We start from the raw sequence: 57671 nt of genomic DNA, 5'->3' as shown, positions 1-57671 counted from the left end.
CGGGATTGGCAACAGCAAACAGCCTTTCCAGGAAAGAAATGATGAGAACAGCTAAGCTCTGAAACAGAATAAAATACCAAAACTCCTTACGCCGGGCTCGCCCACTAAAACAAGCATAATTCTTTAAGACATTCAAATACCAGTACATGATTGTCCTCTCCTGTGAACCAGCGAGTTCCCCTGCTGCCATACGCATTTTGGATTTGGGGGAAAACACTGACTCACTCAGCATTACTCTTAATCTGTTAACGAAGCATGACTTAGTTAATCCATTACTTTCCCTCTTTACAATTCAGATCGAGCAGTACAGATTTCAGAATGTTGAGCGCTTCGTCAAAAACATCATTTTGTATGGTCAGCGGTGGAAGGAAGCGGATCACGTTGCCGTGTATACCACATGTCAACAAAATCAGACCACGTTCCAGTGCCTTCTGAAGCACCGCGTTGGTAAAACCAGCGTCGGGTTCCTGACTGTCCTCACGGTTAAACTCCACCGCAACCATTAGCCCAAGCCCACGCACGTCAGCTATCTGTGGGACACTCGGCCGCAGTTCATGCAGATATTGTTTCAGCCGCTCTCCCAGTTGCGTCGCACGTGCTGCCAGTTTCTCTTCTTCGATCACATCCAACACCGCATGACCAGCCGCAATCGCCACGGGATTACCTCCATAGGTTCCCCCCAAGCCACCCGGCGCCACAGCGTCCATAAGCTCTGCCCGTCCCGTTACAGCCGCCAGCGGCAATCCCCCCGCCAGTCCTTTTGCCATCGTGGTCAGATCAGCCACACCCCAAGCCACCCGGCGCCACAGCGTCCATAAGCTCTGCCCGTCCCGTTACAGCCGCCAGCGGCAATCCCCCCGCCAGTCCTTTTGCCATCGTGGTCAGATCAGCCACACCCCAAGCCACCCGGCGCCACAGCGTCCATAAGCTCTGCCCGTCCCGTTACAGCCGCCAGCGGCAATCCCCCCGCCAGTCCTTTTGCCATCGTGGTCAGATCAGCCACAACCTCATGATGTTCCATGGCAAACAGTTTGCCCGTGCGCGCGAATCCAGTCTGGATCTCATCGGCAATGAGTACAATACCGTAACGATCGGCAATTTCGCGTAGGGATTTGAGTAATTCGGGAGGCGCAGAGTAGAAACCGCCCTCTCCCTGTACCGGTTCAATAATGATGGCTGCAATGCGCATGGGATCAATATCGGTTTTGAAGAGATTTTCCAGCGCGTTCAGCGTCTGTTCCACACTGATACCGTGCTGCGCTACCGGAAACGGAATACGGTAAACGTCGCTAACCAGCGGGCCGAACCCCATTTTGTACGGCGCAACTTTGCCAGTTAATGACATACCGAGGAAGGTACGTCCATGAAAAGCACCGCTGAAAGCCACTACACCACTCCGCCCGGTAGCCGCTCGCGCGATCTTCACGGCATTTTCGACTGCCTCAGCCCCAGTAGTAACAAAGACGGTTTTCTTCACAAAATTACCCGGCACCAGACGGTTCAGTCGTTCGGCTAACGCTACATAATTTTCGTAAGGCACAACCTGATGACAGGTATGGGTAAACTGTTCCAACTGCTCTCTGGCTGCGGCAACGACGCGCGGGTGGCAATGACCAGTATTCAACACGGCGATACCAGCGGCAAAATCAATATAGCGTTGTCCTTGAACATCCCAGATTTCGGCATTTTCCGCGCGTTCAGCATAGACTTGTGTGGTTACGCCAACGCCTTTGGCAATAGCCGCGCTGCGCCTTTTAGCTAACATAGATTCAGTCATAAGTAAAAACTCCTAACTCCTGAGCAATCAGAGAAATAGGCTTCAGCAGGCAAGCGCCTTGTGTGATTCAGTGTGTGGTGACGGCAAGATCACCAGACGCAATGAAGGCATTTCACCTTCGGCCGATCGGTTAATACCTTGGCTCTTTAATAATGAACCTGAACGCACTCCCGGCACAGTCGAAGTCACAACACGTGCGTCGTCATTAATAATCAACGCTGGCTTACCGATAGCGCCCAAAACCGGCAGAAATAACCGATCCAGCGTCGACACCAGCATATCCACTGCTGCAACACCGACAAACTCCTCACCAATAAGCACTGGATGGGCTATCGTAATCGTATAGGCACCATTGCAGACATAATCCACATAAGGGCCGTCAATGATGGGAAGATGGCGACTGGCCGGCTGACGAAACCATTCAAATAATCGGAAATCCAAACGCTTATGCTGCTCCTGATTGTGCTCCAATTGTGCATATTGAATGGTATTCCCTTCCTGACGCCACCACTCCAGCGTCCAGTACCCTTTCTCTTCCCCAGCCGCTTCCGTTACCGCATAGCTGGCAAATCCTGCCCCATTACACCAAGCGTTGTTATGCAATACTTCGTGGATATGTTTTTGTAATGCTCCGCGCTGTTCCTGCGCCAATCGGATACCTTTCGTATGATATAACGGCAATTCCAATAAAATACGCGCTGTCTTATCCGCTAAGGCTGCGGTGGCTTGCTGCGCTGCGACCAAGATATCGTTCAGGATGCTCTTGGCTCGCTCTATGTGTATGTCGTGGTACATATGCCTCCCTCTTTCCTGGGATGAATGCAGCCGCGTTACCCGCGATCTCTACAGTAACGACGCATCAGTATCCATACGAAATTTGCATTCAAGCAGGTGGTCGGTAATTCGGGTAATCATCTCTTGTGCTAGCCGGTAACAAGTGAGGTCATCCCCCTTATACAGAGCCGCCAAGAGTGTACGCCAGGCGGCGACAACTTCGTTGTGAATGGCAGCCTCTCGGTACAGAAGCTCCATCAAAGGGGCCCATTCGGCCTGAATCTCCAACTCCTGATTGGCAAGCCTGGCTGATTGTGCCTGGGATGCCAGAGTTAGCAGACAGCGCATATCTGTCTGTATTCGGGCATCAGGTTGTATTGCGGCCGCAAAGCTGTCGATCAGTTGCCCAAGCTTTCTCAGTTCTCCCGCCGTTGAACGTTGGGCCGCAAGCCTCGCACTGTGGCCGATCACAGCACAATGAAACTCACTGAAATCCGCCAGTTCACCCGAAGCTATCAGCCGCAACGGGTGATATTTCCGCATTATCTCAACGGAAACCTGGCACACAAAACTACCACCATGACGTCCGCGCCGTGTCTCAATCAACTGCCTGGCACGCAGTGTGTTCAGGGCGTCACGAACGGTGACGGGTGACACACCTAACAACCGCGACAGCTCGTTTTCATTAGGTAGCTGTTCATCGGTTTGTAATATCCCGGAGATGATCGCGTTGCTTAAACGCTCCACAACCTGTTCGGTCCGGGTCGCCTGATCAAGGGGTGCATAGACGATGGAATATGCTGTCATTCTCTAATTCCTGGTCGTAATAACACGGGATTTCAGCATGCCTGCAAACAACGCTAAAAAATACCGTGGGGATGTAACGCTTGCGTATCTTCTGGTACTGGGGTGATCGCATCCCAAAGTTCAGCCACTTGGTCATTCTCAACACGCCATAGCTCAAAATAACTGTGACGTGCTCCAGCAATACTTCCCTCCGAATGAGTCAGAACAAACTGCCCCTCGGCGACTGTATGGTGAATTTTTATATAATGCAGGCCCCTTCCTTCATCTTTGAGTTGTTTAAGAAACGCAATGACCGCAGCCGTACCATCGGGAATATCGGGGCTGTGCTGGCGGAACTTCTCACCATTGGTGTAGTTTCCAAACTCATCATAGTGCCTTTCGATCAGGACTCGCTTGAAAAAGTTAACCACCCGTTCACGGTTTTTCTCCCTGTCGTGGCTATGGCCCGTTTCAGTCGGACCATCTAACTGAGTTCGGCCACTGGCGTTAGGCGCGGACTGTGGCACTAAGCCGTCCCAATGCTCCACAATTAATCCATCGGCCACCCGGTACAAATCAAAACCGACCAACGGCTGATCGTCTAATCCCGTAAAACGCCCGTGGATAGCAACCAGATCACCGTCCTGTAGTACGCGATAGGTTTCATGGTGTAGTTCAGGATGTGCCTGGATCAGCTCCCGCAATCCGGCAAGACCATCTTTGACCAACGGCGAATGCTCAATGAAATTTGGCGCAAAATAACGCTCAAGCGCCTCCACATCACGGTTAGTAAACAACTCGTGGTGCGCGTGCGACACCAAGTCGCGCGGAGATCTATGTTGATTCATTGTGGTTATCCTGTTTCAGTCGTTGGAACTCATCACGTGTTTAATACGCGTATATTCATCGAAACCATAAGCTGACAGATCTTTACCGTATCCAGAGTTTTTAAAGCCACCATGCGGTGCCTCTGCCGTAAGAGGAATATGGGTGTTAATCCAGACCGTTCCAAAATCAAGCTCACGAGACAAGCGCAACGCACGCCCATGGTCGCGGGTCCAAATACTGGAGGCTAGCCCATATTTCACATCGTTAGCTTTCTCAATGGCATCCTGTTCTGTTAAGAATTTCTGCACAGTGATAACAGGGCCAAAAATCTCGGTCTGAATCATTTCATCGTGCTGCTCCAAACCAGTAATCACCGTAGGTTCAAAGTAATATCCCGAACGATCGGCCTGACAGCCTCCTGTTTCGATACGGGCATGAGCGGGCAGACGTGCAATGAACCCTTTGACCTGCTCCAACTGACGAATATTATTAAGCGGCCCATACAATGCCTCTTTATCTTCTGGATCACCAAAACGGATGGCCTTAGCTGCTGCTACCAGTTTAGTAATGAAGATATCGTAAACAGACTCATGCACCAACACACGTGAAGCTGCCGTACAATCTTGACCCGCGTTGAAGTACCCCGCAGTAGCAATGGTTTCCACCGCTTTATCTATATCCGCATCGGCAAAAACAACCGCCGGTGCTTTTCCTCCCAGCTCCAGATGTGCTCTGGTAAGATTAGCCGCCGCCGAAGAGGCAACCTGCAAACCTGCACGTACAGACCCCGTGATGGAAACCATAGCTGCCGTTTTGTGTGAAACGACCAAGGCACCCGCACTGGCATTACCCAACACCACGTTGAAAGTCCCTGTCGGGAAGAGCGGAGCGGATAATTCAGCCAGCAACAGAGTGCTCTCCGGTGTTGTATCGCTCGGTTTAAGTACCACTGCATTACCTGCTGCCAAAGCAGGGGCTATCTTCCACACCGCCATCATCAACGGATAATTCCATGGGGTAACCTGACCCACCACGCCCAGTGGCTCACGCCGGATACTGGTGGTCATACCAGAAAGATATTCCGCAGTAGCCTTACCTTCCAAAAAACGAGCTGCGCCGGCGAAGAAGCGGATATGATCCACCGACGTCGCAATTTCCTCGAAGGCTATCAGGTGCTTGAGCTGCCCTGTATTGCGGCTTTGCACCTCAATCAAACGTTCAGCGTTTTTTTCTACTACATCAGCCAGTGCTAGCAACGCCTGCTGACGTTCCGAAGGTGTACTGCGTCCCCATATTTTAAATGCTGCTTTAGCCGATGCATAAGCATCATCAACATCTGCTGCACTCGCGTTAGGAGAACGCGCATAAGATTTACCAGTGACCGGACTTATCAGATCAAAATATTCGGAACCTTTAGATTCAATATACTGACCATTAATAAAATGCCTGAGAGTTGGTATCGGCATTGCTACCTCCTGGAGGATTGAAGATAAAATATAACCTATGATTTAATATATTTAATGGTTGTATTATCGTCAAATTTGTAGCAAAAATGTAAAATCAAGATAATTTAGATACATACATGCAACTTTCAGCATTTTTGTCAGGAAAAAGATGTAAATCTGTGAGTAAGATCGAGAATTTCATATCATATCACCAATAAAAAACAGGCAGATCGTTGTAATGCAGGCGAAGTTCTCGCCTGCCATGCTTGGTTATGATTTTGGTCTCCCAAAATTATTCTTCTATGACTTCTTCACTTAACCTGCTTCGGAGTATTTTCAAAACACGGTTCATGGTATGGATATCTTCCAGTGATATTCCTTCTGCCAGTTGATTCACCCATGGTGATTCCAACGCCATAGCATGACTGAAAGCCTTGCGACCACTTTCCGTCAACACGACCAGATATGCTCGCTTGTGATGAGGATTTTGTGCAAACTCCACTAGTCCCTCTTTTTCTAGCCCGTTGATAAGACGCTGTACATTTTGCCGATTCATACCCATATCTCTGGCCAGCCATGCGACAGGCTGGGGACTTTCAGCAGACACCATTGTTCCCAGTACCTGCCAGCGAGCACTGGTCAGGCCAATATTGGCTACCAATCGGTTTCCCTCGGCCAGCAAACTGCTGGCCACCCTGAATAAATTAAGTGCCGAGGCACTTAATGCTGCGCCAGCCGGAGTTCTACTCATTTTTTTCATAATGTAACCTGTAAAACATATTGACACCAAATATTCACATTGACATTATGATGTCATGTTGTTGTTATAGTAAAGTTAATTTATGGCGGTATCGGGATCAAATATCCCGGTACCAATGTATTTTCTTATACCCAACAGGTGAAACATGCGTACAACAATCATCCATAGTGTTGCCGGCACATTGGCCATGCTTCTTATCGCTATATTCTGGACATCCACTGTGATTTCGGAACTATTTTTGGATACCACAGCAGTAGTGGCAGTCAAGCATAGTATCGCGTTTTACGGGTTGGCAAGTCTTGCAGTACTGATGGCTGTGACAGGAGGTTCTGGATTTTCGCTAAGTAAAAACAAGAAAGGTCGCCTAATTGACGAAAAGAAAAAACGTATGCCGGTCATTGGTATCAACGGGCTACTCATCATGATCCCAGTAGCCATATTTCTGAACATAAGAGCCTCTCAAGGGATGTTTGACATTTGGTTCTACACTGTTCAGGCTCTGGAGCTGGCAATAGGCTTTGTGCAATTAACCCTGATGAGCAGAAATTTCCAGGCAGGCTTACGACTGACAGGGCGTTTACAGGTAAAAACTTCCTGCTGAAAACACGTTCAACTACATTGCTCCAATATAGGATGATAAGCCGGAACCGTCCAAAATTTTTCTGTATTAATTTTAGTCTGTTTTTTTGAGCATTAACCCAAATAAAGGGTTATCAATAACAGGGATAACTGCAATATCGAATTTGTCTGGTTCCGGCAAAAAATTAATATCCATCAATGCAGCAAATTGTGATGTTGCCAAATGGGCTTCTTCGATATCATCGGCGTATATCACCATCCCAAACTCATTTTCATCCAGCGTGACAAATCGACGGTTACGCGTATTAAACAGTACATAGCCAACCACATCAGGATCTTTTTCAATGAGTCCTAATGTATCGAGTTCTTTCTGAAGTTTTTTTAGTTTCTTCTTTTTCATTATAAATTTCCGTTAGTTATCACAATCTATTATGAGCCCGTAGAAATGGAATGAGGACAGTTATATTTAACTTAGCTATTTCAGATTATTTTGTTATCTGGAAGTTTCCCCGCAATCCGATTAAATTGCCAAATGGTTCTTCTAATTGGCACATTCCTAAACCGTTTTCGATCACCATCGGGCCTCGATATAATTTCGCACCTATTGTCTGAAAATGCTGAATTGCTGTTTTAAGATAAGGGACTGACCAATACATAATCGTGCCATTTTTTCCTGAATAAACTTTATCATCAGCCTGCACTATCTCCAGAATAAAATCTTTGATTTTTAATAGAGTAAAATCAAATTCTTCCAGATAGATACTTTCTACCCTTGGGAATGCGCGTTTATACCACTCAAGGCCTAAGTTAACATCAGGTACAGGAATTAGAAGTGTGGCTGGTTTCATCATACTTACCCTTGCTATAGCAACCAATTAATTCTACCGTATCGAAAGAACTTATCAAATTCTTTCTTGACTAAAGATAAAGGACTTTCTCTAATAATAGTTAAATGAAAAATCAGTTAACTATCTACAAACAAAGGGTAACTATGATTGTTTTTGTGACAGGGGCAACCGCCGGTTTTGGTGAAGCGATTACACGAAAATTCGTTAAACATGGTTCTGTGGTCATTGCTACAGGACGCCGTAAAGAGCGTCTGGATAGATTAAGAGAAGAATTAGGTGAAAATGTTTACCCTATTCAGCTAGATGTAAGAAATCGAGATGCAATTGAGCAAGCTATACAGGAATTACCCGATAACTTACGTAATATCGATATTCTTGTGAATAATGCTGGTCTTGCATTAGGGCTGGAGCCAGCACATCAGGCTAACCCTGATGATTGGGAAACTATGATTGATACCAATACCAAAGGATTGGTGAACATGACCCGAAGTTTATTGCCTAAGATGGTAGAGACCAATCACGGTCATATTATTAATATTGGTTCAATAGCAGCAAGTTGGCCATATGCGGGTGGTAATGTATACGGGGCGACAAAAGCATTTGTGAAACAGTTTAGTTTAGGTCTTCGCGCTGATTTACTAGGGAAAAATATTCGGGTAACGGATATTGAACCAGGGTTGGTTGGAGGAACAGAGTTTTCTCAGGTTCGCTTTAAAGGTGATAATGAAAAAGTGAATAAGACTTATGAAGGTGCTGATGCCCTGACCGCTGATGATGTTGCAGAAGCTGTATTTTGGGTTGCCAATTTACCTGCCCGTGTCAATATCAATACATTAGAAATGATGCCGGTTTGCCAAACATTTGCAGGTATGAATGTACACAGGAATTAATATTCCATCTTTTGATGAATCGTTAGTGTTACAAATGTTATTTTATGCTAGAGATAACGCAGGTTTTTAATACTGATATATTCTATTTCAGGTATAACTCAACGGATACCTTAAGAAAGAGGTTGAAACATGAATATTCATCGTTCTTTAATGGTCAAGACTATCCCTGTATTCTCCCTCCTTTTGCCATTATTTTGGCAGACGCCTGCTTTTTCCAATCCTTGTACATCAAGTAATTGCATCACTATTAATGGTGGTGGTGAAAACTCAATGACTAAAGAAAATGCCCGACAAAGCAAAGAGGAATGGAACGATCAACGGTCTCTACGTAATAAGGTTAATAAACGTAGGGAAAAAGATTTTGATAAACATGAAATTGACGTTGACAATCGTGACGCTTGTTTGAAAAACGCTAACCTGAATGCTTATTGGGAACCGAACACAAAACGCTGTCTGGATATCAATACAGGTCGCCCTATTGACTCCGAATAATCCAAAACCACATCAATAAGATAAGGAGATAAAGTGAAAAAAATCTTGCTAACCGGGGTTATGTTTATTGCTGCTTTTGTATCTTCTGTTTCACAGGCTTCGCAAGATCCACAAAACCAAAACTCACAAAATATAGCGAGTTCGCAAAAACAAAGCATAGTAACGTGCGAAAGTCTGAAAGAGCAAATTGCACAAAAGATCATTAATAATGGTATTAAAGAAACAGACTTCAACCTTGAGGTTGTTGCGAGTGATCAGATGGATTACGGCAGAGGAAAAATTGTTGGAAGCTGTAATCGTGGTAAACAAAAAATTATTTATACCCGATTCACTCATTCCGCTGACGAGAAAAAATCCGATAACTAACACAGTTAAAAAGACAAAAAGGGAGTTAACATACACTCCCTTTTTTGTTTTCCAATTTTTTATCAATTATCAAATGCCGATATAACTGGGATATCCAGATAATGAGACAAATCCCGCTCTTCTGGCCTCAAAAGATAGGGAATTTCACCTAGTTGAGGCGCTGGTATGTGACAACGTAACTTATCTAATACTATTGCGTAATGTGCTAATCCAGGATTAATACGATTGGGTATCCAACCAATCAATGGTAGCCCATCATTAATAATCGATTGGGCAGTCAGAATGGCATGGTTAATACATCCGGCTTGGATCCCAACGACTAAAATAACAGGCAGTTTTTCCTTCACTACCCAATCAGAATAGAACGCATTATCTTGTGATAATGCACGCCAGCCACCTTTTCCATCAACAATTACGCGGTCTGCTTTATGACTCAATTTGTTAAGACAGTTTGTCATTTGAACAAAATCAATTTGATTTTCTTCTCTTGCAAGAAGTTCATATCCTACTGCGGTTGTCCCTTCACGGTTAAAAACTTGCAGTAATGCGCGGGTAACAACTGTTTTACCGATGTTGGTATCCGTGCCTGTAACAAATAAGCGCGTTAACATAAATTCATTTCCGTGGTAACAGATAAACTGGCTACTCTTTAAAACGTCTGTTTATAAAGTTTATAGCGAGCAGATTTGAAGTGTAGGGGATGTATTTAAGATAGGGATTGCGTTAGCTCAATGTTTTGTCAAATGTGTTCTATCCTTGCATGATTTCGAGCAGCAATTGGCCACTGTATAGTGATTGCTTAATCAATGCTGCTGCTGGCAGAGTTCCTGAATTAGTAAATTCAGTAGCAATAATATCAACTTTTTGACTGTATCTCGGAAGTGAAAGCTGAGTAATTTTCTTTCGAATGACAGGATAAAGAATATGTTGTGCTGCGTTCAGCGGTGAACCAATCAATATTTTGTCAGGATTGAAGATGTTGACCATAATCGCCAGGATGTTTCCGATTCTCTTCCCAACATCACGGATAATTTCCATTGCAAAAAGATCACCTTGCTGTGCAGCCTGACAAAGCAACTCAACCGTCAGTGGTGTTTTAGTAAACATTAACGAATCGGGTTGTTTTTCAGCTAACTGCCGGGCTTTTATCAAAATATTTTTGATGCCGACAATAGTTTCCAGGCAACCAGTATTGCCGCAATAGCAGTGTTCACCATCAGGCTCAACTTGAGTATGTCCTATTTCGACAACACTTTGATTTCCTGCATGAAGTATTTGCCCTGCCGTCATAATACCGACACCAACATTATCATCAATGACAACTTGAATAATATTCTGACAATCCTTCCCTGCCCCATATAAAGATTCTGCAATTGTCCACGCAGCAATACCATGCTGCAAAAAAATAGGCACTCCGATACACCGATATAAGAATGAACCAAGAGGAAGATTCTGGATATTGTAATACGGTGAGCTATGAATAATTCCATCAATCGGATCAACAATCGCATTAGTGGTAATACTGATAGCAGTCAAACGCTCAAGACGAGATTGATACCGAAAGAAAAAATCGTCAATCAGGGCAACAAAATCGTCCAGAAAACTTTGATTTTCGGATGAAGAAAATGGTAATTCTTGTTCAGCAACCAGGTTATTGCTTAAATCCCGAAGCCCAAATGCGACACTACCATTATCGATACGTATACATAGAAATTGCCACCCCTGACTATCAACTTTCAATCCGATCGCTGGACGACCACGAAACCCAAAATCAGGAAACTCGACTTCTTTCACTAAGTGAGCATCAAGTAGCTCTCGTGTAATCTTCGTGATACTGGCAGGAGCCAACTGCGATTTTTTAGAGAGTGCAATACGTGAAATAGGTCCATATTGATCAATCAGACGATAAACCAAACCGATATTAATTTGCTTAATCTGGTCAACATGGCTTGGTTGTACGTCCACACTCACTGCGCCTCCCGCTATTTAATTTGCGCCTCTAAATAATTAGTAACGATTATGTCGCGGTTTAAAGCAGAAGATATCCGTTTGAAGCAGAAATGTGATCTTTCACACGAACTTCTCGTGATTGTTACTTTTAATTAACAAATTACATTAACAATATCGGATTAGCCTTGTGATATCGCATTGCTTTATACAACCTATATTACCTATCTTATCGGAAGAATTTGCTGTTTCACCGACGAATAGTAACTTAGCCTTATCCCTTTCTACTGGTATGTTTATTGATCACATGCTCGTATAAAGTTTAATAATTAGTAATATGATTCTGTTGGTAATGAATTAACCTTGTTTAAATAGCCATCAATTATTTCGATGTGTTTGTCTTTTTTCAGAGAAAATAATATACGCTGTATACAACTACGTGAAAGTGTGCACCGCTGTTCTATGTATTTGATAACAGATATATTTTCTCTGAAATCATCTGGCAAAGTGATAAGGCGGGATAATAAGCTGCATACAATTTCTTTAGCGCCATGACGAAATATACTGATATCTCTGGCATACAAAAAAGCCATTTTATAAGAAACTACTCTCATCCACTCCCTGTAAAGATCGTGTTTCTTTATAGCGCCTAACGCACTAATACGAGGTAATTGATATATCTTACAGTCAGGGCCAAGTTCAATAGAGTAATAAACTTCTGCACCAGAATAGAAAGATAACCCCAGAACATACGGTGAAAACACTGTTGCAATGATTAAATCATCACCTAGCCTGCGAATATTTACATATCCCTTCTCAAGTAAAAAAAACTTAGCAAATTCACGCTCAACTTTGATCAACGTACCTTGTGTTGGCTGTTCAGATAAGATTGACTCAGAATACGGTAATAATGTATCAACGATTTTGGTAAAAGAATTTACTGGCTTAATTAATTTATTCATATTAAACCACCTCTGCATATAATCTTTACAAATAAAATCTTTAAAATTAAAAGATTTTCTTATAAGTTTGCTAACTAATTAGTTATTCACTATCACTGATTTTAAAATTTAAAAAATTAAAGGGATACTTGTCTTTAGTTTTTTAACACAATCTATAAATGTTTATCAATAACCCATTTCAAAGATTAATTCTCTTTATCTACCCTATTTGGCTTTATTTTCTTCTTTTTTTGGATAGTTATATTGTTTTTTGTTTAAAAGTATGTTGTAACTAAATATGTAAAAAACATTGGTTTGCGAATTAGAGTAATAGGATATGAATAAATACCTTTCAATAGAATCACTTACATCCTGTTTTAGAAAACAGGAAGAAAAATTGGCTGAGCTGATAGAGTTATTGATGAAATATCCACTTATTGATGCCCAGGTATTCCAATTACCACAAATTGAAAAAGGCGAAGAGCATGAGCAAATTACCGACATTGATGTCAATCCATTACAAGGAAATGAAGCACTTCACTTAGGTTTGAGGTTCTATCAGAAGCTATTCATACACCATAACCACCCTAATATCAGCAGCAAGGCGGCAAGCCGATTGCCAGGTGCGCTATGTTTTTCTGTAAACCACCAGCAATATAAAACCGCAATAAATGTTATAGAGGAAGTTAATCAACTCAAAGCCGAGCTGGAAAACATCGTAACTAAAGAATCAGGAGTCAGCAAAGAACAACGATTTGAATTTGTACACGATCATTTACGTGGTTTAATTACCTTAAATGCCTATCGCACGATAACTCCCCTCGTCAACCCAGATACCATCAATTTTGGCTGGGCCAATAAGAACATCATTAATAAAGTGACTAAACAACAAGTTCTTGAACGGTTGGAAAAAAGTTATAATGCCGGAAAAGCAGTTCCCCCCTACTCCAGCGATCAATGGGCTGCATTGGTTGCATTAGAAATCACAGATGTCAAAAAGCTACCTGATAATGTAGTTTTGAAAATTAAACGACCAGTAAAAGTACAACCCATAGCTCGCGTTTGGTATTCAGAAATACAAAAACAGGTTCAATATGCCTGCCCCCTGCCAATCATCGCTTTTTATACTGAAGATAGCGAGATCAAGCCCAAAGTGGGTACGTTACCGAACTATAATGCCAATGCAATTAAATACCGCCATAAACCTAAAGCAAAACCACTTGAGCTCGTGATACCGCGCTTACACCTTTATCGGGAAATATAAGGCGCACAGTAACATAGATAGAAAAACCGGAGGATTTACCCTCCGGTTCTACATCAGCCAATATCAAAATCAGCAAGAATTATTTCATGCTACCAACCATATCTTCCGGGCGCACCCAAGCGTCAAATTCAGCTTCGGTCAGATAACCTAGCTGCATTGCTGACTGTTTTAGAGTCAGACCTTCTTTATGTGCTTTCTTAGCGATTTCTGCCGCTTTATCATAACCGATATGGGTATTCAGCGCAGTTACCAGCATCAGAGACTCATTCAACAATTGAGTAATACGGTCACGATTAGGTTCAATACCGATAGCACAATGTTCATTGAAACTACGCATACCGTCCGCCAGCAAACGAACAGACTGCAAGAAATTATGAATAACCATTGGGCGGAAGACATTCAGCTCAAAATTACCAGACGCGCCACCAATGTTAATAGCTACGTCATTACCCATGACTTGCGCACATAGCATCGTCATAGCTTCACACTGAGTCGGATTAACCTTACCTGGCATAATAGAGCTGCCCGGCTCATTTTCAGGAATGGAGATTTCACCGATTCCACAACGAGGACCAGAAGCCAGCCAACGAACATCATTAGCAATCTTCATTAATGATGCAGCCAGACCTTTCAATGCACCATGGGAATGAACCAGTGCATCACAAGTACCCAGTGCTTCGAATTTATTTGGTGAAGTTACAAAAGGTTGCCCGGATAATTCAGCGATTTTCTTCGCAACACGAACTGCATATTCAGGATGGGTATTCAAGCCCGTTCCAACGGCTGTTCCACCTAACGCTAATTCACACACATGAGGAATGCTATCTTCAATATGCTTCAGATTATGAGCCAACATTGCGGCCCAACCTGAAATTTCCTGACCTAAAGTCAGAGGGGTCGCATCTTGCAGGTGAGTACGACCAATTTTTACGATGTCTTTATATGCTTCTGCTTTATCTGCCAGTGTTTTTTGCAGTACCTTCAGCTCAGGCAATAGATGCTCACTCAAGGCGATAACGGCCGCAACATGCATTGCTGTTGGAAACACGTCATTCGAACTTTGACTCTTATTAACATCATCATTAGGATGGATCAGGCGTTCATTACCTCTTTGACCGCCAAGGATCTCACTACCACGGTTCGCCAGCACTTCATTCATGTTCATATTACTTTGAGTGCCTGACCCCGTCTGCCAGATAGCAAGAGGGAATTCTGTTGAGTGTTTGCCTTCTAACACCTCTTTCGCCGCAACGATAATTGCCTCACCACGCTCCTTCGGTAAGAGGCCCAGATCCATATTGACACTAGCCGCAGCCTGTTTAGTCAATGCAAGAGCATGGATCAACGCAACCGGCATTTTCTCCTGAGAAATGCGGAAATGTTCCAGTGAACGTTGAGTCTGCGCTCCCCATAATTGGTCAGCAGGTACTTCAATTGGCCCCATTGAGTCTTTTTCAATGCGAGTGGCTGCCATTACTATCTCCTTAGCACACAGAATAATTGAATACGCCGGATCAAACTTTGCAGATAAATTAGTCGGCATTTTTTTATAATGCCATAAATTTATTATCGATAATGCGACCTAATCGTGTTTATTGTATTGTTGTTATATAAATAAGTTTATTTTTTATTATAGGAAATCAAGCCATGCTGAAAATGACCAACCAGATCCAACATTATGATTGGGGAAGTAAAACCGCCCTGACAAATATTTATGGCATCGAAAATCCGGACAATCAGCCAATGGCAGAATTATGGATGGGAGCACATCCGAAATGCAGTTCTTGGGTTACTGATCCTGAAACAGGAGAATCTATTGCCTTAAATCAGCTTATTGCCCAAGATCCGGAAAAATATCTGGGTAAAAAAGTAGCGGATCAGTTCCAGCGTTTGCCGTTTTTGTTTAAAGTGTTATGCGCCGCTCAACCTCTTTCTATTCAGGTACATCCTGATAAGCCTTCGGCAGAAAAAGGCTTTGCTAAGGAAAATGCAGCGGGTATTCCTTTAGATTCACCACAACGCAATTACAAGGATGATAACCATAAGCCAGAGCTAGTGTATGCGCTAACGCCATTCAGAGCGATGAATGCTTTCCGGCCTTTACCAGAAATTGCTGCGCTTCTTAGTGATGTTTCTGGCGCACATCCCGATATTCAGACATTTATGCAAAACCCCACTGAGCAAAATTTATCATTTCTTTTTTCTCAGTTACTGACCATGCAGGGCAAGCAGAAAAGTTTAGCCATTGCAGTATTAAAATCAGCATTAAATAGCCGCCGGGGAGAGCCCTGGGATACCATCAGAAAGATGACTGTGTTCTATCCTGATGATAATGGCCTGTTTACCCCTCTTCTGCTCAATATCGTTGAACTACAACCAGGGCAGGCAATGTTTCTCTATGCCCGTACTCCTCACGCTTATCTTGAAGGCGTTGCACTAGAAGTTATGGCTAATTCAGATAACGTTCTGCGTGCTGGTTTGACCAGTAAACATATGGATGTCCCTGAGTTGATGGCTAATCTGGATTTTATCTCTAAACCGGCCAATATGTTGTTAACTATCCCAACTCAGGAAAAAGACACTCTAAATTACCCTGTTCCTGTCAACGATTTTCATTTTTCTATTTATGCTGTTTCGGAACAACCGATCACGTTAGAGAATGATTCTGCATCAGTTCTATTTTGCTATGATGGTCAGGTAATTATAAATTCTGGTGAACAAGAATTGAGAGTAGTCTCAGGTGAATCAGTCTTCTTATCTGCTATAGAGAAAAATGTGACTGTTCATGGCAATGGTAAAATTGCCAAGGTATCAAATAAATAGTTTAGATTCATAGAGTTATAATGTTATTCATTGGTTGTTAATCACACTTTTATTGAAAAGCGATTAAAAGTTTTTTAGTTAACCTATACAATTAACAACTATTTTTACTCAAAGACATATCGCATATACCAATGATGTTATGTGCGCAAAATAAGGATGGAATTTCCACATGAAAAAATCGTTAGTAGCTGTAGGGGTAATTGTTGCTTTAGGTGCAGCGTGGACAGGGGCATCCTGGTACACAGGGAAGAAAATTGAAGCTCACTTGGATAAAACAGTCCAGAAAATGAACACAGAACTTACAGATGCATTCCCCGATAGCAAGCTTGAAGTACAGGTAAGGGATTTCCAACGTGGTATTTTCAGCTCTGACGCCCGTTTTATCCTGAGAGTAAAAGATGACGCAAAAAATGCGGATGTGAAGGCAAATGAAAATATTATCTTCAAATCTCATATCGATCATGGTCCATTCCCAACTTCCGTCCTGAAAAAATTCAATTTCGTCCCTAAAATGGCCTCTATCCATTTAGAAATTGAACAGAATGATCAGCTAAAAAAACTGTTTGAAATTACTAATGGTAAGTCTCTGTTTAATATTGCTGCTAGTGTGAGTTATGGCGGCAACTTATCTTCCAATATTGAGATTGTGCCAGTCGAACATACGGATAAAGACGGAACCAAGATCACTTTTTCCGGTGCCAAAATCAACACAGATATCAGCAGTGATTTAAATGAGTTCTCTTTCAGTATCAAAAGCGATGAACTGACCGTAGATATACCTGCAGAAAAAAGAGTGGTTACTCTCAAGGGTATTAATTTTAACGCTGATGACAACAAAAAGGGTAAATTCGATCTCTATCTGGGCGATCAAAACTATGCTATCGGCGAAATAGCCTCGAAAAGTTCCAGTGATAAGGATGACTTCCTTCTCACGAATTTAAAAATCTCGACTAAAACGAGTGAAAACAAAGAAAACGTGAATACTGGCATTGCTTATGAAATCGATGGAGTCAAAATGGGCAATCTGGATTTCGGTTCAGGTAAGCTAGTGTTTAACGCGGATAATTTGGATGGTCAAGCCATTCATAAATTTTTGCAAACCTACAATGATATTATAGCAAAATCGCTTTTTACCAAAGACTTAGAACAATCATCTCAGGATATGGCTGCTGATCTTTTCAGCCACTTGCCAATACTGCTGAGAAACAATCCACACTTTAGTATCGTTCCATTTAGCTGGAAAAACAGTAAAGGTGAAAGCACATTAGATTTTAAGATTGCACTGCAAAACATACCTGAAGATCTGAATAAAATCGCCCAAATGAGAACAGAAGAACAGCTCCGTACCCTGCTTCAGGAATTATCACTTAATGTTAAATTGTCTAAGCCCATGCTGATTGAACAAATCACCAAATCAGGTGAATATTTAGGTGAAGATAAAAACAAAGCTGAAAAAACCGCTAACATGCAGGTTCAATTTATAGCTGCTCAAGGTGCTGCACTTAACATTGTGACTAACACTGATGACACTATTGACCTCAACCTCCACTACGCCAACGGCAAAGTGAAATTAAATGGTAAAGAATCCAGCTTACATCAATTCCTGCTTGATAATCACCTCATCGACTCCTATGATGATGCTGATGAATCAAATCAGCATGATAGTAAAGCTGAACTTCCTGCTGCTGAGTAATAGTCGTCACAGCAAACAGAATCCGATTAGGGGTTTTCTACAAGAAAGTACACGCTGAAGGTTAAAAAGACCAACGCAGCAAAAACATCGTAAAAAAATCGATAAATAGTGCTTTCATTGCCAGTCAATGTATTGACTGGCTTTTTTGTATATTTTTCTGATAAGAAGGATAAAAAAATGATTGATACACGGCTTCCACTCACTGACTTACATCGTCACCTTGATGGTAACATTCGCCCTGAAACTATTCTGGATCTTAGCCGTCAACATAATATCACTCTCCCGGCTTATGAACTGGAAACTCTGCGTCCTCATGTCCAGGTCATTGAAAATGAGCCAAATCTTATTAGCTTTCTGCAAAAACTTGATTGGGGTGTTGCTGTACTGGCTGATTTGGATGCTTGCCGCCGGGTTGCGGTAGAAAACGTAGAAGATGCAGTCAATGCCGGACTGGATTACGCTGAACTCCGTTTTTCACCTTATTACATGGCAATGAAACACCAGCTTCCAGTTGAAGGTGTCGTAGAAGCTATCATTGATGGTATCCACTCCGCCAGCAAACAACACGATATCCAAATTCGCCTGATTGGTATTCTGAGCAGAACATTCGGAGAAAAAGCCTGCTCTCAAGAATTAGCAGGCTTGCTTGCCCATAAACAACATATCACTGCGATGGATTTGGCAGGTGATGAACTTGGTTTCCCCGGACATCTGTTTGAACAACATTTTATGCAAGCACGTGATGCGGGTTGGAACATCAGTGTACATGCAGGAGAAGCAGCAGGCGCAGAAAGCATCTGGCACGCGATCCATGAGTTGGGAGCAACCCGGATCGGCCACGGTGTTAAGGCTATCACCGATCCTGCGCTAATGGATTATCTGGCGGAAAACCGCATTGGTGTTGAATCCTGCCTGACATCAAACCTGCAAACCAGTACCGTCAGCTCCTTATCCGCTCACCCGCTGAAAAGATTCCTTGAGCATGACATTCTGGCTTCAATCAATACCGATGACCCGGCCGTTGAAGGAATTGAAATTCGCAATGAGTACAATGTTGCTGCGCCCGCCGCTGGATTGTCTCCAAAACAGATCCGACAAGCACAGAGCAATGGGTTGGAAACAGCATTCCTAAGTGAAGCAGAGAAACAAACATTAAGAACCAAAGTAGCAAACCGCTAACAACGATAACAACTGTTAGTTTTAAAGGCAGAAGATTACTCTGCCTTTTTTGAGCGGGCAGCATATCGATTTGCAAGTACCGCACAAACCATTAATTGGATTTGATGGAAAATCATTAACGGCAACAACATAATGCCAACCATTGCAGCCGGAAATAAAACATTCGCCATCGGCACGCCATTGGCGAGGCTTTTCTTAGAACCACAAAAAACGATGGTAATTTCATCTTCTTTGCTAAATCCAAATAAACGTGAACTATATACATTAATGGTTAATACCACTGTCAGCAGAACACAACAGACAATACCAATCATAACCAGTGAGTCAGCATCAATTTTATGCCAAATGCCTTCTACAACTGCTTCGCTGAATGCAACATACACCACCAGCAAAATAGATGAACGATCTGTTATATTGATCAACTTCTTATGCCGTTCTACCCAATTGGCAATCAATGGGCGTGACAAATGACCAACAATAAAAGGCACCATTAATTGCAGGATAATATCTTTTATTGCTTTCCATGTGTCAGGATGAACAGCACTATTACCAGTACTACTACCAGTACTGTCACCGGCACCGCCATGAATTTGGATCAGAAAACCAACAAGCAATGGAGAAAGAAAGACTCCCAACAGACTGGACGCTGAAGCACTGCATATCGCAGCGGCTACATTCCCTCTGGCAACAGAAGTAAAAGCAATCGATGATTGCACAGTGGCTGGTAAAGCACAAAGGTACAGAAATCCCATATAGACCGTTGGCGATATCCACTCCGGTACAATGAAATATAATCCCATACCTAATATAGGGAATAAAACAAAAGTACTAAGAAAAATAACTAAATGCAGGCGCCAATGCCCTATTCCTGCCACAATCGCATCACGTGAAAGTTTGGCTCCATGCATAAAAAACAACAGTGCAATGGCTGCTGTAGTCAAATGTTGAAACCACGTTTTTGCCTCTCCTTCACAGGGAAAAAATGACGCAATGATTACGACGGTAATCAGTGTTAATAGAAAAGGATCGATTTTTAACTTTTGCCACCAGCTCATCAATGCCATTCCTCTTACTTTAAGGTTAATCAATTAAAGTTAATCAATCACCACAGTACGTTGTTCTTTCGCTGATTTTTCACCTGCCTCAATCAGCTTCATAATCAAGATAGCCTCATCTGCGGTCACAGGGTTAGGTTTTCCCATCAGGATAGCATCACGGATAGCGGCATAATAAGCACTATAGTTACCCGGTAAATTAGGAATGGTTTGCGTAATCAAGCCATCTTTTTGTGACAACGTCACATATCCATCGCGCGCATCATGTCCCCACCCTTCTTGTGATGGCTTTTCGCCTGCTTTCAAACATTCTTCCTGCGTATCTAAACCATATTTCACGTAACTGCCCGCCATTCCATGCAGGGTATAGATGGGAGATTCCGCGGCTACAAGCATTGATGCATGTAATACCACTTTTAACTCCGGGTACTTGAGTTGTGCATGAAAATAATCTGGTGTTTCAGCACTTGGGCGCATTATACCTAGGTCTGTTGTAATGGCTTGAGGTTTACCAAAAAGCTGGACTGCCTGATCCAATAAATGAGGGCCCAAATCATACCAGATCCCACTACCCGCTCCTACGGCTTCTCTCCAGCGTTGACGAACAGCCGGACGATAGCGATCAAAACGGGATTCATAATACTTTAATTCTCCCAATACATTTTTTTTAATCAGCGATTGAACGGTCAAAAAACCTGCATCCCAACGTCGATTATGGAATACAGACAACAATAAGTTAGCTTCTTCCGCCTGCTTCTTAAGTGCCTCTGCCTCTTCCACCGTAATTGTAAAAGGTTTATCAACCACAACATGTTTACCAGCAAACAATGCTTTTTGCGCTAATGGGTAGTGGGTATCGTTGGGAGTCGGGATAACAATAAGGTCAATATCTGGATCATTGAATAACGCTTCCGGTGAAGAGACAACATTAATAGTTGGCCAATCTTTTTTAACTTTTTCTATATCACTACTGGAAACAGCTACTAATTCAACATTTGGCGTCTCTGCAATCAATGGTGCATGAAATGTCTTACTGGCATAACCATATCCAACTAAGCCAACTTTCAGAGAATTATTCATAACTGCCTCTCAACATTTGTAAAACTGTTATAACAAGGCATCAGAAAATACCACCAGCTCTTATTCATTAGCAAATAATCTTAGTTCCTGTGTTACTATTTTTTGGTATCTGAATACTCATCATGGAGAGAATATTTTTTATGTATCAATCCAATGATTATTACCGTATAAACGGTTGGTTATTGGCTCCTGCCGCTTATTTAATCATGACACTGATTGCTGCCAGCTCAATGTTAGTGTTATATGCCATAGCTTTTTTCCAGCAAAGCACTGTAATTCATCAAGTAGGAGGTAATTTCACCATCCTGTGGTATATCTCCGTATTGACCACGGCTATTATGTGGTGTTTTACGTTTTGGGTATTAAAGTTGCTTTTTATTCGTTCAAAACGATTCCCGCGTATTTTTATTATCTGGTTGACACTTTCTGTTCTTATTGCCATTAAAACATTTGCTTTTTCTCCTATTCCTGACGAAATAGCTATTCGCTCCCTACTTTGGCCCCTATTAGCCGCTGCCGTTTTTGTTCCTTATATCAAGCGCTCTTATCGGGTTAAAATGACTTTCACACAAGATCGATAACATCCCCTAAAATTGATTGTTATCATTGCCCCCACTTGCCTCACCGCAAGGCGGGGGGAGTTTCTGTCATTTTCACGACTATAAACAGTATATTGTTTTCATCAAATCTCTTATTTTCAGGTATAGCAATGACTGAATACCTTCTTTTATTTATTGGCACAGTCTTGGTCAATAACTTCGTCTTGGTGAAGTTTTTAGGCTTATGCCCATTTATGGGAGTATCCAAGAAACTCGAAACCGCCATTGGCATGGGGATGGCAACTACTTTTGTCCTGACCCTCGCTTCTATCAGTTCATGGCTGGTAAATACTTTCATTCTTGTTCCACTGGATCTGGTTTATTTACGTACCTTGAGTTTTATTCTTGTGATTGCCGTTGTCGTCCAATTCACCGAATTGGCAGTTCGCAAAACCAGCCCTGCACTCTATCGCATATTAGGTATTTTTCTGCCATTAATAACAACAAACTGTGCAGTGCTCGGTGTAGCTTTACTGAACGTCAACCAGTCACATAATTTTTTACAGTCCGCCATATACGGTTTCGGAGCTGCTGCTGGATTTTCCCTTGTCATGGTGTTATTTGCCGCAATTCGTGAACGTTTGGCAGTTGCCAATATTCCTGCCCCTTTTCGCGGTTCATCGATAGGGCTTATTACTGCCGGGTTAATGTCCCTTGCATTTATGGGCTTTAGTGGTTTGGTGAAATTCTAATGATATCTTTATGGATTGCTATCAGCGTATTAAGCGTACTCGGATTAATCTTTGGGTTAATTCTGGGTTTTGCCGCTCGCCGTTTTAAAGTGGAAGAAGATCCGATTGTTGAAAAAGTCGATAATCTGCTACCACAGAGCCAATGCGGGCAATGTGGCTATCCGGGTTGCCGCCCTTATGCAGAAGCTGTTGCCAACAATGGAGAAATGATCAATAAATGTGCCCCAGGCGGAGAGCAAGTGATGCTCAAGATGTCAGAATTACTGGGGGTTGACCCACAACCATTAGATGGCGATGAAAGCATACAAAACCCGGTTAGGAAAGTTGCCTTTATTGATGAAGAAAACTGTATAGGTTGTACAAAGTGCATTCAGGCATGTCCTGTTGATGCCATTATCGGCGCAAATCGCGCAATGCACACTGTAGTTGAAGATCTCTGCACGGGCTGTGACTTATGTGTCACACCTTGCCCGACCGACTGCATTACGATGATCCCCGTTGCAACCACAACATCAAACTGGAAATGGGATTTAAACTCCATTCCGGTTAAAAATATTCCAGTTGAGTCAGAACCCATGTTTATATCTTCTGCTAAGCCTGTTGAGGTTAAAGCCAATGTTTAATCTATTCAATTTGCTTAACAAAAACAAAATATGGGATTTTGATGGCGGTATTCATCCGCCAGAGATGAAACTGCAATCCAGCCGTACACCATTACGCTATGCTCCGTTACCAGAAGAATTGATTATTCCCTTACAACAACACATCGGCCCAGAGGGAGAATTGCTGGTTAAAGCCGGGGATAAAGTACTTAAAGGCCAACCGCTGACAATAGGGATTGGTAGAATTGTACCCGTTCATGCATCCACTTCTGGTACTGTCACCGCGATTGAACCCTGTGTTACAGCCCATCCTTCTGGATTGAAAGAGCTCTGTGTCAGCCTGCGTCCAGATGGAGAAGATCAATGGTATGAACGCATCCAAACCGCGGATTACACATCCCTTGATGCTGATACTTTGCTGCAACGCATTCATGAAGCCGGTATTGCGGGTCTTGGTGGTGCAGGATTTCCAACAGCCACAAAATTAAAAGGCGGCGGAAGTCATATCAGTACCTTGATCATCAACGCTGCGGAATGTGAGCCTTATATCACGGCTGATGATCGCTTGATGCAGGAACATGCCGGTGAAATTATCGAAGGCATACGCATTTTGATACATTTGCTCAATCCGAAACAGGTTTTGATCGGGATTGAGGATAACAAACCTGAGGCAATTGATGCCCTGAAAAGTATTCTGAAAAGCGATAAATCAATTGTTGTGCGTGTTATTCCAACAAAATACCCATCTGGCGGTGCAAAACAGCTCACCAAGATCCTGACGGGCAAAGAAGTTCCTTCTGGCGGACGTTCTTCCGATATTGGTATTCTTATGCAAAATGTCGGTACAGTGATGGCCATCAAACGAGCCATTATTGACGGAGAACCCTTAATAGAACGCGTTGTCACTCTGACAGGAGAAGCCATCAGCTCACCCGGTAATTTCTGGGTTCGTTTAGGTACACCTGTTCAATTTCTGTTACAACAAGCCAAATTTAAACCTCAGCCAGAGCAAATGGTCATTATGGGTGGACCATTAATGGGCTTTACCTTACCTGATCTGAATGTGCCTATCGTCAAGATCAGCAACTGCATACTTGCTCCTTCCCCCCATGAAATGGAGCCGAAAGCGGTTGAAGAAGCCTGTATCCGTTGTGGGTTATGCGTTGAAGCCTGTCCAGCCGGGTTATTACCTCAGCAACTTTACTGGTTCAGCCGTGGTCAAGAACATGAAAAAGCCAAGAGCCACAACTTATTTGACTGCATTGAGTGTGGTGCTTGTGCTTATGTATGCCCCAGCAATATTCCTCTTGTTCAGTACTATCGGCAGGAAAAAGCTGAAATACGCACTATCGATGCCGAAGCTCGTCGATCATCTGAAGCTAAGCTCCGGTTTGAAGCTAAACAAGCACGTATGGAACGCGAAAAACTGGCTCGCGAAGAGCGCCATAAAAAAGTTGCAGTTCAAATAGATAATCAGGATAAAAGTGCTGTACAGGCGGCTCTCGCTCGCGTGAAAGAAAAACAGTCTAACGCTGGAGAGACAATCACCGTACAAGCCGGACAATTACCTGATAATGCGGCAGCCATTGCAGCACGCAAAGCCAGAAAAGAACAACTACGTGCTCGTCAGGCAGAAAAACAGGTATCGAATACTCAAACCGCAGCAACAATAACATCCGCTGAAAGTGATGATCCTCGTAAAGCTGCTCTTGCCGCAGCTATCGCCAGAGCAAAAGCGAAAAAGGCCACACAACTAAACCAAGAAGTGACAACGTCACAAGAGGTTTCACAACAAAATAAAAATAGTGTGGATGAAAAACAAGATCCCCGTAAAGCCGCTGTCGCAGCCGCCATTGCTCGTGCAAAAGCGAAGAAAGCCGCTCAAACTCAGCCTGAACCTGTTCCACAGCAAGAAGCTCAAACCGTAGTTACCGAAGAGGTCGATCCCCGCAAAGCCGCTGTCGCAGCCGCCATTGCTCGTGCAAAAGCGAAGAAAGCCGCTCAAGCTCAGCCTGAACCTGCTCCACAGCAAGAGGCTCAAACAGTTACCGAAGAGGTCGATCCCCGTAAAGCCGCTGTCGCGGCCGCCATTGCCCGCGTAAAAGCGAAGAAAGCCGCTCAGGAAAAACAAGAAACTCTAACAGAATAGTGATATTTATCGATGAAATTTAGGCCAGTCAAAACTGATAATAACCTGTTAAAAGTCGCCAGTTCGCCTTTTACACACAGTAAGAAAAATACCAACCAGATTATGTTATGGGTGGCTTTAGCTGCTATACCGGGTATCGCTGTGCAAACCTATTTCTTTGGCTATGGAACTCTGATCCAAATCCTGTTGGCAATCATTACCGCATTAATGGCCGAATCTGTAGCTATTGCATTAAAGAAACAACGGGTCATTCCCTACCTTAAAGATAATTCGGCATTAGTGACCGGATTACTGCTCGGTATTAGTCTGCCACCATTGGCACCGTGGTGGCTTATCATACTCGGTACTTTCTTTGCCATCATTATTGCTAAACATCTTTATGGCGGACTTGGACAAAATCCATTTAATCCAGCTATGGTAGGTTATGTTGTCTTACTTATCTCATTTCCTGTACAAATGACAAGCTGGATGCCACCAGCCTCCTTACAAGCCGTGACTTTGACTCCATGGGATTGCCTGATGGTGATCTTTACAGGACATACACCTGATGGTTCGACTCTGATACAACTTCAACAAGGAATTGATGGGCTAAGCCAGGCTACGCCACTGGATAGCTTCAAAACCGGCAGACTGACCCACGACGTTAATGAAGTGTTACAGCAACCGATACTGCAAGGTACTCTGGCCGGAATTGGCTGGCAGTGGGTCAATGTAGCTTACTTGATTGGTGGATTAATCATGTTAAATCGCAAAGTGATTGGCTGGCAAATCCCGACCGCATTTATCCTTGTACTGGGAAGTTGTGCTTTGCTCAGTTGGCTTATCGATCCGAGCCGTTATTCACCTCCTTTATTACAAATCCTTTCCGGCGCAACCATGTTAGGTGCATTTTTTATTGCGACAGATCCTGTCAGCGCATCAACTACACCGAAAGGTCGTCTAATTTATGGCGCCATAATTGGTTTGCTGATTTGGATTATTCGTGTCTATGGTGGTTATCCGGATGCCGTGGCTTTCGCTGTTTTATTGGCAAATATCTGCGTACCACTTATCGACAATTACACACAACCCCGTGCTTACGGCCATAAATAAGGGAGCTGTCATGTTAGAAACTATGCGACGTCACGGTATTACCCTCGCAATTTTTGCCGCTTGTACCACCGGGTTAACGGCAATTGTTTATTCATTGACAAAAGACCGGATTGCAGAACAAGCAGCGTTACAACATAAGGTATTATTAGATCAGGTTGTTCCTCCTGCGCTGTATGATAACAACATGCTAAATGAATGTTATCTGGTAACAGCAGATGCTTTAGGTAATCAACAACCCCATCGTCTCTATCTGGCACGTAAAAATGGAACTCCGGTTGCTGCTGCAATAGAAAGCACTGCACCCGATGGCTATTCAGGGGCTATCCAACTACTGGTCGGGGCAGATTTTTCTGGCAAGGTACTCGGTGTGCGTGTTACCGAACATCATGAAACTCCGGGGTTAGGGGATAAAATTGATACCCGCATATCCGATTGGATCTCTGTTTTTTCTGGCAAGAAAATCACTTCCAATAATGATCCTCATTGGGCAGTTAAAAAAGATGGCGGGGAATTTGACCAGTTTACGGGAGCAACCATCACTCCTCGTGCTGTTGTCAATACAGTGAAACGGACAGCTCTCTATATGGAAACCATGCCAGCACAACTTTCTTCATTATCCACATGTGGAACAAAATAAATGAGTGAAACTAAAAACCTATTTCTTCAGGGGTTATGGAAAAACAACTCCGCATTAGTACAGCTTTTAGGACTTTGTCCCCTTTTAGCAGTCTCTTCTACTGCCACTAATGCACTGGGACTGGGATTGGCAACAACACTGGTTCTGTTGAGCACCAACATCGCCGTATCAGCTTTACGCCGTTGGGTTCCTCACGAAATCCGTATTCCTATTTATGTGATGATCATTGCATCTGTTGTCAGTGCCGTTCAGATGTTAATCAATGCCTTTGCATTCGGATTATATGAATCATTGGGGATTTTTATCCCGCTAATTGTGACTAACTGTATCGTTATCGGACGTGCGGAAGCCTACGCATCAAAAAACTCAATCTATCACTCAGCGCTTGATGGTATTGCAATGGGTCTTGGTGCAACATTTGCCCTATTTGTGCTTGGCGCCATGCGTGAAATCCTGGGTAATGGCACACTTTTCGACGGTGCAGATCTATTATTAGGGAGTTGGGCTAAATCATTACGTATTGAAATTGTGCATATGGATTCCCCATTCCTGCTAGCCATCTTACCACCAGGTGCATTTATTGGATTAGGTTTGATGCTGGCCGGGAAATATATCATTGATGAACGAATTAAAAGCCGTACAGATGCTAAAACACGTCGCTATGACAACATAGAAAAAGGCTGCGATAGCCGTATCACAAGAGGATAAAGGCGTAATCAGGTATGAATAAACAAAAACGGGTCGAAATTTTAACCCGCTTACGGGATAACAACCCTAATCCAACGACTGAATTGGTTTTCAATTCACCATTTGAACTGCTGATTTCAGTATTGCTGTCAGCACAAGCAACAGACGTCAGCGTCAATAAGGCAACGGCAAGACTTTATCCGGTTGCCAATACGCCACAAGCCATCCTTAATTTGGGCGTCGATGGCTTAAAAGAGTATATAAAGACTATCGGGTTATATAACACTAAAGCCGAGAACGTGATTAAAACCTGCCGGCTCTTGCTGGAAAAGCATCAAGGCGAAGTACCGGAAGATCGCGCAGCGCTCGAAGCATTACCGGGCGTCGGTCGTAAGACAGCCAATGTTGTTTTGAACACGGCCTTTGGCTGGCCGACAATAGCTGTTGATACCCATATTTTCCGTGTCAGCAATCGGACTCAATTTGCTCCGGGAAAAAATGTTGATGAAGTCGAAAAAAAGCTATTGCAAGTTGTACCTGATGAATTCAAAGTAGATTGCCACCATTGGTTAATTTTACATGGTCGTTATACCTGTATTGCCCGTAAACCACGCTGTGGATCTTGTATTATTGAAGATCTGTGCGAATATGCGGATAAAACTGAGTAATACATCTCTCCTATTAACTCCCGCCTGATCTGGCGGGAGTTAGCCCTAATTTACAGAGAAACAACAATTTCCCTGATCCGCTGTTGGGGATTATCCACCATGATTTGCAGTACAGTGAGCAAATAGTCAATGTGCCGTTCTATGGTCGATTGGTCAAACAGGGCGGTGGCATAACTTACCGCTCCGGCAACTATGCCATTCTCTTCAAAAAACTCTATTTCGAGATCATAGTTGGTAATATTTAAATCATGAGCAATTGATGACGCTGTCAGCCCCGGCAATGTCCAGTCAGAATCTTCATAATCCTGCCAGGCAAATACGACCTGACACAACGGTATATGGTCTAGCTGGCGTGACGGTTGTACAATTTCCATCATCTGTTCAAACGGCAAATCCTGATGCGCCTGTGCCGCTAGCGTGGTTTGCCGCACTTGTGCCAGCAACTCCGCTACCGTCAACTCACCCGAAACTCTTGTGCGTAACGCCAGTGTATTCACGAAGAATCCAATTAATGGCTCCACTTCCTGACGACTACGGCCAGAACTGTGGGTTCCAACAATAATATCCTCCTGACCGGACAAACGCGATAAGACCACCGTCCAGGCGGACAATAATGTCATAAATAACGTGACATTGTGCTGTACACTCAGACGCTTCAAGGCGGTTATTAATTCCACATTCAAATTGATGGGTAAAACTTGACCGGCAAACGACTGCTCCGATGGGCGTGGCCGATCTGTCGGTAAATTCAGCAGAGTCGGTGCATCAGCCAACGCCGTGCGCCAATAGTCAACTTGCTTCTGCATATGTTCGGAAGAAAACCACTGCCGCTGCCAGACTGCATAATCAGGGTACTGGATCGCCAGCACGGGTAAAGGATTCGGTTGCCCGGCCAGAAAAGCCGTATAGAGCGAGTTCAGTTCATCTATTAGTACCTTCACTGACCAACCATCGGAAATAATATGGTGCTGGGTCAGCAAAAACTGATAGTCGTCATCCGCCAACTGGATAAGCCTCGTCCGAACAAGCGGCCCCTGGCTGAGATCGAATGGCGCATACACCTCCTCAGTACGCAGTCGTTTTAACTCTGTTTCGGCATCCTGGCACCCACGCAGGTCATGATGAACCAACGGCAGCCCACGATCTGCCGCCAGCAGGCGAACCTGAGGCTGACCGTCAACAGAAACAAAGACCGAGCGCAGGGCTTCATGACGAGCAAATAACACATCCAGTGCCTGCTGCCAGGCTGCAATATCCAGTTGTCCACGCAAATGTAACACGAGCGGCATATTATAGTGTTCACTGGCACCTTTAAATTGCGTCAGAAGCCACATGCGCTCTTGAACGAATGACAGTGGCAATCCCCCCTCACGGGAGACAGGCAAGATAGGAGGCAATGTACTTTGTTGATCAAACCGAATATGAAGTTTTTCAGCCAGAGCTGCCAAAGAAGGGGAGTTAAACAGCTCACTCAGTGGCAAATCCATCTCTAAAGCCGCTATCCGGTTCATTACTTGCATCGCCAGCAATGAATGGCCGCCCAGTGCAAAGAAATTATCATGCCGACTAATTTGCTCGACGCCTAAGACCTCCTGCCAAATCGCTGCCAATGCGATTTCCATTTCCCCCTGCGGGGCTTCATAGATCTGCCGGACAAAGGCGTCGCCGTCCGGGGCCGGCAGGCTCCGGCGATCCAGCTTGCCGTTCGGGGTCTGCGGGAAACTGTCCAGACGGACAAAGGCCGCCGGCACCATATAATCCGGCAACACTGCACTCAGGTGAGTGCGCAGGCGGTTAACCAGTGTTTCATCAGCTTCCGCCACGATATAGGCTACCAGCCGTTTACCCTGCCCGTCATCCCGTGCCAGCACGACCGCCTCCTGCACCGCCGGGTGTGTCAGTAAACGGGTTTCAATTTCCCCCGGTTCAATGCGGAAGCCGCGGATTTTCACCTGCTGGTCGTTACGACCCAAGAATTCCAGACTGCCGTCCGGCCGGTAACGGGCCATATCCCCGGTACGGTACATCCGGGCACCCGATACGGGGCTAAAGGGATCAGGAATAAACCGTGCTTCACTTAAGCCGGGCTGGTTCAGATACCCCCGCGCGACCCCTACCCCACCGATATAGATTTCCCCCACACTGCCTAACGGCACCGGTTGCCCGTGGCTGTCCAGCAGATAAATGCGGGTATTGCTGAGCGGCCGGCCGATAGAACGATCATCGTCCGAAGAGAAGACTTCTTGACAGGTGGCGGTCACGGTATTTTCCGTCGGGCCATAAGCGTCTAATAACCGGGGACGGTGACCCGCCTGGGCAAACCAGTCCTGAAGGGCTTTTTTCTGCACGGCCTCACTGCCGATGATAACCAGCCGGAGCACGTCCGGCAGCACTAATCCCGGTTCTCTGGCAGCCAGTTCAGACCAGAATAATGTCGGCAGGAACAGCACCGTGATACGGTTTTCCCGGACCAAAGTAATAAATTCCGGCATAGAAGCCAGCCAGCTATCATCGCGGATCACCAGCGTGGCGCCATGACATAATGAGGAGAAACACTCCTCAACGGCGACATCAAAGGCAAACGCCGCAAACTGCAACACCCGGTCCTGCGCCGTCACACCATACCGTTCATTGACACCCAGCGTACGGTGATAAATCGCCTGATGCTCGACCATCACCCCTTTTGGCTGCCCGGTTGAGCCGGAGGTGTAAATCACATAGGCCAGATTTTGCGGTGTTAACGTGGAAACCTGTGGGTTACTGTCCGGTTGATCCGGCAACACCGTCGGGTCAAGAACGGCCCACTCAGCCAGCACCTTGTCACCCAAAATAGACTGCCCGGCCCTATCCGCTAATATCACCGATGGCGCACTGTCATTCAGGATATACGCCAGCCGCTCTGCCGGGTAGGTTATATCGAGTGGCACATAAGCCCCACCGGCTTTCAGTACCGCCAAAAGAGATATGATCATAGACGGGGAGCGTGCCACACAAATCGCGACCCGTTGCTCCGGCTCCACCCCTGACTCAATCAACTGATGCGCCAGCCGGTTAGCGCGGGCATTTAATTCGGCGTAACTGAGTGTGTGTCCTTGATACTCCAGTGCCGTGGCCTGCGGGGTGCGCTCTGCCTGCTGTTCAAACCACCGATGTATACACAAGGCCGCAGGATACGGGGTCTCCGTCCTGTTCCAGGTGGTTAATAATAAGGTACGCTCCGTTTGCGGCAGAATTTCTAATGCCCGTACCGGGGTTTCCGGGACTTTTTCCAGCGCGTCCACCAGACTTTCCAGTGCCTGCTGCATATAGCCCCATATCCGCTCCGGTTCAAACGGCGGCACCACACTTGCCGTCAAGCCCAGCACCTCACCAAAATCCTCCACCGACAGCCCAAAGGGGTAGTTGGTCCGTTCCTGGCCGTCTAAAAATTCAATGCCTTCAAATGGTTCATCCGACGACGCTGAGAGACTATTGTGCCGGTAATTGAGCAAAGCGCTAAAGAGCGGCGTACCGCGTTCAACCCCGCTACACTGTTGCGCCAGCGCCAGTGACGCATGCTCATGGGTTAATAATCCCGCCAGCCGGTGATGGGCGGCCTGCACGCTATCCCGTACCGGGGTGTCATCCATATCCAGCCGTAACGGCAGGGTATTAATAAACAGGCCCATTCCCCCCTCTGTTCCATCTCCGCCGGTCATACGCCCAAACAGTACGGTGCCGAACACCACATTTTCTTGTCCGCTACTGCGCGCCAACACCTGGGCCCAGGCCAGATGACACAACGCCGCCAGACTCACCCCCTGCTGCCGGGCCTGACGGCGCAAACGGTCATTCAGTTCTGGTGACAGCAGCCGGTAATATTCCCTTTCCTGCGTTCCATCCAGATGGACGTCCGCCAGCCCGAATGGCAGGGTCGGCTCCGTCACGTCCGCCAGCATCCCGGTAAAGAAAGCAGTATGGGCTGCCTGACTCACGCCCAACCGGGCCTGTGCCACCAGATTGCGGAACGGTACGGGCACAGCCAGGCTCTGCTCTTGCCCTGTCAGATAAGCCTGCACTTCACGGTGCATCACTTCCACCGTTTCATGGTCACCAATCAGGTGATGGTGCAATTCCAGCAAGCACCAGCGGCCATCGGTTTCCTGCGCCACCACAAAATGCAGTAACGGCGCCTGACTCAAATCAAGACGATAATGGCGTGGATCAAAACGCTGACTTAACTGGTCCATAACCGGGCCATCAGCCGGATCCAGTGTCAATTCTGTTACGGATAAGGGGGCCTGACGCCAGACAACCTGCACTGGCACAGACACGCCCTGCCAGATAAAGGCGGTACGTAAAATATCGTGCCGGTCGACTATCCGTTGCATTGCTGCCAGATAACGATCCAGCAACGCGCGGTCAGAAAATGCGGTCCGGCCACTTAACAGGTAGGTATCTCCTTCCTGTTCCAATACATGGTGGAACAAAATCCCGTCCTGCAACGGCGATAAGGCATAGATATCCTGAATATTTGCCACGCCGCCCGGCACCTGTCTGACAAGATGGTCAATGTCCGCCTGGGTTAAATCCACCAACGGCAACATCGCCGGGGTCAGTTGCTGCGTTTCGGGGGTTATCATATTCGGTGGGATTTCGATAGCCCGGTGCTGCCCCACTGTTTGCGCCAGATCGGACAACACCGGCGACCGGAACAACGCCCGCGCTGTCAGTGCTAATCCCTGCTGACGCAGGCGTTCAATCATACGTACCGCAAGCAAGGAGTGCCCCCCCAGCGCAAAGAAGCTGTCATGACGGCTGATTGGCTCAATACCCAGTAATTCCCCCCAAATCGCTGCCAGCGTCATTTCGGTTGCCCCCTGTGGCGCTTCATACGCCTGCCGGGCAAAGGCGTCGCCGTCCGGGGCCGGCAAAGCACGGCGATCCAGTTTGCCGTTTGGTGTCAATGGCAACGCGTCCAGACGGACAAAAGCCGCCGGCACCATATAATCCGGTAACACCGTACTCAGATGAGTACGCAGGTTGTTAACCAGCATTTCATCGGCTTCTGCTGCCCCCGTTTCCGCCACGATATAGGCCACCAGCCGTTTACCCTGCCCGTCATCCCATGCCAGCACGATCGTCTCCTTCACCGCCGGGTGTTCCAGCAAGCGGGTTTCAATTTCTCCCGGCTCAATGCGGAAGCCGCGGATTTTCACCTGCTGGTCGTTACGGCCCAAGAATTCCAGGCTACCATCCGACTGGTAACGGGCCATATCGCCGGTGCGGTACATCCGGGCACCTGAGACAGGGCTAAAGGGATCGGGGATAAACCGTGCTTCACTTAAAATTGGCTGATTCAGATACCCCCGCGCTACCCCTACACCACCGATATAGATTTCCCCCACACCGCCTAACGGCACCGGTTGCCCGTGGCTGTCCAGCAGGTAAATGCAGGTATTGCTGAGCGGCCGGCCGATAGAACGGTCATCCTCAGGGGAGACAACTGCTTGACAGGTGGCGGTGACGGTATTTTCCGTTGGGCCATAGGCGTTTAATAACCGCGGACGGTGACCCGCCTGGGCAAACCAATTCTGAAGGGCTGTTTTTTGCACCGCTTCACTGCCGATAATAACCAGCCGGAGCGCGTCCGGCAGCACTAATCCCGGTTCTCTGGCAGCCAGTTCAGACCAGAATAATGTCGGCAGAAACAGCACCGTAATACGGTTTTCGCGGGTTAAGGTAATAAATTCCGGTATGGATGACAGCCAGCTATCATCGCGGATCACCAGCGTGGCGCCATGACATAATGAGGAGAAACACTCCTCAACGGCGACATCAAAGGCAAACGCCGCAAACTGCAACACCCGGTCCTGCGCCGTCACACCATACCGTTCATTGACGCCCAGCGTGCGGTGATAAATCGCCTGATGCTCGACCATCACCCCTTTTGGCTGCCCGGTAGAGCCGGAGGTGTAAATCACATAGGCCAGATTTTGCGGTGTTAACGTGGTAACCCGTGGGTTACTGTCCGGTTGATCCGGCAACATCGCCGGATCCAGTACCGTCAACCCGGCCAGTACCTCATCACTCAGTGCAGCTTGCCCGGCCCGGTCTGCCACTACCACGGATGGCGTGCTATCACTCAGGATATAGATCAGACGCTCTGCCGGATAGGTTGTGTCGAGTGGCACATAAGCCCCACCGGCTTTCAGTACCGCCAACAGGGACACTACCATGGCCGGTGAGCGTGTCACACAAATCGCGACCCGTTGCTCCGGCCCGATCCCTAACGCAATCAACTGATGGGCCAGCCGGTTAGCCCAGGCATTGAGTTCGGCGTAACTGAGTGTTTGTCCTTGATATTCCAGTGCTATGGCCTGCGGAGTGTTCTGTACCTGCAGTTCAAATAACTGATGAATACATAACGCCGCAGGATACGGGGTTTCCGTCCTGTTCCAGGTGGTTAATAATAAGGTACGCTCTGTTTGCGGCAGAATGTCCAATGCCCGCACCGGCATAGCCGGGGTGTGCTCCAGCGCGTCCGCCAGACTTTCCAGTGCCTGCTGCATATAGCCCCATATCCGCTCTGGCTCAAACGGCGGCACCACACTTGCCGTCAAGCCCAGCGCCTCACCAAAATCCTCCACCGACAGCCCAAAGGGGTAGTTGGTGCGTTCCTGGCCGTCTAAAAATTCAATGCCTTCAAATGGTTCATCCGACGACGCTGAGAGACTATTGTGCCGGTAATTGAGCAAAGCGCTAAAGAGCGGCGTACCGCGTTCAACCCCGCTACACTGTTGCGCCAGCGCCAGTGACGCATGCTCATGGGTTAATAATCCCGCCAGCCGGTGATGGGCGGCCTGCACGCTATCCCGTACCGGGGTGTCATCCATATCCAGCCGTAACGGCAGGGTATTAATAAACAGGCCCATTCCCCCCTCTGTTCCATCTCCGCCGGTCATACGCCCAAACAGTACGGTGCCGAACACCACATTTTCTTGTCCGCTACTGCGCGCCAACACCTGGGCCCAGGCCAGATGACACAACGCCGCCAGACTCACCCCCTGCTGCCGGGCCTGACGGCGCAAACGGTCATTCAGTTCTGGTGACAGCAGCCGGTAATATTCCCTTTCCTGCGTTCCATCCAGATGGACGTCCGCCAGCCCGAATGGCAGGGTCGGCTCCGTCACGTCCGCCAGCATCCCGGTAAAGAAAGCAGTATGGGCTGCCTGACTCACGCCCAACCGGGCCTGTGCCACCAGATTGCGGAACGGTACGGGCACAGCCAGGCTCTGCTCTTGCCCTGTCAGATAAGCCTGCACTTCACGGTGCATCACTTCCACCGTTTCATGGTCACCAATCAGGTGATGGTGCAATTCCAGCAAGCACCAGCGGCCATCGGTTTCCTGCGCCACCACAAAATGCAGTAACGGCGCCTGACTCAAATCAAGACGATAATGGCGTGGATCAAAACGCTGACTTAACTGGTCCATAACCGGGCCATCAGCCGGATCCAGTGTCAATTCTGTTACGGATAAGGGGGCCTGACGCCAGACAACCTGCACTGGCACAGACACGCCCTGCCAGATAAAGGCGGTACGTAAAATATCGTGCCGGTCGACTATCCGTTGCATTGCTGCCAGATAACGATCCAGCAACGCGCGGTCAGAAAATGCGGTCCGGCCACTTAACAGGTAGGTATCTCCTTCCTGTTCCAATACATGGTGGAACAAAATCCCGTCCTGCAACGGCGATAAGGCATAGATATCCTGAATATTTGCCACGCCGCCCGGCACCTGTCTGACAAGATGGTCAATGTCCGCCTGGGTTAAATCCACCAACGGCAACATCGCCGGGGTCAGTTGCTGCGTTTCGGGGGTTATCATATTCGGTGGGATTTCGATAGCCCGGTGCTGCCCCACTGTTTGCGCCAGATCGGACAACACCGGCGACCGGAACAACGCCCGCGCTGTCAGTGCTAATCCCTGCTGACGCAGGCGTTCAATCATACGTACCGCAAGCAAGGAGTGCCCCCCCAGCGCAAAGAAGCTGTCATGACGGCTGATTGGCTCAATACCCAGTAATTCCCCCCAAATCGCTGCCAGCGTCATTTCGGTTGCCCCCTGTGGCGCTTCATACGCCTGCCGGGCAAAGGCGTCGCCGTCCGGGGCCGGCAAAGCCCGGCGATCCAGTTTGCCGTTTGGTGTCAATGGCAACGCGTCCAGACGGACAAAAGCCGCCGGCACCATATAATCCGGTAACACCGTACTCAGATGAGTACGCAGGCTGTTAACCAGCATTTCATCGGCTTCTGCTGCCCCCGTTTCCGCCACATATAGGCCACCAGCCGTTTACCCTGCCCGTCATCCCATGCCAGCACGATCGTCTCACTTCACCGCCGGGTGTTCCAGCAAGCGGGTTTCAATTTCCCCCGGTTCAATGCGGAAGCCGCGGATTTTCACCTGCTGGTCGTTACGGCCCAGAATTCCAGATTACCATCCGACTGGTAACGGGCCAAATCGCCGGTGCGGTACATCCGGGCATCCGGGGTATCACTAAACGGATCGATAAGGAACCGTTCTTCACTTTAACTCAGGCGATTCAGATAGCCACGGCTACCCCTCTCCCCCCACATAAATTTCACCACACACCCCCAACGGCACCGGCTGACCATGACTATCCAGCAAATAAACCCGGGTATTGGCTATAGGCCGGCCAATGGGGAGCGGATCATGCCCTCTTCCAGTGCCTCAATGGATACATTGTTGTAAAGGTAGTGCCTTCCGTCGGGCCATAGGCGCCTAATAACCGCGGTTGCGGTGGACGCCTGTTTCAGTAATTCTGCAAGGGCTGCGGTTTGCAGTCGCTTCACCGCCGAAATAACCAGCCGTTTTTATCTGCGGCAGCACCCCGGTTCTCTGGCAGCCAGTTCAGACCAGTTAAATGTCGGCAGAAACAGCACCGTAATACGGTTTTCGCGGGTTAAGGTAATAAATTCCGGTATGGATGACAGCCAGCTATCATCGCGGATCACCAGCGTGGCGCCATGACATAATGAGGAGAAACACTCCTCAACGGCGACATCAAAGGCAAACGCCGCAAACTGCAACACCCGGTCCTGCGCCGTCACACCATACCGTTCATTGACGCCCAGCGTGCGGTGATAAATCGCCTGATGCTCGACCATCACCCCTTTTGGCTGCCCGGTAGAGCCGGAGGTGTAAATCACATAGGCCAGATTTTGCGGTGTTAACGTGGTAACCCGTGGGTTACTGTCCGGTTGATCCGGCAACATCGCCGGATCCAGTACCGTCAACCCGGCCAGTACCTCATCACTCAGTGCAGCTTGCCCGGCCCGGTCTGCCACTACCACGGATGGCGTGCTATCACTCAGGATATAGATCAGACGCTCTGCCGGATAGGTTGTGTCGAGTGGCACATAAGCCCCACCGGCTTTCAGTACCGCCAACAGGGACACTACCATGGCCGGTGAGCGTGTCACACAAATCGCGACCCGTTGCTCCGGCCCGATCCCTAACGCAATCAACTGATGGGACAGCCGGTTAGCCCAGGCATTGAGTTCGGCGTAACTGAAGGTTTGTCCTTGATATTCCAGTGCTATGGCCTGCGGAGTGTTCTGTACCTGCAGTTCAAATAACTGATGAATACATAACGCCGCAGGATACGGGGTTTCCGTCCTGTTCCAGGTGGTTAATAATAAGGTACGCTCTGTTTGCGGCAGAATGTCCAATGCCCGCACTGGCATAGCCGGGGTGTGCTCCAGCGCGTCCGCCAGACTTTCCAGTGCCTGCTGCATATAGCCCCATATCCGCTCTGGCTCAAACGGCGGCACCACACTTGCCGTCAAGCCCAGCGCCTCACCAAAATCCTCCACCGACAGCCCAAAGGGGTAGTTGGTGCGTTCCTGGCCGTCTAAAAATTCAATGCCTTCAAATGGTTCATCCGACGACGCTGAGAGACTATTGTGCCGGTAATTGAGCAAAGCGCTAAAGAGCGGCGTACCGCGTTCAACCCCGCTACACTGTTGCGCCAGCGCCAGTGACGCATGCTCATGGGCAAGTAATCCCGCCAGCCGGTGATGGACGGCCTGTACGCTGTCTTGTACCGGGGTGTCATCCATATCCAGCCGTAACGGCAGAGTATTAATAAACAAGCCCATTCCTCCCTCTGTTCCTTCGCCGCTGGTCATACGTCCAAATAATACGGTGCCGAACACCACTCTTTCTTGTCCGCTACTGCGCGCCAACACCTGAGCCCAGGCCAGATGACACAACGCCGCCAAACTGACCCCCTGCTGCCGGGCCTGACGGCGCAGACGGTCATTCAGTTCCGGTGTCAGCAGCCGGTAACATTCTCTTTCCTGCGTTCCATCCAGATGGACGTCCGCCAGCCCGAATGGCAGGGTCGGCTCCGTCACGTCCGCCAGCATCTCGGTAAAGAAACGGGTATAGGCTGCCTGACTGACGCCCAACCGGGCCTGCGCCACCAGATTACGGAACGGCACCGGCGCAGGCAGGCTTGCCTCTTGCCCTGTCAGGTAAGCCTGCACTTCACGGTGCATCACTTCCAGCGTTTCATGGTCACCAATCAGGTGATGCAGTAATTGCAGGGCAATCCAACGGCCATCCGTTTCCTGCGCCACCACAAAGCGCAATAATGGTGCATCGCTCAGGTTAAGACGATAATGACTGACGTTAAAACGGGCCGCCAATTGGCGGCTCACGGGTCCCTCTGCCGGATCCAGTATCAGTTCAGTCACGGATAAGAGGGCGTGACGCCAGACAACCTGTACTGGCACGGACACCCCTTGCCAGATAAAGGCGGTGCGTAAAATATCATGACGGTCAATCATCCGTTGCATTGCTGCCAGATAACGATCCAGCAAAGACCGATCAGCAAACGCCATCTGACCACTTAACAGGTAAGGATCCCCTTCTTGTGCCAGTAAATGGTGGAATAAGATCCCGTCCTGCAACGGCGATAAGGCATAGATATCCTGAATATTTGCCACGCCGCCCGGCACCTGTCCTACAATGTAGTCAATATCCGCCTGCGTTAAATCCACCAGCGGTAACATCGCCGGAGTCAGTTGTTTTGTCGCGGGGGTAATCACATTCGGCGGAATTTCGATGGCCTGATGCTGCCTCACTGTTTGCGCCAGATCGGACAACACGGGCGACCGGAACAACGCCCGCGCTGTCAGTGCTAATCCCTGCTGACGCAGGCGTTCAATCATACGTACCGCAAGCAAGGAGTGGCCCCCCAGCGCAAAGAAACTGTCATGGCGGCTGACCTGCTCCATACCGAGTAATTCACGCCAAATCGCCGCCAACGTCATTTCGGTTTCTCCCTGCGGGGCTGCATAGACTTGCCGGGCAAAGGCATCTTCATCCGGTGCCGGCAATGCCCGGCGATCCAGCTTACCGTTTAGCGTTAAGGGAAACGCATCCAGACGCACAAAAGCCGCTGGCACCATATAATCCGGTAAAGTCGCGCTCAAATGCGTTCTCAGGCTGTTCGCCAGTTCCTTCTCCTCTTGCGCAACCACATAAGCCACCAGCCATTTTTCAGCGCCATCACCCAGTGCCAGTACTGCCGCCTCACGCACTGCCGGATACTCTGTCAGCCGGGTTTCAATTTCCTCAGGTTCAATACGGAAACCGCGAATTTTCATCTGCTGGTCATTACGGCCGAGGAACTCCAGATTGCTGTCTAGCCGGTAACGCGCCAAATCTCCGGTGCGGTACATTCGCGCATCTGGGGTATCATTAAACGGATCGATAAGGAACCGTTCGGCCGTTAACTCAGGTCGGTTCAGATAGCCACAGGCTACGCCGTCTCCCCCCACATAAATCTCACCAGTCACCCCCAACGGTACGGGCTGACCATGACTATCCAACAAATAAACCCGGGTATTGGCGATAGGCCGGCCAATGGGGAGCCGGATCATGCCCTCTTCCAGTGCCTCAATAGGATACATTGTTGTAAAGGTAGTGCCTTCTGTCGGGCCATAAGCCTGCAACAGTTGTTGCGGTGGACGATGTTTCAGTACTTGAGCAATCAGCGGTAAGTCGGGGATATCACCGCCAAAAATCAGCGTTTTTATCTGCGGCAGCACCGGGGACAACTCTACCACCAGCCGGTTAAATAGCCCGATGGTCAGCCACAAGATCGTGATACGATGGGTCTGCAAAGCCCGGACTAACTCCGCCGACGTCAATAAAGTGGTGTGATCAATGACTACCAATGCCCCTCCGTTGAGCAACGGCGCCCAGACTTCAAAGGTACTGGCATCAAACGCCGGATTCGCGGTAAAAGCCACTCGATCATCCTGCTCAATGGCCGCGTAACCATTATTGATGACCAGCCGAACCACGGCACGATGTGGCACCAGCACGCCTTTTGGTGTCCCGGTGGAACCGGAGGTGTACATGATATAGGCCAATGCCGTGCTGGCACACGGTAAGTCAGGGTTAATACTATTTTTCTCGTTGGCTTGCTCACTCGTCGTCTTATCCTCATCGGAAAGACGAAGCAGCGGTACAATCAGGTTAGCCGGGATCGCTGTCTGTGTATCGGTGAGTAACAGTTTGGCAGTACAGTCATTGATCAGCCAGTTTTTCCGCTCATCGGGCATCCTGGGATCGAGGGGAACGTAAGCTGCACCGGCTTTAAGCACGGCCAGTTGCGCCACGACCAGCATGATGGAGCGCTCAAACAGCAGCACAATAGGATCGCCGGGGCAAACACCTTGTCTGATTAACTGATGAGCCAACTGATTCGCCTGTGTATTCAGCTCACTGTAGTTCAGGACCTTATCGCCCGCTATCAGGGCTGTCGCTTGCGGCGTTTTTACCACCTGCTGTTCAAACAATTGATGAATACACAAGGCCGCAGGATACGGGGTTTCCGTTGTGTTCCAGGTAGTTAATAATAAAGTCCGCTCCGCTTGTGGCAAGATATTCAATGCCCGTACCGGGGTTTCCGGGGCTTGTTCCAGTGCGTCCACCAGACTTTCCAGTGCCTGCTGCATATAACCGCATACTCGTTCCGGATCAAACGGCTGAACAACCTGAACTGTCAAGCCCAGTGCCTCACTAAAGTCTTCCACCGACAGCACAATGGGGTAGTTGGTTCGCTCTTGTCCGTCCAATAACTCAACCCCCTCCAGCGTATTATCCAACTGGTTCGATTGATCATTGTGCCGATAATTTAACAGGGCACTAAAAAGGGGCGTACCGCGTTCAACACCGCTACACTGCTGCGCCAGCGCCAGTGACGCATGCTCATGGGTTAACAATCCCGCCAGCCGGCGATGGGTGGCCTGTACACTGTCCCGTAGCGGGGTGTCATCCATATCCAACCGCAACGGCAGAGTATTGATAAACAAACCCATTCCTCCCTCTGTCCCTTCACTGCCAGCCATGCGCCCAAACAGCACGGTGCCGAACACCACTTTTTCCTGTCCACTGGTGCGTGACAATACCTGCGCCCAGGCCAGATGGCATAGCGCCGCCAAACTGACGCCCAAACGCCGTGCCTGGCTGCGCAGGCGGTCATTCAATTCCGGGGCCAGCATCCGGTGAGATTCTGTTATCTGTGAGCCATCGCGATGCACCTCCGCCAACCCAAACGGCAGCGTCGGCTCTTCCACCTCCGCTAACATCTCGGTAAAGAAACGGGTATGGGCGGCCTGACTCACGCCCAACCGGGCCTGCGCCACCAGATTACGGAATGGCACAGGCGCAGCCAGGCTCGCCTCTTGCCCCATCAGGCAGGCCTGCACTTCACGGTGCATCACTTCCAACGTTTCATGGTCGCCAATCAGGTGATGCAGTAATTGCAGGACTATCCAACGTCCATCCGTTTCCTGCGCCACCACAAAGCGCAATAGCGGCGCGTCACTCAAGTCAAGACGATAATGACTGACGTTAAAACGGGCCGCCAGTTGGCTACTAACAGGCCCCTCAGCCGGGTCCAGTGTGAGTTCGGTGACGGACAAAACGGCTTGACGCCAGACGACCTGTACCGGTACGGATACCCCCTGCCAGATAAAGGCAGTGCGTAAAATATCGTGACGGTCGACGATCCGTTGCATCGCAGCCAGATAACGATCCAGCAACGCGCGGTCAACAAACGCCATCAGGTCACTTAACAGGTACGGATCCCCTTCCTGTGCCAGTAAGTGGTGGAACAAAATACCGTCCTGTAACGGCGATAAGGCATAAATATCCTGAATATTCGCCACACCGCCCGGCACTTGTCCGACAATGTGGTCAATATCCACCTGGGTTAAATCCACCAGCGGTAACATGGCCGGAGTCAGTTGCTGCGTATCGGGAGTAATGACATTCGGCGGAATTTCGATGGTCTGATGCTGCCCCACTGTTTGTGCCAGCTCGGACAATACCGGCGACCGGAACAACTCTCGCGCTGTCAGGGCCAATCCCTGCTGACGCAGGCGCTCAATCATACGCACCGCGAGCAGGGAATGACCGCCCAATGCAAAGAAATTATCATGCCGGCTGATCGATTCAATGCCTAAAATTCCCGCCAAATCGCTGCCAACGCGATTTCTATTTCCCCCTGCGGGGCTTCATAGGTTTGCCGGGCAAAGGCATCATCATCTGGAGCCGGCAGCGCCCGGCGATCCAGCTTACCGTTTGGTGTTAATGGAAACGCATCCAGACGCACAAAAGCCGCCGGCACCATATAATCCGGCAACACCGCACTCAAATGGGTACGCAGGCGGTTGACCAACGCCTCATCCGCCTCGGCCACCACATAGGCCACCAGCCGTTTGTCCTGCCCATCTCCCCCTTGCACCAGCGGCCTCACGCACCGCCGGGTACTCAACCAGCCGGGCTTCAATTTCCCCCGGTTCAATGCGGAAGCCCCGAATTTTCACCTGCTGGTCATTACGGCCGAGAAACTCCAGATTACCGTCCGGCCGATAACGGGCTAAATCCCCGGTACGGTACATGCGCGCATCCGGCCTATCACTGAACGGATCGAGAAGAAAACGTTCAGCGGTTAATTCAGGCCGGTTCAGGTAACCCCGCGCCACCCCTACCCCACCAATATACAGCTCACCCACCGCCCCCAGCGGCACCGGCTGACCACACTTATCCAGCAAATAAATCCGGGTATTCGCCGCTGGACGCCCGATAGGCACCGCAGTATCGGTATAGTCTGACGGGCACCGCCAGGTCGTGGCACACACCGTTATCTCGGTCGGGCCATAGGCATTAAACAAGGTGACCCGGCCACACAACGCCTGGATTAACGCCCTGCTGGGCGCTTCGCCCCCCAATATCAATGTGGGTTTGACCGTTAATGCCGGTATATCCGCCCCGTCATGCAGCAGGGCCGGTTCAAGACAAGCATGTGTCATCGCCTGAGCTTCCAGGTAATGCCATAACGCGGTCGGGTTCTGACGCACGTGGTCGGCGGGAATGTCCAGCGTAGCGCCACTGTACAGTGCCATCATGATTTCCCAGACACTGGCATCAAAACTTAATGAAGCAAACTGCAACACCCGGCTTTCCGTGCCAATCAATTGCGTGATTTTCTCCTGGATCAGGTTAACTAACCCACGATGCTCAACCATCACGCCTTTTGGTGTGCCGGTCGAACCGGAAGTGTAAATCACGTACGCCAGATGGTGTGAAGTCAATACCGGTATCTGCGGATTACTATCTGGCTGGTCAAACCGGGTATTCGGGTCAAGTACGTTTCGTTCCGCCAGTGCGGGTTCACCCAATGCTGACCGGCCAAAACGGTCTGCCAGCACTATCGCCGGGGCCGTATCCCTCAGATTGTCGGCCAGACGCTCTCCCGGATAAGCCGGGTCCAGCGGTACATAGGCTCCACCGGCTTTTAAGACGGCCAGCACCCCGACCACCATGGCCGGGGAGCGTGACACACAAATGGCGACCCGTTGCTCCGGCGCTACCCAGTTCAATCAACTGATGCGCCAGCCGGTTAGCGCGGGCATTTAATTCGGCATAACTGAGTGTCTGGTCTTCATACACCAGTGCCGTGGCCTGTGGGTTTTCTCTGCCTGTTGTTCAAACAACTGGTGAATACATAACGTCTCAGGATAGGCGGTTTCCGTCATATTCCAGGTTTCCAATAACAATGTACGTTCTGCTTCTGGCAGGATGTCCAATGCCCGTACCGGGGTTTCCGGGGCCTGTTCCAGCGCATCCACCAGACTTTCCAGTGCCTGCTGCATATAGCCGCATATCCGTTCTGGCTCAAATGGCTGCACTATTTGTACTGTCAGGCCCAGTGCTTCGCCAAAATCCTCCACCGATAATGTTAACGGGTAGTTGGTTCGCTCCTGTCCATCAATAAACTCAATCCCCTCCAGCGTATTCATCCAACTGGTTCGATTGATCATTGTGCCGGTAATTTAACAGGGCACTAAAGAGGGGCGTACCACCTTGTAACACCACTACAACGCTGGGCCAGCGCCAATGACGCATGTTCATGTTCCAACAATCCAGCCAGCCGGCGATGGGCAGCCTGTACACTGTCCGTACCGGGGTATCATCCATATCCAATCGCAACGGCAAGGTATTAATAAACAGCCCCATGCCGCTATCTGCACCTTCACCCGCCTGCATACGCCCAAACAGCACGGTGCCAAACACCACTTTTTCCTGCCCACTGGTACGCGACAACACCTGCGCCCAGGCCAGATGACATAACGCCGCCAAACTGACGCCCAAACGCCGGGCCTGACTGCGCAGGCGGTCATTCAATTCCGGCGGCCAGCATCCGGTGAGATTCTGTCACCTGCGAGCCATCACGATGCACCTCCGTCAACCCAAACGGCAGCGTCGGCTCTTCCACCTCCGCCAACATCTCGGTAAAGAAACGGGTATGGGCTTCCTGACTCATGCCCAACCGGGCCTGCGCCACCAGATTACGGAAAGGCACCGGCGCAGGCAGGCTCTCCTCTTGCCCCGTCAGGCAGGCCTGCACTTCACGGTGCATCACTTCCAGCGTTTCATGGTCGCCAATCAGGTGATGCAGCAATTGCAGGAAGAGCCAACGGCCATCCGTTTCCTGCGCCACCACAAAGCGCAATAGCGGCGCCTCACTCAGATCAAGACGATAATGACGCGGATCAAAACGTTGCCGATTGCTGGTCTGACCGGGCCCCTCAGCCGGGTCCAATGTCAGTTCAGTCACTGATAAGGGGGCCTGACGCCAGACGACCTGTACCGGGCACGGATATAATTTGCCAGATAAAGGCGGTACGTAAAATATCGTGCCGGTCAACGACCCGTTGCATCGCTGCCAGATAACGATCCAGCAAAGCCGGTCAGCAAACGCCATCTGGTCACTCAACAGGTACGGATCCCCTTCCTGTGCCAGTAAGTGGTGGAACAAAATACCATCCTGCAACGGCGATAAGGCATAGATATCCTGAATATTGGCCACCCGCCCGGCACTTGTCCAACAATGTGTCAATATCAGCCTGGAGTTAAATCAACCAGCGGTAACATCGCCGGCGTCAGTTGCGTGTTGCCGGGGTAATGACATTCGGCGGCACCACACGATGGCCTGATGCTGCCCCAAGTTTGCGCCAGCTCGGACAACACCGGCGACTGGAACAACACGTACCGCTGTCAGCGCAATCCCTGCTGACGCAAGCGTTCAATCATACGTACCGCCAGCAATGAATGACCGCCCAACGCAAAGAAACTGTCATGTCGGCTGATCTGTTCAATACCCAGTAATTCACGCCAAATCGCCGCCAATGTCGTTTCTGTTTCTCCCTGCGGGGCTTCATAAACTTGACGGGCAAAGGCCTCTTCGTCCGGTGCCGGCAGCGCCCGGCGATCCAGCTTACCGTTTGGCGTTAATGGAAACGCATCCAGACGCACAAAAGCTGTCGGCACCATATAATCCGGTAAAACTGCGCTCAGGTGAGCGCGCAGGCTGTTCGCCAATTCCTCATCCGCTTCCGCCACCACATAGGCCACCAGCCGCTTATCCTGCCCTGCTCACCCAGCGCCAGCACCACCGATTCACGCACCATGGGGTGCTCGGCCAGCCGGGCTTCAATTTCCCCCGGTTCAATACGGAAGCCGCGAATTTTCACCTGCTGGTCATTACGGCCGAGAAATTCCAGATTACCGTCCGGCCGGTAACGGGCTAAATCCCCGGTCCGGTACATGCGCGCATCCGGGCTATCACTAAACGGATCGAGAAGGAAACGTTCAGCGGTTAATTCAGGCCGGTTCAGATAACCACGGCTACTCCCCACTCCCCCAATATAAATTTCACCGATTGCCCCCAACGGTACTGGCTGACCATGATTATCCAGCAAATAAACCCGCGTATTGGCAATAGGCCGGCCAATGGGGAGCGGGTTCTACCCTCTTCCAGCGCCTCAATAGGATATGTCGTGGTAAAGGTGGTGCCTTCCGTCGGACCATAGGCATTCAACAGTTGTTGCGGCGGACAATGTTTCAGCGTTGAATTAATCACTGCGAAAGGGCTTATCGCCGCCAAAAATGACAGCCCTTTTATCTGCGGCAGCACCGGGGATATTACTACAGCCAGCCGGTTAAAATTGCCCGGGAACCACAACACCGTGATACGATAGGTCTGTAAAGCCCGGACCACTCCACTGGACGTCAATAAATTAGTGGTGTGATCAATACCACCAGCGCACCACCGTTGCGGCGCCCAGATTTCCAAGGTACTGGCATCAAAACTCAATTGAAGCAAACTGCAACATCCGGCTCAGACGCATTAAACGACCATTTTCAGTGCATAAAGATGTTGACCAGTTGCACGATGTTCAACCATCACCCCTTTTGGTGTGCCGGTCGAACCGGAGGTGTAAATCACATACGCCAGATGCTGTGAAGTCAATACCGGTATCTGCGGATTAATCCGGCTGAATCAAACTGGACATTCGGGTCAAGCACGTTTCGTTCTGCCAATGCGTTTCACCCAATACTGCGACGTCCGGCGGTATCCGCCAGCACAATAGCAGGCTCTGATCGTCAGAATATGCGCCAGACGTTCACCCGGATAAGCCGGGTCCAGCGGTACATAGGCTCCGCCCGCTTTCAACACGGCCAACAATCCCCACCACCATTGCCGGTGAACGTGACACACAAATCGCTACCCGTTGATCCGGCGCTACGCCCAGTGTGATCAATTGATGGGCCAGCCGGTTAGCCCAGGCATTTAATTCCGCATAACTGAGATTCTGGTTCTTCATACACCAGTGCTGTGGCATCCGGGGTTTTCTCCACCTGTTGTTCAAACAACTGATGAATACATAACGTGTCAGGATACGGGGTTTCCGTCGCGTTCCAGGTTTCCAGCAACAATTTACGTTCTGCTTCTGGCAGGATGTCCAACTGCCATACCGGTGTTTCCGGGGCCTGTTCCAGGGCAGCCACCAGACTTGCAATACCTGCTGCAATAACCGATATGCCGCTTCCCGGATCAAACGGAGCCGTACCACCTTTGACTGTCAGCCCAGTGCTTCGCCAAAATCCTCCACCGATAGTTAATCGGGTAGTTGGTTAAAGCTCCTGTCCATCAAGAAACTCAATCCCCTCCATGGCGTTCATCCAATTGCCCCGGTAATTTGTCCGGTAAATTTGTGTCGGTAAAATTCTGCCAGGCAAACATCACTAAAGAGGGGTATGTTCCACCTTGTACGCCACTACACGCTGGGCCAGCGCCAATGAAACGCATGTCATGTGCAAGTAATCCCGCCAGCCGGTTTGCGGCCTGTACACTGTACGTACTGGGGTATCATCCATATCCAGCGCAACGGCAAGGTATTAATAAACAGCCCCATGCCGCTATCAGCTTCCACTTCCCGCCTGCATACGCCCAAACACTACGGTGCCGAAATCACCACTTTTGCTCCTGACCACTGGTACGCGACAACACCTGGCCCAGGCCAGATGACACAACGCCGCCATACTGACCCCCAACGCCGGGCCTGACTACGCAGACGGTCATTCAGGGCGCGTCAGCATCATCCGGTTAATTCCATGCCTGCGAACCATCACGATGCACGAGACCGTCAACCCGAACGGCAACGTCGGTTCATCTACCTCCGCCAACATTTTCCAATCAGTAAAGAAACGGGTATGCTTCCTGACTCATAACCACTGACGCTGCCTGCGCCACCAGATTACGGAAAGGCGCCGGGCAGGCAGGCTCTCCTCTTGCCCTGCCAGGTACGCCTGTACTTCACGGTGCATCACTTCCATTGTTTCATGGTCGCCAATCAGGTGATGCAGCAGTTGCAGCACAATAACGATCCTCTTCCTGTGCCAGCACAAAACGCAATAATCATCATCACTCAAATCAAGACGATAGCGACGGGATCAAAACGGGTCCCTTAACAAGATCAAACGGCCCATCAGCCGGGTTCCATTTCAGTTCATCACCGATAAGGGGCCTGACGCAGACCACCTGAACCGGATCACGGATAATCCTTGCCAGATAAAGCGGTAAGCCAGATGCAGAATATCGTGCCGATCAACTGACCTGTTGCACCGCCATCAGATAACGATCCAAAGACCGATCAGCAAAGCGCATCTGGCGACCAACAGATAGGGATCAAGCCTTCTGCCAGTAAGGTGGAACAAAATGACCACCTGCAACGGCGATAAGGCCATAGATATCCTGAATATTGGTGTCATCCCACCCGGTCAAATTGTGTCACAATGAGGTCAATCTCAGTTGAGTCAAATCAATCAACGGTAACATCTCCGGGTATTGGCGTGTTGCTGGAAGTAATCATATTCCGGCGACGTTCACCAAACTGATGCTGCCCCATCTTTGCGCAAATCAGCCAACACTGGGGATTTAAACAGTGTCACGTACACCGCCAGCTCAATGCCTAAATGACGCATCCGTTCAACCATCCGTACCGCCAGCAATGAATGACCACCCAAGGCAAAGAAATTGTCATGCCGGCTAATCTGTTCAATCCCCAACAATTCACGCCAGATAGCCGCCAGCGGCATTTCCATTTCCCCTTGTGGCGCTTCATACGTCTGACGGGCAAAGGCTTTATCGTCCGGTGCCGGCAGTGCCCGGCGATCCAGCTTACCGTTTGGTGTCAATGGAAATGCATCCAGACGGACAAAAGCGGCCGGCACCATATAATCCGGTAAAAGGAACTCAGGTGAGTGCTCGCAGGCTCATTCCAACGCCTCATCATCTTTCTCTTTCCGCCACCACATAAGCCACCAGCCGCTTATCCTGCCCATCTCCAGCGCCAACACCACGGCTTTCACGCACTGCCGGATGCTCCACTAACCGGGTTTCAATTTCCCCCGGTTCAATACGGAAACCGCGGATTTTCACCTGCTGGTCATTACGGCCGAGAAACTCCAGATTACCGTCCGGCAGGTAACGGGCCAAATCCCCGGTGCGGTACATGCGCGCATCCGGGCTATCACTAAACGGATCGAGAAGGAAACGTTCAGCGGTCAATTCAGGACGATTGAGATAACCCCGCGCCACACCCACTCCGCCAATATACAGCTCACCCACAGCCCCTAACGGTACTGGCTGACCATGTGCATCCAACAAATAAATCTGGGTATTCGCCGTTGGACGCCCGATAGGCACCGCGGAATCGGTATAGTCTGACGGACAGTGCCAGACCGTGGCGCACACCGTGATCTCGGTCGGGCCATAGGCATTGAACAGAGTGACCCGGCCACACAGCGCCTGAATTAACGCCGTACTGGGCTTCTCCCAAATGTCAATCAGTCGGCCTTTTTTCGTTATACCGGCAATCTGCCCCGTCATGAAGCAGAGACGGTGTCAAATTCAAACATGTGTCAGCGCTTGCGCTTCCAGATAACGCCATAGCTGGATTGGGTCCTGACGCGTCATAGTCTGTGGGAATAACCAACATGGCGCCACTGCACAACGCCATCATGATTTCCCAGACACTGGCATCAAACGCTCAATGAAGCAAACTGCAACACCGGCTCTCCGCACCATTAACAAATTGGTGATTTTCTCAGCCATAATTCACTAATCCACGATGTTCCACCATCACCCCTTTTGGTGTGCCGGTCGAACCGGAGGTGTAAATCACATACGCCAGATGCCGTGAAGTCAATGCCGGTATCTGCGGATTACTGTCCGGCTGGTCAAACCGGACATTCGGGTCAAGTACTTTCAGTTCTGCCAGTGCGTGTTCACCCAATGCCGTCCACGACCGGTCTATCCGCCAGCACTAGCACTGGTGCGTATCCCTCAGATATGTCGCCAGACGCTCATCCGGATAAGCCGGATCCAGCGGGACATAGGCCCCGCCGGCTTTTAAGACGGCCAACAATGCCGACCACCATTGCCGGTGAGCGTGACACACAAATGGCGACCCGTTGGTCCGGCGCTACGCCCAGTGCCATTAACTTGATGCGCCAGCCGGTTAGCCCAGTATTTAATTCCGCATAACTGAGGATCTGGTTTTCATAGACCAGTGCGGTGGCCTGTGGCGTTTTCATCACCTGTTGTTCAAACCACTGATGAATACATAACGTCTCAGGATACGGGGTTTCCGTCATTTCCAGGTTTTAATAACAGCGTACGTTCTGCTTCTGGCAGGATGTCCAACTGCCCGTACCGGGGTTTCCGGGGCTTGTTCCAGCGCGTCCACCAGACTTTCCAGTGCCTGCTGCATATAACCACATACCGTTCCGGATCAAACGGCTGCACGACCTGAGCTGTCAGGCCCAGTGCGCCTCACCAAAATCCTCCACCGACAGCACAAACGGGTAGTTGGTTCGCTCCTGTCCACCAAAAACTCAATCCCCTCCATCAGTTCATCCAACATTGTTCGACCAATGCATTGTGTCGATAATTCAACAGGCACTAAAGAGGGGCGTACCACCCTCAACCCCACTACAACGTTGGGCCAGCGCCAATGACGCATGTTCATGGGCTAATAATCCCGCCAGCCGGTGATGTGCAGCCTGTACACTGTCCCGTACCGGGGTATCATCCATATCCAGCCGCAACGGCAAGGTATTGATAAACAGCCCCATGCCGCTGTCTGCACCTTCTGCCTGCATGCGTCCAAACAGCACGGTGCCGAACACCACTTTTCCTGTCCACTGGTACGCGACAACACCTGCGCCCAGGCCAGATGACACAAAGCCGCCAGAACTGACGCCCAAACGCCGGGCCTGACTGCGCAGACGATCATTCAATTCCGGGGCCAACATCCGGTGAGATTCCGTCACCTGTGAGCCATCACGATGCACCTCCGTCAACCCGAACGGCAACGTCGGCTCTTCTACCTCCGCTAACATCTCGCTAAAGAAACGGGTATGGGCTGCCTGACTCACGCCCAACCGGACCTGCGCCACCAGATTGCGGAATGGCACAGGTGCAGGCAGATGTTCTTGCCCTGTCAGACAGGCCTGCACTTCACGGTGCATCACTTCCAGCGTTTCATGGTCACCAATCAGGTGATGCAGTAATTGCAGGGCATCCAACGGCCATCGGTTTCCTGCGCCACCACAAAACGCAATAACGGCGCATGACTCAGGTCAAGACGATAATGACGATGTTAAAACGGGCCGCCAATTGGCCACTCACTGGCCCCTCAGCCGGATCCAGTGTGAGTTCAGTGACTGATAAGGCAGCCTGACGCCAGACGACCTGCACCGGGGCGGATAATGTTTTGCCAGATAAAGGCGGTGCGTAAAATATCGTGACGGTCAACCACCCGTTGCATTGCTGCCAGATAACGATCCAGCAAAGCACGATCAGCAAACGCCATCTGGCTACTAACAGGTACGGATCCCCTTCCTGTGCCAGTAAATGGTGGAACAAAATACCGTCCTGCAACGGCGATAAGGCATAGATATCCTGAATATTGCTACCCCGCCCGGCACCTGTTGGACAATGTGGTCAATATCAGCCTGAGTCAAATCAATCAGCGGCAACATCGCCGGCGTCAGTTGTCGTTGCGGGGTAATGACATTCGGCGGCACCATCGATGGCCTGATGCTGCCCCACTGTTTGCGCCAGCTCGGACAACACCGGCGACTGGAACAACGCCACGCGCTGTCAGTGCTAATCCCTGCTGACGCAGGCGTTCAATCATCGTACCGCAAGCAGGGAGTGGCCCCCAGTGCAAAGAAACTGTCATGGCGGCTGATCTGCTCAATACCCAGTAATTCACGCCAAATCGCCGCCAGCGTCATTTCTGTTTCTCCCTTGGGGCTGCATAAACTTGCCGGGCAAAGGCATCTTCATCCGGTGCCGGCAATGCCCGGCGATCCAGCTTACCGTTTGGCGTTAAGGGAAACGCATCCAGACGCACAAAAGCCGCTGGCACCATATAATCCGGTAAAGTCGCGCTCAGATGCGTTCGCAGGCTGTTCGCCAGCTCCTTCTCCTCTTGCGCCACCACATAGGCCACCAGCCGTTTCTCGGCGCCATCACCCAGTGCCAGTACCACCGCCTCACGCACTGCCGGATACTCGGCTAGCCGGGTTTCAATTTCCCCCGGTTCAATACGGAAACCGCGAATTTTCACCTGCTGGTCATTACGGCCGAGGAATTCCAGATTACCGTCCGGCAGGTAACGCGCTAAATCCCCGGTGCGGTACATATACGCATCCGGGGTATTATCACTAAACGGATCGATAAGGAACGTTCCGCTGTCAAACTCAGGCCGGTTCAGATAACCACAGGCTACCCCGTCCCCCCCACATAAATCTCACCGATCGCCCCCAACGGTACGGGCTGGCCATCACTATCCAACAAATAAACCCGGGTATTGGCGATGGGCTGGCCAATGGGGAGCTGGATCATGCCCTCTTCCAGTGCTTCGATAGGATACATTGTTGTGAAGGTGGTGCCTTCCGTCGGGCCATAGGCCTGCAACAGTTGTTGCGGCGGACGATGTTTCAGTACTTGAGCAATCAGCGGTAAGTCGGGGATATCGCCGCCAAAAATCAGCGTTTTTATCTGCGGCAGCACCGGGGACAACTCTACCACCAGCCGGTTAAATAGCCCGATGGTCAGCCACAAGATCGTGATACGATGGGCCTGTAAAGCCCGGACTAACTCCGCCGACGTCAATAAAGTGGTGTGATCAATGACTACCAATGCCCCTCCGTTGAGCAACGGCGCCCAGACTTCAAAGGTACTGGCATCAAACGCTGGGTTCGCGGTAAAAGCCACTCGATCATCCTGCTCAATGGCCGCGTAACCATTATTGATGACCAACCGAACCACGGCACGATGTGGCACCAGCACGCCTTTTGGTGTCCCGGTGGAGCCGGAGGTGTACATGATATAGGCCAATGCCGTGCTGGCACGCGGTATATCAAGGTTAATACTATTTTGCGCACTGACTGTCTTATCTCCATCAGAAAAACGAAGCAACGGTACAATCAGGTTAGCCGACATCACTGTCTGTGTATCGGTAAGCAACAATTTGGCGGTACAGTCATTGATCAACCAGTTTTTCCGCTCATCCGGCACACAGGGATCCAGAGGGACGTAAACCGCACCAGCTTTCAGCACGGCCAGTTGCGCCACGACCAGCACGATGGAACGCTCGAACAGCAGCACAATAGGATCGCCGGGGCCAATGCCCCGTTCGATTAGTTGGTGAGCCAATTGATTCGCCCATGTATTCAGTTCACTGTAACTTAGGGTCTTATCGCCCGCTATCAGGGCTGTCGCCTGCGGCGTTTTCTCTGCTTGCTGTTCAAACAATTGATGAATACACAATGTGTCAGGATATGGCGTTTCAGTCGCGTTCCAGGTCTCCAACAATAACCGGCGCTCTGCCGGCGACAGTATTTCAATTTTCCCGATCTGTTGTTGATAATCAGTCACCATCGCTTGCAGCACCGCGCGCAAGTAACCAATGTGTCGTTCGACAGTCGGCTGATTAAACAGTGCGGTTGAATAACTGAGATAACCCACAATCCTGCCGGCTTCCTCTGACAAGTTCAGTTCGAGATCAAATTTGGCAATATCGAATGCTTGCTCAGCCGGCGACACAACCAGCCCCGGCAATGTCCAGTCTGTGTACTCATTGCTCTGCCAGGCAAACATGACCTGAAACAGGGGTGTATGGGCCAACTGACGCGGCGGTTGCACAATTTCCACCACTTGCTCAAACGGCAAATCCTGATGCGTCTGTGCCGCTAACGCGGTTTGCCGGACTTGTGCCAGCAATTCCGCTACTGTCAACTCACCCGATAACGCCCATGCGCAACGCCAGTGTATTCACAAAGAATCCAATTAAAGACTCCACTTCTTGATGGTTACGCCCAGCACTGGGGGTCCCTATCACGATATCCTCCTGCCCGGACAAACGCGACAAGACTATTGCCCAGGCAGATAACAGCGTCATAAATAACGTCACCCCCTGCTGCGCGCTCAGGCGTTTCAGGGCCGCTGTCAATTCCGCATCCAGATTGATAGGCAAAATCTGGCCGGCAAACGACTGCTCAGGCGGACGGGGGCGGTCTGTAGGTAACTCCAGCAGAACCGGGGCGTCAGCTTCCTGTACGCCAATAGTCAGATTGAGTCTGAATACGCTCAGCGGACAACCACTGACGCTGCCAGGCAGGCGTAATCCGGATATGAATCGCCAACGGCGGCAACGGATCGGATTGCCCGTCCATAAACGCCATATAGAGCGTGCTCAATTCCTGTATCAACACATTGACAGACCAACCATCGGAAATAATGTGCCGCCAAAGTCAGCAAAAACTGATATTCATCATCGGAGATCCGGATGAGAGCGGCGCGGATAAGCGGGCCACTTTCAAGATCAAATGACGCATGGGCTTCCTCCACGCTCAGACGCCCAAGGACAACGTCAGACATCCGGAGCCCGCGCAGGTCATATTGAGATAAAGGCGGTACGCCACTGAATATCGGTGACGATAACAACCGCACTTGCGGTTGACCATCTACAGAGACAAAGACCGAGCGTAACGCTTCATGGCTGACCACCAGATAGGTATCCAGCGCTTTTTGCCAGGCCAAAATATCCAGTCCTGACCACACAAACGCAGGGCCATCGGAATATGATAAGTTTCACTAACGCCCTCAAGCTGCGCCAGGAACCACAAGCGCTGTTGAGCAAACGACAACGGTAATTCCCCTTCGCGGGATATCGGCACATAGCTGGCAGGATAGTATCTGGTTGCTGCCTGCCGAGTTTGCATAACCTCAGCAAACGCCCTTAACGAAGGAGACTTAAACAGGTGGTGCAGCGGCAGTTCAGTACCCAAAGCGGCTACCCGGTTCATCACCCGTACCGCCAGCAACGAATGGCCGCCCAAGGCAAAGAAATTGTCATACCGGCTGGCCTGTTCAATCCCCAGAATTCACGCCAAATCGCTGCCAGAACCATTTCCATTTCTCCTTGCGGCGCTTCATGAACCTGACGGGCGACGGCTTCATCGTCCGGTGCCGGTAGCGCTCGACGATCCAGTTTACCGTTCGGCGTAATGGAAACCCATCCAGCCGCACAAAGGCCGCCGGCACCATGTAATCGGGTAACTGAACGCTCAGGTGTTCACGTAAACTGTTAATCAACCCCTCGTGAGCTTCTGCCGCCACATAGGCCACCAGCCGTTTTTCTTGCCCTTCCCCTTGCGCTAGACCACCCATTCACTCACCGCCGGGTGTTCCACCAACCGGGATTCAATTTCCCCCGGTTCAATACGGAAGCCGCGAATTTTAACCTGCTGGTCGTTACGGCCCAGAAATTCCAGATTGCCGTCCGGCAAATAACGGGCTAAATCCCCGGTGCGGTACATCCGGGCATCCGGCACATCACTAAACGGATCAATCAGGAACCGTTCCGCCGTCAATTCTGGGCGATTGAGGTAGCCACGCGCCACCCCCGCGCCCCCGATATAAATTTCCCCTACCACGCCCAACGGCACCGGTTGACCATATTCGTCCAGTAAGTAAAGGCAGGTGTTGGCTATCGGACGTCCGATACTTTCAATAATCCGGTCACCCCGCTGTATCGGCAACCAGGCAGAATAAGTTGTCGTTTCAGAAGGTCCATAGAGATTACACAACCGCTGGATTTGCGTTTCTTTGAAAATTTGTTCAATTAAAGCGCCTTTAAGCGGTTCCCCCGCCAGATCAACGGTATGAACCGACGCCATCAGCGCCTGAGCCTGCAATAACGGCTTCATTGCAGACGGGACTGAGTTGACCAAGGTCACCGGCAGGGTATGCTGCATCAATGACAGGGCATCCTCCACCAGACGAATCGCCGCACCGCGAGATAACGGCATAAAACATTCGAAAATGGACAGGTCGAAATTCATCGACGTTGAGAAAAGCACTTCGCGGATCTCTTCCACCTCAAAAGCCTGCTGAGCCCAATGCAAAAAGTTAACCGTATTGCGGTGCTCAATCATCACCCCTTTGGCACCCCCGTGGAGCCGGAGGTATAAATCACATAGGCCAGATGCCGCGAAGTCAGCCCAAATATCTGCGGGTTGCTGTCGCTCTGGTTAGGCAAAATATTGGGGTCCAGTACCGTTAATCCAGCCAGCGCTTCCTCGCTTAGTGCAATCCTGCGCCAGCGATTCCGCCAGCACCACGGCCGGGGCAGCATCAGTCAGAATATGTGCCAGACGCGCGCTAGGATAAGCCGGGTCTAACGGCACATAAGCCCCGCCCGCTTTCATCACCGCTAACAATCCCACTACCATTGCCGGTGAACGCGACACGCAAATCGCCACCCGCTGATCCGGCTCTACCCCTAGTGTAATCAGCTGATGAGCCAACCGGTTAGCATGAGCATTTAATTCAGCATAACTGAGGGTCTGCCCTTCACACACTAAGGCTACTGCCTCTGGAGTTCTCTCCACCTGCTGTGTTTCAAACAATTGATGAACACATAACGTCTCAGGATAGGCGGTTGTCGTACTATTCCAGGTTTCCAGTAACAACCTGCGCTCTGCCGGAGACAGAATATCAATTTCTCC

General features: G+C 49.2%; 64 protein-coding genes and 4 pseudogenes (1 of these 68 running past the window's edge). 17 read left to right on the top strand and 51 right to left on the bottom strand.

Annotated elements, in window-relative coordinates; all coding sequences use genetic code 11:
• The 9 genes and pseudogenes from AAC852_RS19330 to AAC852_RS19290 form a co-directional block, all read right to left on the bottom strand.
• A protein-coding gene (locus tag AAC852_RS19330; protein ID WP_340622393.1) for a DUF805 domain-containing protein crosses the window boundary here: on the bottom strand, positions 1 to 232 show its 5' portion. 194 nt of this gene lie to the left of the window's left edge; the window shows 232 of its 426 coding nt (coding positions 1-232); it begins with the start codon at positions 230 to 232; its stop codon lies off the left edge, out of view.
• Between the two features lie 40 nt (positions 233 to 272).
• A pseudogene (locus AAC852_RS19325) lies at positions 273 to 779 on the bottom strand (aminotransferase class III-fold pyridoxal phosphate-dependent enzyme); the annotation flags it as partial.
• On the bottom strand, positions 778 to 876 hold the full coding sequence (locus tag AAC852_RS19320; protein ID WP_340622425.1) for a hypothetical protein: 99 nt from the start codon (positions 874 to 876) through the stop codon (positions 778 to 780). The gene AAC852_RS19320 and the pseudogene AAC852_RS19325, both read right to left, overlap by 2 nt.
• 19 nt (positions 877 to 895) lie before the next feature.
• Positions 896 to 1777 (bottom strand): annotated as a pseudogene (locus AAC852_RS19315) (aminotransferase class III-fold pyridoxal phosphate-dependent enzyme); the annotation flags it as partial.
• A 42-nt stretch (positions 1778 to 1819) separates the two neighbouring features.
• Positions 1820 to 2572 carry a cache domain-containing protein gene (locus AAC852_RS19310; protein ID WP_340622392.1) on the bottom strand — a complete coding sequence of 251 codons (753 nt, stop codon included), beginning with the start codon at positions 2570 to 2572 and terminating at the stop codon, positions 1820 to 1822.
• Between the two features lie 48 nt (positions 2573 to 2620).
• Entirely contained in the window at positions 2621 to 3358 is a 738-nt protein-coding gene (locus AAC852_RS19305) for a FadR/GntR family transcriptional regulator (protein WP_340622391.1), read from the bottom strand.
• A gap of 53 nt (positions 3359 to 3411) precedes the next feature.
• The gene (locus AAC852_RS19300) at positions 3412 to 4185 is read right to left on the bottom strand and encodes a nuclear transport factor 2 family protein (RefSeq protein ID WP_340622390.1); all 774 of its coding nucleotides are present in this window, start codon (positions 4183 to 4185) and stop codon (positions 3412 to 3414) included.
• A 15-nt stretch (positions 4186 to 4200) separates the two neighbouring features.
• Positions 4201 to 5631 (bottom strand): gamma-aminobutyraldehyde dehydrogenase, encoded by a 1431-nt coding sequence (locus tag AAC852_RS19295; protein WP_340622389.1) that lies wholly within the window; start codon positions 5629 to 5631, stop codon positions 4201 to 4203.
• Between the two features lie 271 nt (positions 5632 to 5902).
• Positions 5903 to 6370 carry a MarR family winged helix-turn-helix transcriptional regulator gene (locus AAC852_RS19290; protein ID WP_340622388.1) on the bottom strand — a complete coding sequence of 156 codons (468 nt, stop codon included), beginning with the start codon at positions 6368 to 6370 and terminating at the stop codon, positions 5903 to 5905.
• 145 nt (positions 6371 to 6515) lie between these two features.
• Here AAC852_RS19290 and AAC852_RS19285 point away from each other — a divergent pair, with 145 nt between their 5' ends.
• A complete protein-coding gene (locus tag AAC852_RS19285; RefSeq protein ID WP_340622387.1) occupies positions 6516 to 6971 on the top strand; it encodes a hypothetical protein in 456 nt (151 codons plus the stop codon).
• 72 nt (positions 6972 to 7043) lie between these two features.
• On the opposite strand, the gene AAC852_RS19280 is transcribed toward AAC852_RS19285, so the two are convergent.
• Entirely contained in the window at positions 7044 to 7349 is a 306-nt protein-coding gene (locus tag AAC852_RS19280; protein WP_340622386.1) for a hypothetical protein, read from the bottom strand.
• An 85-nt stretch (positions 7350 to 7434) separates the two neighbouring features.
• Positions 7435 to 7824 (bottom strand): VOC family protein, encoded by a 390-nt coding sequence (locus tag AAC852_RS19275; protein ID WP_340622385.1) that lies wholly within the window; start codon positions 7822 to 7824, stop codon positions 7435 to 7437.
• Between the two features lie 116 nt (positions 7825 to 7940).
• On the opposite strand from AAC852_RS19275, the gene ydfG reads away from it, so the two are divergent.
• From ydfG to AAC852_RS19260, 3 genes are all read left to right on the top strand, one after another.
• Complete coding sequence (gene ydfG / locus AAC852_RS19270) at positions 7941 to 8687, top strand: bifunctional NADP-dependent 3-hydroxy acid dehydrogenase/3-hydroxypropionate dehydrogenase YdfG (RefSeq protein ID WP_340622384.1); 747 nt, start codon at positions 7941 to 7943, stop codon at positions 8685 to 8687.
• Positions 8688 to 8816: 129 nt separating this feature from the next.
• On the top strand, positions 8817 to 9179 hold the full coding sequence (locus AAC852_RS19265) for a DUF1283 family protein (protein ID WP_340622383.1): 363 nt from the start codon (positions 8817 to 8819) through the stop codon (positions 9177 to 9179).
• A 33-nt stretch (positions 9180 to 9212) separates the two neighbouring features.
• On the top strand, positions 9213 to 9545 hold the full coding sequence (locus tag AAC852_RS19260) for a DUF1161 domain-containing protein (RefSeq protein WP_340622382.1): 333 nt from the start codon (positions 9213 to 9215) through the stop codon (positions 9543 to 9545).
• A 62-nt stretch (positions 9546 to 9607) separates the two neighbouring features.
• Here the strand turns inward: AAC852_RS19260 and bioD are convergent, their stop codons facing one another.
• From bioD to AAC852_RS19240, 3 genes are all read right to left on the bottom strand, one after another.
• A complete protein-coding gene (gene bioD / locus AAC852_RS19255) occupies positions 9608 to 10156 on the bottom strand; it encodes an ATP-dependent dethiobiotin synthetase BioD (protein ID WP_340622381.1) in 549 nt (182 codons plus the stop codon).
• Positions 10157 to 10295: 139 nt separating this feature from the next.
• Positions 10296 to 11516 (bottom strand): sugar metabolism global transcriptional regulator Mlc, encoded by a 1221-nt coding sequence (gene mlc, locus AAC852_RS19250; protein WP_340622380.1) that lies wholly within the window; start codon positions 11514 to 11516, stop codon positions 10296 to 10298.
• A gap of 305 nt (positions 11517 to 11821) precedes the next feature.
• Entirely contained in the window at positions 11822 to 12454 is a 633-nt protein-coding gene (locus tag AAC852_RS19240; protein ID WP_340622379.1) for a helix-turn-helix domain-containing protein, read from the bottom strand.
• Positions 12455 to 12770: 316 nt separating this feature from the next.
• On the opposite strand from AAC852_RS19240, the gene tus reads away from it, so the two are divergent.
• On the top strand, positions 12771 to 13697 hold the full coding sequence (gene tus, locus AAC852_RS19235; RefSeq protein ID WP_340622378.1) for a DNA replication terminus site-binding protein: 927 nt from the start codon (positions 12771 to 12773) through the stop codon (positions 13695 to 13697).
• A gap of 79 nt (positions 13698 to 13776) precedes the next feature.
• On the opposite strand, the gene fumC is transcribed toward tus, so the two are convergent.
• The gene (gene fumC, locus AAC852_RS19230; RefSeq protein WP_340622377.1) at positions 13777 to 15171 is read right to left on the bottom strand and encodes a class II fumarate hydratase; all 1395 of its coding nucleotides are present in this window, start codon (positions 15169 to 15171) and stop codon (positions 13777 to 13779) included.
• A gap of 173 nt (positions 15172 to 15344) precedes the next feature.
• Here fumC and manA point away from each other — a divergent pair, with 173 nt between their 5' ends.
• From manA to add, 3 genes are all read left to right on the top strand, one after another.
• Complete coding sequence (manA, locus tag AAC852_RS19225; protein WP_340622376.1) at positions 15345 to 16520, top strand: mannose-6-phosphate isomerase; 1176 nt, start codon at positions 15345 to 15347, stop codon at positions 16518 to 16520.
• Between the two features lie 169 nt (positions 16521 to 16689).
• Complete coding sequence (locus tag AAC852_RS19220) at positions 16690 to 18213, top strand: YdgA family protein (RefSeq protein ID WP_340622375.1); 1524 nt, start codon at positions 16690 to 16692, stop codon at positions 18211 to 18213.
• Positions 18214 to 18390: 177 nt separating this feature from the next.
• Positions 18391 to 19392, top strand: coding sequence for an adenosine deaminase (gene add / locus AAC852_RS19215; protein WP_340622374.1), 1002 nt, complete (start codon positions 18391 to 18393; stop codon positions 19390 to 19392).
• Between the two features lie 35 nt (positions 19393 to 19427).
• On the opposite strand, the gene AAC852_RS19210 is transcribed toward add, so the two are convergent.
• Both AAC852_RS19210 and AAC852_RS19205 read right to left on the bottom strand, forming a co-directional pair.
• Complete coding sequence (locus AAC852_RS19210; RefSeq protein ID WP_340622373.1) at positions 19428 to 20447, bottom strand: bile acid:sodium symporter family protein; 1020 nt, start codon at positions 20445 to 20447, stop codon at positions 19428 to 19430.
• A gap of 39 nt (positions 20448 to 20486) precedes the next feature.
• Positions 20487 to 21527 carry an oxidoreductase gene (locus tag AAC852_RS19205; RefSeq protein WP_340622372.1) on the bottom strand — a complete coding sequence of 347 codons (1041 nt, stop codon included), beginning with the start codon at positions 21525 to 21527 and terminating at the stop codon, positions 20487 to 20489.
• Between the two features lie 140 nt (positions 21528 to 21667).
• On the opposite strand from AAC852_RS19205, the gene AAC852_RS19200 reads away from it, so the two are divergent.
• The 8 genes from AAC852_RS19200 to nth all read left to right on the top strand — a co-directional run bounded on the left by AAC852_RS19200 (position 21668) and on the right by nth (position 28653).
• Complete coding sequence (locus tag AAC852_RS19200) at positions 21668 to 22108, top strand: DUF2569 domain-containing protein (RefSeq protein ID WP_340622371.1); 441 nt, start codon at positions 21668 to 21670, stop codon at positions 22106 to 22108.
• Positions 22109 to 22236: 128 nt separating this feature from the next.
• Positions 22237 to 22818: an electron transport complex subunit RsxA gene (gene rsxA, locus AAC852_RS19195; RefSeq protein ID WP_340622370.1), complete on the top strand. Its 582-nt coding sequence runs from the start codon at positions 22237 to 22239 to the stop codon at positions 22816 to 22818.
• Positions 22818 to 23441, top strand: coding sequence for an electron transport complex subunit RsxB (gene rsxB / locus AAC852_RS19190; protein WP_187649245.1), 624 nt, complete (start codon positions 22818 to 22820; stop codon positions 23439 to 23441). The genes rsxA and rsxB overlap by 1 nt, the downstream gene beginning before the upstream one ends.
• Entirely contained in the window at positions 23434 to 25569 is a 2136-nt protein-coding gene (rsxC, locus tag AAC852_RS19185; RefSeq protein WP_340622369.1) for an electron transport complex subunit RsxC, read from the top strand. The genes rsxB and rsxC overlap by 8 nt, the downstream gene beginning before the upstream one ends.
• 12 nt (positions 25570 to 25581) lie before the next feature.
• On the top strand, positions 25582 to 26661 hold the full coding sequence (gene rsxD / locus AAC852_RS19180) for an electron transport complex subunit RsxD (RefSeq protein ID WP_340622368.1): 1080 nt from the start codon (positions 25582 to 25584) through the stop codon (positions 26659 to 26661).
• A gap of 10 nt (positions 26662 to 26671) precedes the next feature.
• Complete coding sequence (gene rsxG / locus AAC852_RS19175) at positions 26672 to 27298, top strand: electron transport complex subunit RsxG (protein WP_340622367.1); 627 nt, start codon at positions 26672 to 26674, stop codon at positions 27296 to 27298.
• Entirely contained in the window at positions 27299 to 28006 is a 708-nt protein-coding gene (locus AAC852_RS19170; RefSeq protein WP_187649249.1) for an electron transport complex subunit E, read from the top strand.
• Positions 28007 to 28020: 14 nt separating this feature from the next.
• Positions 28021 to 28653, top strand: coding sequence for an endonuclease III (gene nth / locus AAC852_RS19165; RefSeq protein WP_187649250.1), 633 nt, complete (start codon positions 28021 to 28023; stop codon positions 28651 to 28653).
• 50 nt (positions 28654 to 28703) lie between these two features.
• Here nth and AAC852_RS19160 read toward each other — a convergent pair whose 3' ends face one another.
• From AAC852_RS19160 to AAC852_RS19085, 16 genes and pseudogenes are all read right to left on the bottom strand, one after another.
• Positions 28704 to 36968 (bottom strand): amino acid adenylation domain-containing protein, encoded by an 8265-nt coding sequence (locus AAC852_RS19160; protein ID WP_340622366.1) that lies wholly within the window; start codon positions 36966 to 36968, stop codon positions 28704 to 28706.
• A 282-nt stretch (positions 36969 to 37250) separates the two neighbouring features.
• Entirely contained in the window at positions 37251 to 37322 is a 72-nt protein-coding gene (locus tag AAC852_RS19155; RefSeq protein WP_340622424.1) for a hypothetical protein, read from the bottom strand.
• Between the two features lie 206 nt (positions 37323 to 37528).
• Positions 37529 to 43213 carry an amino acid adenylation domain-containing protein gene (locus AAC852_RS19150; protein WP_340622365.1) on the bottom strand — a complete coding sequence of 1895 codons (5685 nt, stop codon included), beginning with the start codon at positions 43211 to 43213 and terminating at the stop codon, positions 37529 to 37531.
• Entirely contained in the window at positions 43198 to 43449 is a 252-nt protein-coding gene (locus tag AAC852_RS19145) for an AMP-binding enzyme (RefSeq protein WP_340622364.1), read from the bottom strand. The genes AAC852_RS19150 and AAC852_RS19145 overlap by 16 nt, the downstream gene beginning before the upstream one ends.
• Positions 43421 to 44690: pseudogene (locus tag AAC852_RS19140) on the bottom strand (non-ribosomal peptide synthetase). The gene AAC852_RS19145 and the pseudogene AAC852_RS19140 overlap by 29 nt, the downstream one beginning before the upstream one ends.
• Complete coding sequence (locus AAC852_RS19135; protein WP_340622363.1) at positions 44654 to 45040, bottom strand: hypothetical protein; 387 nt, start codon at positions 45038 to 45040, stop codon at positions 44654 to 44656. The pseudogene AAC852_RS19140 and the gene AAC852_RS19135 overlap by 37 nt, the downstream one beginning before the upstream one ends.
• A complete protein-coding gene (locus tag AAC852_RS19130; protein ID WP_340622362.1) occupies positions 45018 to 45425 on the bottom strand; it encodes a condensation domain-containing protein in 408 nt (135 codons plus the stop codon). The genes AAC852_RS19135 and AAC852_RS19130 overlap by 23 nt, the downstream gene beginning before the upstream one ends.
• Positions 45418 to 46110 carry a condensation domain-containing protein gene (locus AAC852_RS19125; protein WP_340622361.1) on the bottom strand — a complete coding sequence of 231 codons (693 nt, stop codon included), beginning with the start codon at positions 46108 to 46110 and terminating at the stop codon, positions 45418 to 45420. The genes AAC852_RS19130 and AAC852_RS19125 overlap by 8 nt, the downstream gene beginning before the upstream one ends.
• A gap of 188 nt (positions 46111 to 46298) precedes the next feature.
• Positions 46299 to 46622 (bottom strand): phosphopantetheine-binding protein, encoded by a 324-nt coding sequence (locus tag AAC852_RS19120; protein WP_340622360.1) that lies wholly within the window; start codon positions 46620 to 46622, stop codon positions 46299 to 46301.
• Complete coding sequence (locus AAC852_RS19115; RefSeq protein ID WP_340622359.1) at positions 46595 to 47002, bottom strand: hypothetical protein; 408 nt, start codon at positions 47000 to 47002, stop codon at positions 46595 to 46597. The genes AAC852_RS19120 and AAC852_RS19115 overlap by 28 nt, the downstream gene beginning before the upstream one ends.
• Positions 46915 to 47406: an acyl-CoA synthetase family protein gene (locus tag AAC852_RS19110; RefSeq protein ID WP_340622358.1), complete on the bottom strand. Its 492-nt coding sequence runs from the start codon at positions 47404 to 47406 to the stop codon at positions 46915 to 46917. The genes AAC852_RS19115 and AAC852_RS19110 overlap by 88 nt, the downstream gene beginning before the upstream one ends.
• Before the next feature lie 24 nt (positions 47407 to 47430).
• The gene (locus tag AAC852_RS19105; protein ID WP_340622357.1) at positions 47431 to 47553 is read right to left on the bottom strand and encodes an AMP-binding protein; all 123 of its coding nucleotides are present in this window, start codon (positions 47551 to 47553) and stop codon (positions 47431 to 47433) included.
• A 48-nt stretch (positions 47554 to 47601) separates the two neighbouring features.
• Positions 47602 to 47802 (bottom strand): AMP-binding protein, encoded by a 201-nt coding sequence (locus tag AAC852_RS19100; RefSeq protein WP_340622356.1) that lies wholly within the window; start codon positions 47800 to 47802, stop codon positions 47602 to 47604.
• The gene (locus AAC852_RS19095) at positions 47708 to 47908 is read right to left on the bottom strand and encodes an AMP-binding protein (protein ID WP_340622355.1); all 201 of its coding nucleotides are present in this window, start codon (positions 47906 to 47908) and stop codon (positions 47708 to 47710) included. Before AAC852_RS19095 ends, AAC852_RS19100 begins: the two co-directional genes overlap by 95 nt.
• Positions 47862 to 48092: a hypothetical protein gene (locus tag AAC852_RS19090; protein ID WP_340622354.1), complete on the bottom strand. Its 231-nt coding sequence runs from the start codon at positions 48090 to 48092 to the stop codon at positions 47862 to 47864. The genes AAC852_RS19095 and AAC852_RS19090 overlap by 47 nt, the downstream gene beginning before the upstream one ends.
• Positions 48093 to 48243: 151 nt before the next feature.
• On the bottom strand, positions 48244 to 48393 hold the full coding sequence (locus AAC852_RS19085; RefSeq protein ID WP_340622353.1) for a hypothetical protein: 150 nt from the start codon (positions 48391 to 48393) through the stop codon (positions 48244 to 48246).
• 5 nt (positions 48394 to 48398) lie between these two features.
• On the opposite strand from AAC852_RS19085, the gene AAC852_RS19080 reads away from it, so the two are divergent.
• Complete coding sequence (locus AAC852_RS19080; RefSeq protein WP_340622352.1) at positions 48399 to 48650, top strand: hypothetical protein; 252 nt, start codon at positions 48399 to 48401, stop codon at positions 48648 to 48650.
• 159 nt (positions 48651 to 48809) lie between these two features.
• On the opposite strand, the gene AAC852_RS19075 is transcribed toward AAC852_RS19080, so the two are convergent.
• The 18 genes and pseudogenes from AAC852_RS19075 to AAC852_RS18990 all read right to left on the bottom strand — a co-directional run.
• Positions 48810 to 48962, bottom strand: a complete 153-nt coding sequence (locus AAC852_RS19075; RefSeq protein ID WP_340622351.1) for a hypothetical protein — start codon at positions 48960 to 48962, stop codon at positions 48810 to 48812.
• A gap of 507 nt (positions 48963 to 49469) precedes the next feature.
• Entirely contained in the window at positions 49470 to 49820 is a 351-nt protein-coding gene (locus AAC852_RS19070; RefSeq protein WP_340622350.1) for a phosphopantetheine-binding protein, read from the bottom strand.
• Between the two features lie 55 nt (positions 49821 to 49875).
• Complete coding sequence (locus AAC852_RS19065) at positions 49876 to 50475, bottom strand: AMP-binding protein (RefSeq protein WP_340622349.1); 600 nt, start codon at positions 50473 to 50475, stop codon at positions 49876 to 49878.
• A 217-nt stretch (positions 50476 to 50692) separates the two neighbouring features.
• Complete coding sequence (locus AAC852_RS19060; protein ID WP_340622348.1) at positions 50693 to 50881, bottom strand: AMP-binding protein; 189 nt, start codon at positions 50879 to 50881, stop codon at positions 50693 to 50695.
• A gap of 30 nt (positions 50882 to 50911) precedes the next feature.
• Positions 50912 to 51046: an AMP-binding protein gene (locus AAC852_RS19055; RefSeq protein WP_340622347.1), complete on the bottom strand. Its 135-nt coding sequence runs from the start codon at positions 51044 to 51046 to the stop codon at positions 50912 to 50914.
• Between the two features lie 49 nt (positions 51047 to 51095).
• Positions 51096 to 51182, bottom strand: a pseudogene (locus tag AAC852_RS19050) (hypothetical protein); the annotation flags it as partial.
• A gap of 357 nt (positions 51183 to 51539) precedes the next feature.
• Complete coding sequence (locus tag AAC852_RS19045) at positions 51540 to 52175, bottom strand: condensation domain-containing protein (protein WP_340622346.1); 636 nt, start codon at positions 52173 to 52175, stop codon at positions 51540 to 51542.
• A gap of 131 nt (positions 52176 to 52306) precedes the next feature.
• The gene (locus AAC852_RS19040; protein ID WP_340622345.1) at positions 52307 to 52462 is read right to left on the bottom strand and encodes a hypothetical protein; all 156 of its coding nucleotides are present in this window, start codon (positions 52460 to 52462) and stop codon (positions 52307 to 52309) included.
• Positions 52463 to 52469: 7 nt separating this feature from the next.
• Entirely contained in the window at positions 52470 to 52676 is a 207-nt protein-coding gene (locus AAC852_RS19035; RefSeq protein ID WP_340622344.1) for a hypothetical protein, read from the bottom strand.
• Entirely contained in the window at positions 52640 to 52834 is a 195-nt protein-coding gene (locus AAC852_RS19030; protein ID WP_340622343.1) for a hypothetical protein, read from the bottom strand. Before AAC852_RS19030 ends, AAC852_RS19035 begins: the two co-directional genes overlap by 37 nt.
• A 51-nt stretch (positions 52835 to 52885) precedes the next feature.
• On the bottom strand, positions 52886 to 53299 hold the full coding sequence (locus AAC852_RS19025) for an AMP-binding enzyme (protein ID WP_340622342.1): 414 nt from the start codon (positions 53297 to 53299) through the stop codon (positions 52886 to 52888).
• An 83-nt stretch (positions 53300 to 53382) separates the two neighbouring features.
• Positions 53383 to 54897, bottom strand: a complete 1515-nt coding sequence (locus tag AAC852_RS19020; protein ID WP_340622341.1) for a non-ribosomal peptide synthetase — start codon at positions 54895 to 54897, stop codon at positions 53383 to 53385.
• Position 54898: 1 nt separating this feature from the next.
• Positions 54899 to 55135 carry a condensation domain-containing protein gene (locus AAC852_RS19015; RefSeq protein ID WP_340622340.1) on the bottom strand — a complete coding sequence of 79 codons (237 nt, stop codon included), beginning with the start codon at positions 55133 to 55135 and terminating at the stop codon, positions 54899 to 54901.
• 70 nt (positions 55136 to 55205) lie between these two features.
• Positions 55206 to 55343 carry a hypothetical protein gene (locus AAC852_RS19010; RefSeq protein WP_340622339.1) on the bottom strand — a complete coding sequence of 46 codons (138 nt, stop codon included), beginning with the start codon at positions 55341 to 55343 and terminating at the stop codon, positions 55206 to 55208.
• 282 nt (positions 55344 to 55625) lie between these two features.
• The gene (locus tag AAC852_RS19005; RefSeq protein WP_340622338.1) at positions 55626 to 55985 is read right to left on the bottom strand and encodes a hypothetical protein; all 360 of its coding nucleotides are present in this window, start codon (positions 55983 to 55985) and stop codon (positions 55626 to 55628) included.
• Between the two features lie 46 nt (positions 55986 to 56031).
• Entirely contained in the window at positions 56032 to 56331 is a 300-nt protein-coding gene (locus tag AAC852_RS19000) for a hypothetical protein (RefSeq protein ID WP_340622337.1), read from the bottom strand.
• Complete coding sequence (locus tag AAC852_RS18995; protein WP_340622336.1) at positions 56319 to 57098, bottom strand: AMP-binding protein; 780 nt, start codon at positions 57096 to 57098, stop codon at positions 56319 to 56321. Before AAC852_RS18995 ends, AAC852_RS19000 begins: the two co-directional genes overlap by 13 nt.
• Positions 57099 to 57194: 96 nt before the next feature.
• Positions 57195 to 57671, bottom strand: a 477-nt coding sequence (locus tag AAC852_RS18990; protein WP_340622335.1) for an AMP-binding protein, incomplete at its 5' end; no start/stop codon positions are given.

Source organism: Xenorhabdus siamensis, assembly GCF_037996745.1.
Lineage (GTDB): Bacteria > Pseudomonadota > Gammaproteobacteria > Enterobacterales > Enterobacteriaceae > Xenorhabdus > Xenorhabdus indica.
Note: the sequence above shows the minus strand (reverse complement) of the source record. Positions and strands in the feature narration are given on the sequence as shown.

Excerpts from the sequence above, each read along its gene's own strand:
- AAC852_RS19320 (WP_340622425.1), bottom strand. The coding sequence starts at position 876 with ATGGCAAAAGGACTGGCGGGGGGATTGCCGCTGGCGGCTGTAACGGGA.
- AAC852_RS19310 (WP_340622392.1), bottom strand. The coding sequence starts at position 2,572 with ATGTACCACGACATACACATAGAGCGAGCCAAGAGCATCCTGAACGAT.
- AAC852_RS19305 (WP_340622391.1), bottom strand. The coding sequence starts at position 3,358 with ATGACAGCATATTCCATCGTCTATGCACCCCTTGATCAGGCGACCCGG.
- AAC852_RS19300 (WP_340622390.1), bottom strand. The coding sequence starts at position 4,185 with ATGAATCAACATAGATCTCCGCGCGACTTGGTGTCGCACGCGCACCAC.
- AAC852_RS19295 (WP_340622389.1), bottom strand. The coding sequence starts at position 5,631 with ATGCCGATACCAACTCTCAGGCATTTTATTAATGGTCAGTATATTGAA.
- AAC852_RS19290 (WP_340622388.1), bottom strand. The coding sequence starts at position 6,370 with ATGAAAAAAATGAGTAGAACTCCGGCTGGCGCAGCATTAAGTGCCTCG.
- AAC852_RS19285 (WP_340622387.1), top strand. The coding sequence starts at position 6,516 with ATGCGTACAACAATCATCCATAGTGTTGCCGGCACATTGGCCATGCTT.
- AAC852_RS19280 (WP_340622386.1), bottom strand. The coding sequence starts at position 7,349 with ATGAAAAAGAAGAAACTAAAAAAACTTCAGAAAGAACTCGATACATTA.
- ydfG (WP_340622384.1), top strand. The coding sequence starts at position 7,941 with ATGATTGTTTTTGTGACAGGGGCAACCGCCGGTTTTGGTGAAGCGATT.
- AAC852_RS19265 (WP_340622383.1), top strand. The coding sequence starts at position 8,817 with ATGAATATTCATCGTTCTTTAATGGTCAAGACTATCCCTGTATTCTCC.
- bioD (WP_340622381.1), bottom strand. The coding sequence starts at position 10,156 with ATGTTAACGCGCTTATTTGTTACAGGCACGGATACCAACATCGGTAAA.
- AAC852_RS19240 (WP_340622379.1), bottom strand. The coding sequence starts at position 12,454 with ATGAATAAATTAATTAAGCCAGTAAATTCTTTTACCAAAATCGTTGAT.
- tus (WP_340622378.1), top strand. The coding sequence starts at position 12,771 with ATGAATAAATACCTTTCAATAGAATCACTTACATCCTGTTTTAGAAAA.
- fumC (WP_340622377.1), bottom strand. The coding sequence starts at position 15,171 with ATGGCAGCCACTCGCATTGAAAAAGACTCAATGGGGCCAATTGAAGTA.
- manA (WP_340622376.1), top strand. The coding sequence starts at position 15,345 with ATGCTGAAAATGACCAACCAGATCCAACATTATGATTGGGGAAGTAAA.
- AAC852_RS19220 (WP_340622375.1), top strand. The coding sequence starts at position 16,690 with ATGAAAAAATCGTTAGTAGCTGTAGGGGTAATTGTTGCTTTAGGTGCA.
- add (WP_340622374.1), top strand. The coding sequence starts at position 18,391 with ATGATTGATACACGGCTTCCACTCACTGACTTACATCGTCACCTTGAT.
- AAC852_RS19210 (WP_340622373.1), bottom strand. The coding sequence starts at position 20,447 with ATGAGCTGGTGGCAAAAGTTAAAAATCGATCCTTTTCTATTAACACTG.
- AAC852_RS19205 (WP_340622372.1), bottom strand. The coding sequence starts at position 21,527 with ATGAATAATTCTCTGAAAGTTGGCTTAGTTGGATATGGTTATGCCAGT.
- AAC852_RS19200 (WP_340622371.1), top strand. The coding sequence starts at position 21,668 with ATGTATCAATCCAATGATTATTACCGTATAAACGGTTGGTTATTGGCT.
- rsxA (WP_340622370.1), top strand. The coding sequence starts at position 22,237 with ATGACTGAATACCTTCTTTTATTTATTGGCACAGTCTTGGTCAATAAC.
- rsxB (WP_187649245.1), top strand. The coding sequence starts at position 22,818 with ATGATATCTTTATGGATTGCTATCAGCGTATTAAGCGTACTCGGATTA.
- rsxC (WP_340622369.1), top strand. The coding sequence starts at position 23,434 with ATGTTTAATCTATTCAATTTGCTTAACAAAAACAAAATATGGGATTTT.
- rsxD (WP_340622368.1), top strand. The coding sequence starts at position 25,582 with ATGAAATTTAGGCCAGTCAAAACTGATAATAACCTGTTAAAAGTCGCC.
- rsxG (WP_340622367.1), top strand. The coding sequence starts at position 26,672 with ATGTTAGAAACTATGCGACGTCACGGTATTACCCTCGCAATTTTTGCC.
- AAC852_RS19170 (WP_187649249.1), top strand. The coding sequence starts at position 27,299 with ATGAGTGAAACTAAAAACCTATTTCTTCAGGGGTTATGGAAAAACAAC.
- nth (WP_187649250.1), top strand. The coding sequence starts at position 28,021 with ATGAATAAACAAAAACGGGTCGAAATTTTAACCCGCTTACGGGATAAC.
- AAC852_RS19135 (WP_340622363.1), bottom strand. The coding sequence starts at position 45,040 with ATGAATACGCTGGAGGGGATTGAGTTTATTGATGGACAGGAGCGAACC.
- AAC852_RS19095 (WP_340622355.1), bottom strand. The coding sequence starts at position 47,908 with ATGAAGAACCAGAATCTCAGTTATGCGGAATTAAATGCCTGGGCTAAC.
- AAC852_RS19085 (WP_340622353.1), bottom strand. The coding sequence starts at position 48,393 with ATGCGTTTCATTGGCGCTGGCCCAGCGTGTAGTGGCGTACAAGGTGGA.
- AAC852_RS19070 (WP_340622350.1), bottom strand. The coding sequence starts at position 49,820 with ATGGTGCCGGCCGCTTTTGTCCGTCTGGATGCATTTCCATTGACACCA.
- AAC852_RS19065 (WP_340622349.1), bottom strand. The coding sequence starts at position 50,475 with ATGACGGGGCAGATTGCCGGTATAACGAAAAAAGGCCGACTGATTGAC.
- AAC852_RS19040 (WP_340622345.1), bottom strand. The coding sequence starts at position 52,462 with ATGGCGTTTGCTGATCGTGCTTTGCTGGATCGTTATCTGGCAGCAATG.
- AAC852_RS19030 (WP_340622343.1), bottom strand. The coding sequence starts at position 52,834 with ATGACAGTTTCTTTGCACTGGGGGCCACTCCCTGCTTGCGGTACGATG.
- AAC852_RS19025 (WP_340622342.1), bottom strand. The coding sequence starts at position 53,299 with ATGTACCGCACCGGGGATTTAGCGCGTTACCTGCCGGACGGTAATCTG.
- AAC852_RS19010 (WP_340622339.1), bottom strand. The coding sequence starts at position 55,343 with ATGGCGTTTATGGACGGGCAATCCGATCCGTTGCCGCCGTTGGCGATT.
- AAC852_RS19000 (WP_340622337.1), bottom strand. The coding sequence starts at position 56,331 with ATGGGTGGTCTAGCGCAAGGGGAAGGGCAAGAAAAACGGCTGGTGGCC.
- AAC852_RS18995 (WP_340622336.1), bottom strand. The coding sequence starts at position 57,098 with ATGATTGAGCACCGCAATACGGTTAACTTTTTGCATTGGGCTCAGCAG.